Annotated in this window: 53 protein-coding genes and 1 riboswitch (2 of these 54 cut by a window edge); of the genes, 24 read left to right on the top strand and 29 right to left on the bottom strand. The window is 64.2% G+C overall.

Annotated elements, in window-relative coordinates; translation table 11 throughout:
- Nucleotides 1-163, bottom strand: partial view of an ArsR/SmtB family transcription factor gene (locus tag BT173_RS07960; protein WP_072428104.1) — the beginning only. Its footprint begins 182 nt before the window's first position; the window shows 163 of its 345 coding nt (coding positions 1-163); the start codon lies at nt 161-163; its stop codon lies off the left edge, out of view.
- Nucleotides 164-267: 104 nt separating this feature from the next.
- On the opposite strand from BT173_RS07960, the gene BT173_RS07965 reads away from it, so the two are divergent.
- A complete protein-coding gene (locus BT173_RS07965; protein ID WP_072428105.1) occupies nt 268-1,128 on the top strand; it encodes an MBL fold metallo-hydrolase in 861 nt (286 codons plus the stop codon).
- 75 nt (nt 1,129-1,203) lie between these two features.
- Here the strand turns inward: BT173_RS07965 and BT173_RS07970 are convergent, their stop codons facing one another.
- Both BT173_RS07970 and BT173_RS07975 read right to left on the bottom strand, forming a co-directional pair.
- Nucleotides 1,204-2,466, bottom strand: coding sequence for an MgtC/SapB family protein (locus BT173_RS07970; protein WP_072428106.1), 1,263 nt, complete (start codon nt 2,464-2,466; stop codon nt 1,204-1,206).
- 63 nt (nt 2,467-2,529) lie between these two features.
- A complete protein-coding gene (locus BT173_RS07975) occupies nt 2,530-2,883 on the bottom strand; it encodes an ArsR/SmtB family transcription factor (protein WP_308417564.1) in 354 nt (117 codons plus the stop codon).
- Nucleotides 2,884-3,003: 120 nt separating this feature from the next.
- On the opposite strand from BT173_RS07975, the gene BT173_RS07980 reads away from it, so the two are divergent.
- From BT173_RS07980 to BT173_RS07990, 3 genes are read left to right on the top strand one after another with little or no spacing between them, the layout of a single operon-like run.
- Nucleotides 3,004-4,035: an efflux RND transporter periplasmic adaptor subunit gene (locus BT173_RS07980; protein WP_072428172.1), complete on the top strand. Its 1,032-nt coding sequence runs from the start codon at nt 3,004-3,006 to the stop codon at nt 4,033-4,035.
- 9 nt (nt 4,036-4,044) lie between these two features.
- On the top strand, nt 4,045-7,248 hold the full coding sequence (locus tag BT173_RS07985; RefSeq protein ID WP_072428108.1) for an efflux RND transporter permease subunit: 3,204 nt from the start codon (nt 4,045-4,047) through the stop codon (nt 7,246-7,248).
- Between the two features lie 15 nt (nt 7,249-7,263).
- On the top strand, nt 7,264-7,473 hold the full coding sequence (locus BT173_RS07990; protein ID WP_072428109.1) for a YgaP family membrane protein: 210 nt from the start codon (nt 7,264-7,266) through the stop codon (nt 7,471-7,473).
- A gap of 9 nt (nt 7,474-7,482) precedes the next feature.
- Here the strand turns inward: BT173_RS07990 and BT173_RS07995 are convergent, their stop codons facing one another.
- Entirely contained in the window at nt 7,483-8,295 is an 813-nt protein-coding gene (locus BT173_RS07995) for a substrate-binding periplasmic protein (RefSeq protein WP_072428110.1), read from the bottom strand.
- A gap of 106 nt (nt 8,296-8,401) precedes the next feature.
- On the opposite strand from BT173_RS07995, the gene trxC reads away from it, so the two are divergent.
- The 3 genes from trxC to BT173_RS08010 all read left to right on the top strand — a co-directional run bounded on the left by trxC (nt 8,402) and on the right by BT173_RS08010 (nt 11,301).
- A complete protein-coding gene (gene trxC, locus BT173_RS08000; protein ID WP_072428111.1) occupies nt 8,402-8,833 on the top strand; it encodes a thioredoxin TrxC in 432 nt (143 codons plus the stop codon).
- 34 nt (nt 8,834-8,867) lie between these two features.
- The gene (locus tag BT173_RS08005) at nt 8,868-9,194 is read left to right on the top strand and encodes a rhodanese-like domain-containing protein (protein ID WP_072428112.1); all 327 of its coding nucleotides are present in this window, start codon (nt 8,868-8,870) and stop codon (nt 9,192-9,194) included.
- A 79-nt stretch (nt 9,195-9,273) separates the two neighbouring features.
- A complete protein-coding gene (locus BT173_RS08010; RefSeq protein ID WP_072428113.1) occupies nt 9,274-11,301 on the top strand; it encodes a methyl-accepting chemotaxis protein in 2,028 nt (675 codons plus the stop codon).
- A gap of 59 nt (nt 11,302-11,360) precedes the next feature.
- On the opposite strand, the gene BT173_RS08015 is transcribed toward BT173_RS08010, so the two are convergent.
- The 5 genes from BT173_RS08015 to BT173_RS08035 form a co-directional block, all read right to left on the bottom strand.
- Nucleotides 11,361-11,690 carry a hypothetical protein gene (locus tag BT173_RS08015; protein WP_072428114.1) on the bottom strand — a complete coding sequence of 110 codons (330 nt, stop codon included), beginning with the start codon at nt 11,688-11,690 and terminating at the stop codon, nt 11,361-11,363.
- 66 nt (nt 11,691-11,756) lie between these two features.
- A complete protein-coding gene (locus BT173_RS08020) occupies nt 11,757-12,323 on the bottom strand; it encodes an NADPH-dependent FMN reductase (RefSeq protein WP_072428115.1) in 567 nt (188 codons plus the stop codon).
- A 41-nt stretch (nt 12,324-12,364) separates the two neighbouring features.
- Nucleotides 12,365-13,063, bottom strand: coding sequence for a pirin family protein (locus tag BT173_RS08025; protein ID WP_072428116.1), 699 nt, complete (start codon nt 13,061-13,063; stop codon nt 12,365-12,367).
- Nucleotides 13,064-13,182: 119 nt separating this feature from the next.
- On the bottom strand, nt 13,183-13,608 hold the full coding sequence (locus tag BT173_RS08030) for a GNAT family N-acetyltransferase (protein ID WP_072428117.1): 426 nt from the start codon (nt 13,606-13,608) through the stop codon (nt 13,183-13,185).
- Between the two features lie 39 nt (nt 13,609-13,647).
- Nucleotides 13,648-14,667 carry a LacI family DNA-binding transcriptional regulator gene (locus BT173_RS08035; RefSeq protein WP_072428118.1) on the bottom strand — a complete coding sequence of 340 codons (1,020 nt, stop codon included), beginning with the start codon at nt 14,665-14,667 and terminating at the stop codon, nt 13,648-13,650.
- A 507-nt stretch (nt 14,668-15,174) separates the two neighbouring features.
- On the opposite strand from BT173_RS08035, the gene BT173_RS08040 reads away from it, so the two are divergent.
- From BT173_RS08040 to BT173_RS08075, 8 genes are all read left to right on the top strand, one after another.
- Nucleotides 15,175-16,209, top strand: coding sequence for a glycoside hydrolase family 5 protein (locus tag BT173_RS08040; protein WP_084658334.1), 1,035 nt, complete (start codon nt 15,175-15,177; stop codon nt 16,207-16,209).
- Nucleotides 16,210-16,353: 144 nt separating this feature from the next.
- A complete protein-coding gene (locus BT173_RS08045; protein ID WP_072428119.1) occupies nt 16,354-17,592 on the top strand; it encodes an ABC transporter substrate-binding protein in 1,239 nt (412 codons plus the stop codon).
- Nucleotides 17,593-17,697: 105 nt separating this feature from the next.
- Complete coding sequence (locus BT173_RS08050) at nt 17,698-18,681, top strand: carbohydrate ABC transporter permease (RefSeq protein WP_084658336.1); 984 nt, start codon at nt 17,698-17,700, stop codon at nt 18,679-18,681.
- 2 nt (nt 18,682-18,683) lie between these two features.
- The gene (locus tag BT173_RS08055; RefSeq protein ID WP_072428121.1) at nt 18,684-19,517 is read left to right on the top strand and encodes a carbohydrate ABC transporter permease; all 834 of its coding nucleotides are present in this window, start codon (nt 18,684-18,686) and stop codon (nt 19,515-19,517) included.
- Nucleotides 19,518-19,615: 98 nt separating this feature from the next.
- Nucleotides 19,616-20,932, top strand: a complete 1,317-nt coding sequence (locus BT173_RS08060) for a GH1 family beta-glucosidase (protein ID WP_072428122.1) — start codon at nt 19,616-19,618, stop codon at nt 20,930-20,932.
- A gap of 16 nt (nt 20,933-20,948) precedes the next feature.
- Entirely contained in the window at nt 20,949-22,040 is a 1,092-nt protein-coding gene (locus BT173_RS08065) for an ABC transporter ATP-binding protein (RefSeq protein ID WP_072428123.1), read from the top strand.
- A 140-nt stretch (nt 22,041-22,180) separates the two neighbouring features.
- The gene (locus BT173_RS08070) at nt 22,181-23,449 is read left to right on the top strand and encodes a carbohydrate porin (RefSeq protein ID WP_072428124.1); all 1,269 of its coding nucleotides are present in this window, start codon (nt 22,181-22,183) and stop codon (nt 23,447-23,449) included.
- Nucleotides 23,450-24,156: 707 nt separating this feature from the next.
- Nucleotides 24,157-25,119 carry a carbohydrate porin gene (locus tag BT173_RS08075; protein WP_072428125.1) on the top strand — a complete coding sequence of 321 codons (963 nt, stop codon included), beginning with the start codon at nt 24,157-24,159 and terminating at the stop codon, nt 25,117-25,119.
- 162 nt (nt 25,120-25,281) lie between these two features.
- On the opposite strand, the gene BT173_RS08080 is transcribed toward BT173_RS08075, so the two are convergent.
- From BT173_RS08080 to BT173_RS08145, 14 genes are all read right to left on the bottom strand, one after another.
- On the bottom strand, nt 25,282-25,773 hold the full coding sequence (locus tag BT173_RS08080; RefSeq protein WP_072428175.1) for a phosphatidylglycerophosphatase A family protein: 492 nt from the start codon (nt 25,771-25,773) through the stop codon (nt 25,282-25,284).
- A gap of 5 nt (nt 25,774-25,778) precedes the next feature.
- Complete coding sequence (gene thiL / locus BT173_RS08085; RefSeq protein ID WP_072428174.1) at nt 25,779-26,732, bottom strand: thiamine-phosphate kinase; 954 nt, start codon at nt 26,730-26,732, stop codon at nt 25,779-25,781.
- A 25-nt stretch (nt 26,733-26,757) separates the two neighbouring features.
- Nucleotides 26,758-27,240, bottom strand: a complete 483-nt coding sequence (nusB, locus tag BT173_RS08090) for a transcription antitermination factor NusB (RefSeq protein ID WP_072428126.1) — start codon at nt 27,238-27,240, stop codon at nt 26,758-26,760.
- Between the two features lie 72 nt (nt 27,241-27,312).
- Nucleotides 27,313-27,798, bottom strand: coding sequence for a 6,7-dimethyl-8-ribityllumazine synthase (ribH, locus tag BT173_RS08095; RefSeq protein WP_072428127.1), 486 nt, complete (start codon nt 27,796-27,798; stop codon nt 27,313-27,315).
- A 103-nt stretch (nt 27,799-27,901) separates the two neighbouring features.
- The gene (gene ribBA, locus BT173_RS08100; RefSeq protein ID WP_072428128.1) at nt 27,902-28,990 is read right to left on the bottom strand and encodes a bifunctional 3,4-dihydroxy-2-butanone-4-phosphate synthase/GTP cyclohydrolase II; all 1,089 of its coding nucleotides are present in this window, start codon (nt 28,988-28,990) and stop codon (nt 27,902-27,904) included.
- 27 nt (nt 28,991-29,017) lie between these two features.
- The gene (locus BT173_RS08105; RefSeq protein ID WP_072428129.1) at nt 29,018-29,662 is read right to left on the bottom strand and encodes a riboflavin synthase; all 645 of its coding nucleotides are present in this window, start codon (nt 29,660-29,662) and stop codon (nt 29,018-29,020) included.
- A 49-nt stretch (nt 29,663-29,711) separates the two neighbouring features.
- Complete coding sequence (locus BT173_RS08110) at nt 29,712-30,476, bottom strand: class I SAM-dependent methyltransferase (protein WP_072428130.1); 765 nt, start codon at nt 30,474-30,476, stop codon at nt 29,712-29,714.
- Nucleotides 30,477-30,484: 8 nt separating this feature from the next.
- The gene (gene ribD, locus BT173_RS08115) at nt 30,485-31,594 is read right to left on the bottom strand and encodes a bifunctional diaminohydroxyphosphoribosylaminopyrimidine deaminase/5-amino-6-(5-phosphoribosylamino)uracil reductase RibD (protein WP_072428131.1); all 1,110 of its coding nucleotides are present in this window, start codon (nt 31,592-31,594) and stop codon (nt 30,485-30,487) included.
- Nucleotides 31,591-32,658, bottom strand: coding sequence for a DUF2157 domain-containing protein (locus tag BT173_RS08120; protein ID WP_072428132.1), 1,068 nt, complete (start codon nt 32,656-32,658; stop codon nt 31,591-31,593). The genes ribD and BT173_RS08120 overlap by 4 nt, the downstream gene beginning before the upstream one ends.
- Nucleotides 32,655-32,888: a hypothetical protein gene (locus BT173_RS08125; RefSeq protein WP_139256096.1), complete on the bottom strand. Its 234-nt coding sequence runs from the start codon at nt 32,886-32,888 to the stop codon at nt 32,655-32,657. Before BT173_RS08125 ends, BT173_RS08120 begins: the two co-directional genes overlap by 4 nt.
- A complete protein-coding gene (nrdR, locus tag BT173_RS08130) occupies nt 32,885-33,337 on the bottom strand; it encodes a transcriptional regulator NrdR (RefSeq protein ID WP_072428134.1) in 453 nt (150 codons plus the stop codon). Before nrdR ends, BT173_RS08125 begins: the two co-directional genes overlap by 4 nt.
- 196 nt (nt 33,338-33,533) lie before the next feature.
- Nucleotides 33,534-34,670, bottom strand: coding sequence for an aminopeptidase (locus BT173_RS08135; RefSeq protein WP_072428135.1), 1,137 nt, complete (start codon nt 34,668-34,670; stop codon nt 33,534-33,536).
- A gap of 9 nt (nt 34,671-34,679) precedes the next feature.
- Complete coding sequence (locus BT173_RS08140; protein ID WP_072428136.1) at nt 34,680-35,843, bottom strand: benzoate/H(+) symporter BenE family transporter; 1,164 nt, start codon at nt 35,841-35,843, stop codon at nt 34,680-34,682.
- 152 nt (nt 35,844-35,995) lie between these two features.
- Nucleotides 35,996-36,994, bottom strand: a complete 999-nt coding sequence (locus BT173_RS08145; protein WP_072428176.1) for a serine hydrolase domain-containing protein — start codon at nt 36,992-36,994, stop codon at nt 35,996-35,998.
- Between the two features lie 206 nt (nt 36,995-37,200).
- Here BT173_RS08145 and BT173_RS08150 point away from each other — a divergent pair, with 206 nt between their 5' ends.
- The gene (locus tag BT173_RS08150; protein ID WP_084658347.1) at nt 37,201-39,705 is read left to right on the top strand and encodes an esterase-like activity of phytase family protein; all 2,505 of its coding nucleotides are present in this window, start codon (nt 37,201-37,203) and stop codon (nt 39,703-39,705) included.
- A 67-nt stretch (nt 39,706-39,772) separates the two neighbouring features.
- Here BT173_RS08150 and BT173_RS08155 read toward each other — a convergent pair whose 3' ends face one another.
- Complete coding sequence (locus BT173_RS08155; RefSeq protein WP_072428137.1) at nt 39,773-40,720, bottom strand: alpha/beta hydrolase; 948 nt, start codon at nt 40,718-40,720, stop codon at nt 39,773-39,775.
- A 141-nt stretch (nt 40,721-40,861) separates the two neighbouring features.
- Between BT173_RS08155 and BT173_RS08160 the strand changes: the two genes are divergently transcribed.
- A complete protein-coding gene (locus tag BT173_RS08160; protein WP_072428138.1) occupies nt 40,862-42,868 on the top strand; it encodes a M13 family metallopeptidase in 2,007 nt (668 codons plus the stop codon).
- Nucleotides 42,869-42,951: 83 nt separating this feature from the next.
- Here BT173_RS08160 and BT173_RS08165 read toward each other — a convergent pair whose 3' ends face one another.
- The 4 genes from BT173_RS08165 to BT173_RS08180 form a co-directional block, all read right to left on the bottom strand.
- Nucleotides 42,952-43,893 carry a sensor domain-containing diguanylate cyclase gene (locus BT173_RS08165; RefSeq protein WP_072428139.1) on the bottom strand — a complete coding sequence of 314 codons (942 nt, stop codon included), beginning with the start codon at nt 43,891-43,893 and terminating at the stop codon, nt 42,952-42,954.
- A gap of 117 nt (nt 43,894-44,010) precedes the next feature.
- Nucleotides 44,011-44,352, bottom strand: a complete 342-nt coding sequence (locus BT173_RS08170; RefSeq protein ID WP_072428140.1) for a zinc ribbon domain-containing protein YjdM — start codon at nt 44,350-44,352, stop codon at nt 44,011-44,013.
- Between the two features lie 86 nt (nt 44,353-44,438).
- Complete coding sequence (glyA, locus tag BT173_RS08175; protein WP_072428141.1) at nt 44,439-45,683, bottom strand: serine hydroxymethyltransferase; 1,245 nt, start codon at nt 45,681-45,683, stop codon at nt 44,439-44,441.
- Between the two features lie 212 nt (nt 45,684-45,895).
- Entirely contained in the window at nt 45,896-46,447 is a 552-nt protein-coding gene (locus BT173_RS08180) for a hypoxanthine-guanine phosphoribosyltransferase (RefSeq protein WP_072428142.1), read from the bottom strand.
- A 157-nt stretch (nt 46,448-46,604) separates the two neighbouring features.
- Here BT173_RS08180 and upp point away from each other — a divergent pair, with 157 nt between their 5' ends.
- The 7 genes from upp (at nt 46,605) to BT173_RS08215 (ending at nt 54,614) form a co-directional block, all read left to right on the top strand.
- Complete coding sequence (gene upp / locus BT173_RS08185; protein WP_072428143.1) at nt 46,605-47,237, top strand: uracil phosphoribosyltransferase; 633 nt, start codon at nt 46,605-46,607, stop codon at nt 47,235-47,237.
- An 87-nt stretch (nt 47,238-47,324) separates the two neighbouring features.
- The gene (locus BT173_RS08190) at nt 47,325-48,776 is read left to right on the top strand and encodes a lipopolysaccharide biosynthesis protein (RefSeq protein ID WP_072428144.1); all 1,452 of its coding nucleotides are present in this window, start codon (nt 47,325-47,327) and stop codon (nt 48,774-48,776) included.
- A 72-nt stretch (nt 48,777-48,848) separates the two neighbouring features.
- The gene (locus tag BT173_RS08195) at nt 48,849-50,087 is read left to right on the top strand and encodes a polysaccharide pyruvyl transferase family protein (RefSeq protein ID WP_072428145.1); all 1,239 of its coding nucleotides are present in this window, start codon (nt 48,849-48,851) and stop codon (nt 50,085-50,087) included.
- Nucleotides 50,088-50,104: 17 nt separating this feature from the next.
- Nucleotides 50,105-51,301 carry a hypothetical protein gene (locus BT173_RS08200; RefSeq protein ID WP_072428146.1) on the top strand — a complete coding sequence of 399 codons (1,197 nt, stop codon included), beginning with the start codon at nt 50,105-50,107 and terminating at the stop codon, nt 51,299-51,301.
- A 2-nt stretch (nt 51,302-51,303) separates the two neighbouring features.
- Complete coding sequence (locus BT173_RS08205) at nt 51,304-52,521, top strand: hypothetical protein (protein WP_072428147.1); 1,218 nt, start codon at nt 51,304-51,306, stop codon at nt 52,519-52,521.
- 29 nt (nt 52,522-52,550) lie between these two features.
- Entirely contained in the window at nt 52,551-53,786 is a 1,236-nt protein-coding gene (locus tag BT173_RS08210; RefSeq protein ID WP_072428148.1) for a uracil-xanthine permease family protein, read from the top strand.
- Nucleotides 53,787-53,853: 67 nt separating this feature from the next.
- Nucleotides 53,854-54,034: riboswitch (yybP-ykoY riboswitch) on the top strand.
- Nucleotides 54,035-54,047: 13 nt separating this feature from the next.
- The gene (locus BT173_RS08215; protein ID WP_072428149.1) at nt 54,048-54,614 is read left to right on the top strand and encodes a TMEM165/GDT1 family protein; all 567 of its coding nucleotides are present in this window, start codon (nt 54,048-54,050) and stop codon (nt 54,612-54,614) included.
- A gap of 74 nt (nt 54,615-54,688) precedes the next feature.
- Here BT173_RS08215 and BT173_RS08220 read toward each other — a convergent pair whose 3' ends face one another.
- Nucleotides 54,689-56,389, bottom strand: the 3' portion of a protein-coding gene (locus BT173_RS08220) for a TonB-dependent receptor (RefSeq protein WP_072428150.1). The gene runs 549 nt beyond the window's last position; the window shows 1,701 of its 2,250 coding nt (coding positions 550-2,250); the start codon falls outside the window, past its right edge; its stop codon occupies nt 54,689-54,691.

Below are 56,389 nucleotides of genomic sequence, written 5' to 3' on the forward strand. Positions count from 1 at the left end.
GGCGTATTGCCAGCGCGCTTTCCAGCTCACCCACATTGCATTCGCGCTTGGCAATCTGGCACAGCAGCAGCATGCGCTCGGGGTTGGACAGGACCTTCATCAGCTCGACCGCGCGGCCGGCGGATGCGCGCAGCGCATCGATATCATCAGGTAGTGCGGACATGGGGTGCTCCTTTGCCAACACTTTACCAAGCCATAGATTATTTTCATCATTTTATTGACTGATAAATTATCCAGCGCTAGCGTGCAGCGCTCACGGAGACTTGCATGCCAGCCCAGATCGAAGCGTTTTACGACCCCAGTACCGGCACCATCAGCTATGTGATCTACGAGGCGCGCGGCGGCAAGGCCGCCCTGCTTGACCCGGTGCTCGACTACGACCCGAAGTCCGGCCGCACCAGCCACGGCAATGCGCAGCGCCTGCTCGACTTCGTGCGTGCCCAGGCGCTGCAAGTGGAGTGGATATTGGAAACCCATGCGCATGCCGATCATCTGTCGGCGGCCGCCTGGCTCAAGCAGCAGCTGGGCGGGCGCACTGCCATCGGCGCGCGCATCGGCCAGGTGCAGCAGGTGTTCAAGCAGCTGTTCCATCTGGAAGCCGATTTCGCCTGCGATGGGCGCCAGTTCGACCATCTGTTCGAAGATGACGAATGCTTCCAGATCGGCAGCCTGACGGCCCGCGCGCTGGCCGTGCCCGGCCACACCCCGGCCGACCTCGCCTATCAGATCGAGGACGCGGTCTTTGTCGGCGACACGCTCTTCATGCCCGATGTGGGCTCGGCACGCTGCGACTTCCCAGGCGGCAATGCCGCCACCCTGTACCGCTCGGTGCAGCGTCTGCTGGCGCTGCCGCCAGCCACCCGCCTGTTCATGTGCCACGACTACCCGCCGGCCAGCCGTGCTCCGGCCTGGCAGAGCACGGTGGCCGAACAGCGCGCCAGCAATATCCACCTGCATGATGGCGTAGACGAGGCAAGCTTCGTGGCCATGCGCGAGGCACGCGACCGCGGCCTGGGCATGCCGGTGCTGATCCTGCCGGCCATCCAGATCAATATCCGCGCCGGCGCGCTGCCGCCGGCCGATAGCAATGGCGTGCACTATCTGCGCATTCCGCTTAACCAGCTTTAGGGAAGCGCTGCAAAAGGTGGAAACCTGAAGCTTCAGTTCACCACCCGGCAAAGCCGGGCGCTTAGGCCTGCGGCATCAGCGCAGATACAGCAGGCCAAGCAAGGCCAGCGCCACCAGCACCGAGGCCAGCATGGGCGGCAAGACCCGTCGCCCGAAGGCGGCGCCGCCCAGGCTAAAGGCGAGCGTGAGCTTGAAGGCAGTATTGGCCAGCAGGGCCAGCACGATGGCGGTCAGCGCCAGCTGGGCCGATAGCGTCTGCTGTGCATACATTTGCAGGCTGGACAGCGTGATCGCATCCACATCGGTCAGACCGCTGGCCAGCGCCACCAGATAGAGCCCTCCCCGCCCGGCGATATCGGTCAGCCAGGCTGCCGCCAGCAGCACCACGCTATACAGCGCGGCAAAACCGAGTGCCTGGCGCAGCTCAGTCGGGTTGCGACCGCTGGGCAAGACCACCTGCTCGTCACCACTGCGCAAGAGCGGCCAGGCCGCCAAGAGGCCGGCCAGCAAACCACCGCCCATCAGCACAGCCAGATCGCGCGCGAGGCTGGGCGCGGCTATCGCCCCCACCAGGGCCAGGCGCGCCAGAACAGTCAGATTGGCCAGCACCACCACCGTGGCACGGAAGGTGGCCGCCCCACCCTGCGCACGTGCCTCGCGCGCGTGCAGCATGGTGGTGGCGGTGCTCGACACCAGCCCGCCCAGCACGCCGGCGATGCGCGCACCCAGCTGGCTGCCCAGGCTGCGCAGTAGCAGATAGCCGGCCAGGCCCACGCCCGAAATCAGCACCACCATCAACCAGGTGCGATAAGGGTTGAAGGCCGCATACGGGCCGTACTGGCGGTCGGGCAGGATGGGCAGGATGACCAGGCTCAGCACACAGAACTGCAGTATCGAGCGCACCTCCTCGGCACTGAAGCGGCGCGCGAAACCGGCCAGCTCAGTCTTGAAGTGCAGCAGCACCACGCTGGCGATGGCCAGCATCACCGCCAGCGTGCGCTCGCCCAGCCAGCACAGCACGCCCAGACCAAAGCAGAGCAGCAGCGCCACTTCGGTGGTGGTGCCCGGATCGGCCTGGGCGCTGCCGCGTACACGATAGGCATTGATGATGGCCGCCGCCACGGCCAACCAGGCGGCCACCACCAGCCAGGGGTTGGCCAAGCGCTCGGCCAGCAGCGCGCTCAGCGTGCCGAGCATGGCGGTTAGCGCAAAGGTACGTACGCCGGCCAGCGCGGCCGGGCTGCGCTCGCGCTCCAAGCCGAGCAGAAAGCCGAGCGCCAGGCTGGTGGCAAAGGCGCTCAAGGCCTCCAGTGGCAGATGGGTGGGCAGCCAGTTCATGCAGGCATCCTGTAACCGTGGGGCAGCGCCGCGCCAGCCGCATGTCGGGCTGGCGCGCGCACACTATTCGAAAGCCGAGGCCTGCGCCTCGAAGCGGCGCGCGATGCTGCCGCAGACCAGATCACACAGCGCATAGATATTCGCGTCGGCAATCCGGTAGTAGACGCTGGTGCCGCGCCCCTCGCGCACCACCATGCCGTTCTTGGCCAGCAGGGCCAGGTGGCGCGAGATATTCGCCGTGGTCGAGCCGCACAGCTGGGCGATCTCGCCCACATTGTGTTCACGCTCGCGCAGCAGATTCAGGATGCGCAGCCGATTCGGCTCGGCCAGGGCCTGAAAGTAATGCGCCACCTGCTCGAGCGCCTGATCGGACAAACCTTCCATAGCCTTGCATGCCTTGATTGTCGGGATGCGCATGATGATGCCTTGTCGGGCAGGGCTTGCCCATTGAATTTGCATGATTGACTATTTGCATAATTACGCAAATAATAAATTGAAATCACTGAGCCGTCTGCCCTTTTCTTGCCGGAGTCCATCGTGCCCCTGACGCGTCTGATCAATCTACCCGCCCTGCTGATCGCCAGCCTCTGCCTGGTCAGCCAGGCCGCGCCGCTACGCAGCGCACCGGTACGCGCCGATGGGGCGGCTGGCCAGCTGGTGGCGGAAGGCGTGGTGGAAGCGCTGCGACATAGCGTGCTAGCCGCCCAGGTGGCTGGCGTGGTCAGCCAGCTGCCAGTCAAGGCCGGCGACACCGTGCAAGCCGGCCAGCTGCTGGTGCGCATCGACGCACGCGCGGCTGAGCAGAACGCGGCTGCCAGTGGCGCCCAGGCCGAGGCGGCCCGTGCGGCACTCGAGGTGGCGCAGAAGGACTACGAGCGCCAAAGGCAGCTGTTCCACAAACAGTTCATCAGTGCGGCCGCCATGGATTGGGCCGAGTCGCAGTTCAAGGCCGCACGCGCCCAGGCCCAGGCCCAGCTGGCCGCCGCCGGCGCGGCGCGCACCCAGTCCGGCTTCTATACCCTGAGCGCGCCCTATGCGGGTGTGATTGCCGACGTGCCCGCCAACCCGGGTGAGATGGCGCTGCCCGGCCGCACGCTGCTGACGCTGTATGACCCCAGCGCGCTGCGGGTCAGCATCAGCCTGCCGCAGAGCAGCCTGGCGAAGCTGGACCGCGCGGCGCCGGTGCGGATCGAATTCCCCGCCCTGCCCGCCGCACAGCGCTGGCAAACCGCCAGCGCACTGACCGTGTTGCCGACGGCCGACGCGCTGACCCAGACCGTGCAGCTGCGCCTTGCGCTGCCCCGCAGCGCGCAGCTGAGCCCCGGGCTGTTTGCGCGCGCCTGGCTAAGCAGCAGCGCCAGCGGCGGAACGCGCCTGTATCTGCCGAGCAGCGCGCTGTTCCGGCGCGGCGATATGCAGCTCGTCTATGTGCTGGATGCGCAGGGCAAGCCACAGCTGCGCCAGGTCAAGCCCGGCCCCAGCCTGGGGGTGGAAACCGAAATCCTGGCCGGCCTGCGCCAGGGCGAGCGCGTGGCGCTCGACCCGCTGGCCGCGGCCCAGGTCCGTTAAGGAGGCCCCATGTCGAATAGCCTGGGTTTCTCCGGCCGTATCGCCGCCTTCTTCCAGCAGGCGCGCATCACCCCGCTGCTGGCACTGCTGGCTTTCCTGCTCGGCGCCTTCGCCGTGCTGGTCACCCCGCGCGAGGAAGAGCCGCAGATTGATGTGACCATGGCCAATGTGCTGGTCCCCTTCCCCGGCGCGGGTGCCAAGGAGGTGGAGAACATGGTGGCCACGCCGGCCGAACAGGTGCTGAGCCAGATCGCCGATGTCGAGCATGTGATGTCGGTATCGCGCCCTGGGCTTGCCGTGCTGACCGTGCAGTTCAAGGTCGGAGTGCCGCGCAGCGAGGCGCTGGTGCGCCTGCACGACACGTTGTCGGCCAACCGGGACTGGCTGCCCGAGGGTCTGGGCGTTGGCCAGCCGCTGGTCAAGCCCAAGGGCATTGACGATGTGCCGATTGTCAGCCTGACCCTGTGGAGCCGTCAGGCCGACTATGACGCGCGCCAGCTCGAACAGGTGGCGCATAGCCTGGAGGCCGATATCAAGCGCGTGCGGGGCACGCGTGAGGTGGGCACGCTGGGCGGGCCAGGCCGAGCCATCCTGATCGCCGTCGACCCTGGCCGGCTGGCCGCCAGCGAGCTGACCCTGCTTGAGCTGCAGCAGACGCTGCAATCGGCCAATCTGGGCTTGCCCATCGGCGATATCGTCAGCGGCAACCGGACCGTGGCGATCGAGGCCGGCAGCTTCTTGCACGATGCGCGCGAGGTAGCCGAGCTGGTGGTCGGCGTGCGCCAGGGTCGACCAATCTTTCTGCAGGATGTCGCCAGCGTCAGCGATGGCGCGCTGCCGGCAGTGCGCACGGTCTGGCATAGCGAAGCTGGCGCCCAGGGCGGCCGCTACCCGGCCGTGACCCTGCAGATCAGCAAGCAGCCGGGCCAGAACGCGGTGGCGGTGGCCGATGCCGTGCTGGCGCGGGTGGCCGAGCTGCGCAATACGCTGATCCCGGCCGAGGTCGAAGTGGTGACCACGCGCAATTACGGCGCAACCGCCAACGACAAGGCACAGAAGCTGATTCAGAAGCTGCTGTTCGCCACCCTGTCGGTGGTGGCGCTGGTCTTCGTGGCGCTGGGGCGGCGCGAGGCGGCCATCGTCGGTCTGGCGGTGATCCTGACCCTGACCGTCACTCTGTTCGCCTCCTGGGCCTGGGGCTTCACCCTGAACCGGGTATCACTGTTCGCGCTGATCTTCTCGATCGGCATCCTGGTCGATGACGCCATCGTGGTGGTGGAGAATATCCATCGCCACCAGCAGCTGTTTCCCGGCAAACCCCTGGCCGAAATCATCCCCGCCGCGGTGGACGAGGTGGGCGGCCCGACCATTCTGGCCACGCTGACCGTGATCGCCGCCCTGCTGCCAATGGCCTTCGTCAGCGGCCTGATGGGCCCGTATATGAGCCCGATCCCGATCAATGCCAGCATGGGCATGCTGCTTTCGCTGGCCATCGCCTTCGTGATCACCCCCTGGCTGGCCAGGCTGTGGAGGAAGGACAGCCATGCCGGCGCGCACGGGCAGCGCCCCAAGCTGGCGCCACTGTTCGAGCGCCTGTTCCGCCCCTTCCTGGATGCGCAGCGCGGCCAGCGCAACCGCTGGAAGCTGGCGATGGCCGTGGCCGGCCTGGTTGCCCTGTCGCTGGCGCTGCCGGTACTGGGCTGGGTGCAGCTGAAAATGCTGCCCTTCGACAATAAATCGGAATTCCAGGTGCTGGTGGACATGCCGGCCGGCACGCCGCTGGAAGAGACCACCGCCGTGCTGCAGGCGCTGGGCGAGCATTTACGCCAGGTGCCCGAGGTCAGTCATTTCCAGTCCTATGCCGGCACAGCCAGCCCGATCAACTTCAATGGTCTGGTGCGTCAGTACTATCTGCGCGCCGGCGGCGAGCTCGGTGATATCCAGGTCAATCTGGTGGACAAGCAGCAGCGCAATGCACAAAGCCATGCCATCGTCACCCGCCTGCGCCCTGCCCTGCAGGCCATAGGCCGACGCTACGGCGCGAATGTGAAGCTGGTCGAGGTACCGCCCGGCCCGCCGGTGCTCTCGCCCATCGTGGCGGAAATCTATGGTCCGACCGATGCCGGCCGCCATCAGGTGGCCAAGGCGGTGCGCGCGGTGTTCGAGCGCAGCGCCGGCGTGGTGGATGTGGACGACAGCAGCAGCGCCGCAGCGCCACGTACCGTGCTGCTGGTGGATAGACGCAAGGCCGCGCTGCTGGGCATCTCTCAGCAGGCCATCGTGGCCACCTTGCAGGCCGGCCTCGCCGGTAGCAGCGCCACCTATCTGCACGAGCAGCGCAGTCGGCCCGCGGCGGCCTTGCTGCGCCTGGCGGAAAGCCAGCATGGCAATCTGGATGCCCTGCTGCAGCTACGCGTCAAGCGTGCCGATGACAGCAGCGTGCCGCTAAGCGAGCTACTGATCCGCAGCGACAGCTTGCGCGAACAGGCGATTCATCATAAGGACGGCCTGCCGGTCCACTATGTGTTCGGGGATATGGCCGGCAAGATAGACAGCCCGCTGTATGGCATGTTCGCCATGCGCGCGGCCATCGCCCAGATCAACCCACCGGGCGGCGGTCAGATCGAGGAATTCTTCATCCAGCAGCCGAGCGACCCTTACCGTGGCTTCAGCCTGAAGTGGGACGGTGAGTGGCAGATCACCTATGAGACCTTCCGCGATATGGGCGCCGCCTACGCGGTGGGCCTGGTACTCATCTATCTGCTGGTGGTCGCGCAGTTCGGCTCCTACCTGACACCGCTGATCATCATGGCGCCCATCCCGCTCACCCTGGTCGGCGTCATGCCTGGTCACGCCCTGCTCGGTGCCCAGTACACGGCCACCAGCATGATCGGCATGATCGCCCTGGCCGGCATCATCGTGCGCAATTCCATCCTGCTGGTCGATTTCATCCAGCTGCAGCTGCGCGAAGGCGTGCCGTTCAAAGAGGCCGTGCTCAACTCAGCCATCACCCGTGCCCAGCCGATTGCGCTGACCGGCCTCGCCGCCATGCTGGGCGCATTCTTCATCCTGGATGACCCGATCTTCAACGGCCTGGCCATCTCGCTGATCTTCGGCATCCTGGTGTCCACCCTGCTGACCCTGCTGCTGATCCCTCTCTTGTACTACGCGGCCTACCGCAAGCATTACCCGGCAAACCTGCCCAACAACTGATAAGGAGTCATCACCATGAGTACCTGGCAAATCGTGCGCGTCGTCGCTGGCAGTTTCATTCTGCTCAGTCTGGCCCTGGGCATACCGGGCAGCCCGCTCTATGTTTCGCCATGGTGGCTGGCCTTCACCGCCTTCGTGGGCCTAAACCTGCTGCAAAGCGGCTTCAGCCGCTGGTGCCTGATGGAGACCTTGCTGCGCAAGCTTGGCTTCAAGCCCGGCTGCTGAGGGGTGGGGCTAGGGCTGGGTAGCGGCCAGATGGGCGGCCGCTTCCAGCTGCTGCCAGTCGGGGCTGGCACGTATCCGGCCAATGGCCGACCACAGCGCCTCCGCATAGGCGGGATCGTGGTCGCGAAGTGCCGGGCTTAGTGCCAGATAGACATCGGTGAGCAGCAAGGGCGGAGACAGCAGCTCGATCTGCGTGCTGAACGCCGACTTGTGCATGAGGCGCAGTGCATCCACTTCCAGCAATACCGCTACTTGGGCGCGGCGCAGTTGCAGCATTTCCAGCATCTGCTCGGCAAACTTGGGGCCGTCATCGCCGGCCACTCCAAGCTGCTGAAGCCGATCATGCACCACGCGGATGCCCTTGCTGTAGAGGACTGGCGCCTTGAGGCCGAGCAGTTGCTTGCCATCCCAGCGTATTGCCTCGCCCTTGCGCTGCACCAGTACGAAGCGCACCTGCGCCACGGCACGTTGCGGATCGGGCTGATCACCGCGTAGGGGAAAGGCCAGCAGGGCACGATGCTCGTCGGTAGCGACCTTGGTTGCCGCGCCGTCGTAAACGCCGGCATTGACGCCACGGCTGCAACGCAGCGAAGGTGCGACCACGAAGCGCACCGCGCTGCCGAGCTGGCCAGCTGCCCGGCGTATCAGGGTCTGCACGATGCCGTCCCGGTCAGGGTAGCTGAGTGGCGGCGTGGGCCGGTCGCTGATGCAGATGGTCAGCGTCCTGGCCCTGGCCGCATCGACCGGCGCAAAGACCAGCACGGCAAGCAGCGTGGCCGGCAGCGCTGACTTGCAGCAACTACGGAGAAAGTTGGACAGCATCACGGCCACTGGGAAAAGATTCGCTTCAAATTAGGCAAGCACCGGCCGCGCAGCAAGCCAGTGCCGCTGATATCCGCTGACTCCGCACCGATAAGGACCCCGCATCATGCATCTCGTCTGCCCCCACTGCGCCGCCACCAACCGGGTTGCGGCCGACAAACTGGACGCCGGCCCCAAATGCGGCAAATGCGCGACGCCGCTGCTGGCGGCCGAGGCGTTTGCGCTCAGTGATCGCGCGCTTCCCCACTATCTGGCCAATACCGAGCTGCCGGTGCTGATCGACTTCTGGGCCGCCTGGTGCGGGCCCTGCCAGATGATGGCACCGCAGTTCGCCGCAGCGGCCGCCCAGGCGCCCGAGATCCGCTTCGTGAAAGTGGACAGCGATGCGGCACCAGTGGCCAGCGCGCAATTTGGCATCCGCAGCATTCCCACCTTGCTGCTCTGGCACCAGGGTCGGGAAATCGCCCGCCAGAGCGGTGTGATGCAGGCCAGCCAGCTACTGGCCTGGGCACGCCAGGCACTGGCCAAGGCCGGCTGAAGCCGACAAATCGTTTCAAACCGAGGAGAGCCCCATGCGTTGGCTACAGAAACTACTGGGCAGTGAACAGACACTGCCCACCCTGCCCGAGCAGGCGCTATACATCGATGTCCGCTCGCCGGGCGAATATGCGGGCGGCCACCTGCCCGGCGCGCTGAACCTGCCGCTTGAGCAGGTAGCGAGCCAGATCGCCACCCAAGCGCCCGATCTCGATCAGCCCATCGTGGTCTACTGCGCATCCGGCATGCGCTCGGGTCAGGCGCGCGCCGTGCTCTTGCAGCTCGGTTACCGCCAAGTCAGCAATGGCGGCGGTGTAGGCAGCTTGTCGCTACGTCTGGGCAAACCGTTGCAAAGCTGCTGAAGCCCTCGCTTTGCGCCCGCAAGCGCGGCGCATACCGCTTACTATTCACCCTATAGCTTGAATAACACGGGGATTGGACATGCTGGCTAAGCTGAGTTTTCGGACCCGGGTGCTGCTGGTGTCGGTGCTGTGCACAGCACTGGCTTTTGCGCTGGTGCAGATCGTCACCGCGCGCGACGCGACCCGCATCGTCAAACAGGAAGCCTTTGAAAGTGCGGCACGCCTCGCCGCGCGTTATGCGCGTCAAAGCGAGGTCAGCCTCAGCGTGGCCGTCAATCTGGTGCGCGCGCAAAAGGGCCTGATCGAGAGTGCCAAGCGCAGCCAGCAGACTGATAGAGAAAAGCTCGATACCTTGCTGGAAGGCAGCTTCGCCAGCCTGCCCGAATCGTCGAGCTTCTGGGTCAGCATGGAGCGCAATGCCTTTGATGGCCTGGACGATCAGTTCCGCGGTGATAAGCGCTACTGCGCGCACGGCGCCTATGCACCGTGGTGGACACGCAGCGATGGCAAGGTCAGCCGCTTCGAATACCAGCATGGCGAGGAAGAGCTGGGCAGTGATGCCAAGGCGGATGAGAACTGCTTCAGTTCCGACTTCTACCAGCAGACCAAGACCCAGAAGCGCGAGCTCGCCATTGAGCCCTATGTGGACCCGGATGCCAAGGTGCTGATGATGTCCTACACGGCGCCGCTGATGCTGGATGGCAACTTTCTCGGCGTGATCGGCACCGATATCCCGATGGCCGAGCTAAGCAGCCTGCTCGGCGCGATCAAGCCGTATGAAACCGGCTTTCTGAGCCTGATCAGCGCGGGCGGCCTGTATGCAAGCCACCCTGATACGGCCAAGCTTGGCAAGCCGGTCGATGCAGCCGAGGTGCCGGCCGCGGCGCTGGAGGCCATCCGCGCCGGCAAGCCCTATCAGTTCGAGAGCGCGAACAGCGCGCATTTCTTTGAGCCGATCCGCATCGGCCAGGCCAAGGAATACTGGGCGCTGGCCGTCAGTGTGCCCTTGCAGAAAGTGACGGCCGAGGCCGACCAGCTGCTGCTGACCACCCTGCTGATCGGCCTGAGCGCGCAGATCATCCTGGCGGTAGTGATGTGGTTATGGATCTCCCGTCTGACCCGCCCACTGGGCAGCCTACGCGACGCGATGCGTGAGCTGGCTGGTGGCGAGGCCGATCTGACCCGGCGCCTGCCGGTCAGCACCGAAGATGAGATCGGCCAGACCTCGATTGCCTTCAACCAGTTCATCCAGTCGCTGGCCGAGATCGTGCGCCATGTGAAGCAGAACGCAGCCGAACTCAATGTACAGATCAATGCCCTGGCCGGCCATGCCGGGCAGATTTCGGCCAGCTCGGCCAGCCAGTCCGATGCCGCCTCGGCCTCGGCCGCGGCGCTCGAACAGATGTCGACCAGCATCAGCCTGATTGCCCAGAACGCCACCGATGCCGGCGAAACCAGCGCCGCGGCCGAACAAGGCGCGCTGGCCGCGGTGCAGGAAGTCAACGATACCGCCGAGGAAATCGGCCGCATCGACCAGACGGTGCGCGAGCAGGCGCAGACCATGCAGCAGCTGGCCCAGCAGACCCAGGCGATCAGCAGCGTGGTGGCCGCCATCCGCGATGTAGCCGAGCAGACTAATCTGCTCGCCCTGAATGCCGCTATCGAGGCGGCGCGGGCTGGCGAGCAAGGGCGCGGTTTTGCCGTGGTGGCCGATGAGGTGCGCAAGCTGGCCGAGCGCACCGCGCGCGCCACCCAGGAAATTGGCCAGACCATCGCCGCGATTCAGCAGGAGACCGAGCTGGCCGTGGCCGGCATCGGCCACACACTCAAGCAGGTGGAAGCCGGTGTGGCGCGTTCCCGCGCGGCGGCCGGCCGTATCGGCCAGATCGCCGACGGCACGCGCCAGACTGCGCAGGGCATGCGCGATATCGCCCTGGCCACGCGCGAGCAGTCCGAGGCGTCCAGCCATATCGCCAGTAATGTCGAGCAGATCACCTCGGCGATCAGCGAGAACGATCTGGCCCTGCGCGAGGCTTCGGCCGCCAGCAGCCAGCTCGCGCAGCTGGCTAGCGAGCTGGAAGCGCTGGTGCTGCGCTTCCGTACCTAGCCGACTCGCAGCAAGAAAAAAGCCGCCCAGTGCAGGGGCGGCTTTTTTCTTGCCAGACCTTACCAGCGGTACCAGCCCCAGTAGGGGTGGAAGGGGCGTCGCTCTGACCATTGCCGCAGCCTTTCCTCCTGACGCACATCATCAAGCTGAGTCTGCTGCATATAGTTGAGCACCGGCTCGGGCAGGCCTTCCTTGCTCAGGCGCACGATATCGCTGGCACTCAGCGCATAAGTCGAGCGGCTCTCGCGCATCATGGCGATGATGGCATCCGGGCTATTGCCCTCGCGGCTCAGTTTCAAGGCTTCATCCACGCTGACCTGGGGCGGCAGCGTGGCGCAGGCAGCCAGCAATAGGGCGGCCGGCAGGCTGATCAGGAATCGGCTAGACATGGTGGTCGGCTCCAGCAAGGAGAATGAGATAGCGTTCAGACCGGGTGAGCGGACAAAAGTGCGCGCTCAGGCCGCCTGTTGCAGGCGTGCCTGCCGGACGAGGTTCGCCGCGAGGCTGTCCAGCCGGCTTTGCTGGCGCGCATCCAGCAGTTGGCCATCTTCGCCAAACGCCGTGTGTGCGCTACCCAGTGCCAGGCTCTGCGGCAGGGTCATCACCCCCAGGGTATGCAGGATGTCGCGTAGATGATTGAGGCCACGCAAGCCACCCAGCGCGCCGGGTGAGGCCGCGCTCAGCGCCGCGACCTTGCCGGCAAATGCCTTGCCACCCTCGATGCGCGACAACCAGTCGAGCGTGTTCTTCATCAGCGCCGACACCGAGGCATTGTTTTCCGGCGAGGCAAGCAGCAGCCCATCCTGCCCGGCCAGCAACGCACTCAGGCCCAACGCGGCCTCGGGCGCCCCTTGGCTCGCTTCCAGATCGCCGTGGTAGAGCGGCATCTCGAAGTCGGCCAGGTCGATCAGACTCACCTCGGCCCCAGCGGCCTGCAAGGCAGCGGCGCCCGCGCGGGCCAGGCGCTTGTTCAGCGATTCGTGCCGCGCGCTGCCGGCAAATACCAGGATGCGTACCGTCATCTCATTCACCTCGCTCAGATGATGTGTTGGCGCGCTGGCGCTCAGGGCAGATCGAACACCAGCACTTCGGCGTCCTGCCCATCGCTCAGTGCGATCAGGGATTCATCCTGCAACTGTAGTGCATCGCCAGCCTGCAGCCGCTCCCCATTCACCAGCAACTGGCCGCGCGCCAAGAATACATAGCCGCGCCGGCCCGGCGCCAGCGACAGGCTGGCCTGCTCGGTCCCATCGAACAAGCCGGCATACAGGCGCGCATCCTGCAGCATGCTCAGCGAACCGTCGGCGCCATCCTGGCTGACCAAGAGGCGCAGACGACCGCGCTTTTCCTCGGCCGGAAAGTGCTTTTCCGCATAGCGCGAAGGCTTGCCCTTGCTGCTCGGCTCGATCCAGATCTGCAGGAAATGCACCGGATCATTGACCGAGGCGTTGTATTCCGAATGCTGGACACCGGTGCCGGCACTCATCAGCTGCACATCGCCAGGCTGAATGGTGGAGCCATTGCCCATGCTGTCGCGGTGCGCCAGCCCGCCAGCCAGCACATAGCTGATGATCTCCATATCGCGGTGGCCATGGGTGCCAAAACCGGCCCCAGGCACCACACGGTCCTCATTGATCACGCGCAAGGGACCAAAGCCCATATGCGCGGGGTGGTAGTAGCTGGCAAAGGAAAAGCTATGGGCTGACTTCAGCCAGCCATGATCGGCATGGCCGCGCTCTGCACTATTGCGACGGATAAGCATGGCATTCCTTCTTTCAAGTATTTGAACAAGTGCTTGTATGCTATGCGGGCTTCATCTGCGCTGATAGCGGAATGATCTGAGCACTTCTATCGAAATATTTGAACAGAAAAACCAGCGCCTCAAGCCGGGTCGAGCGGGCGTTGTAGCAGGTATTTGACGATGCCTTGCGGGAAGCCGCGCAGCGCGCTGACTTCGCGGTAGCCATGGCGCAGATACAGGCCGGGCGCCTGAAAGCTGAAGGTTTCCAGATAGACCTGTGTGCAGCCGCGCCGGGCGGCCAGTGCTTCAAAACGCATCAGCAAGGCGCTGCCCAGACCCTGGCGGCGCTGCTCGGCGCACACCCATAGCTGCTGTAATTCTGCGCACTGGCCCCAACTGCGCCCAAGCGCCCCGCCCAGCAGGCGGCCAGCCGCATCGTGCACGCTACAGACGAGCGCCTGCACCTCGTCCAGCGGCGCGGCGGCCAGATTGGCGGCGTGCAGGCCGCTATCGAGCGCATCCAGCAGCGCGGCCGGCGCCGTCTGCCAGTCCTGCCATTGCAGCATGCTTGAGTCGGCAAGGTGCGTAGTTGCGGCCGACATCGTTCAAAGAATCCGTCGGGCCGATTCACGCATGATCAGCTCCAGCGGCAGCTGGGTCAGCGTGGGCGTTTCGCCATTCAACAGCTGCAGCACAGTACGCGCCGCCTGCTTGCCCATCTCGTACACCGGCTGGCGCACCGTGGTCAGTGGCGGCGTCGTGTAATTGGAGTTCGGTAGATCATCGAAACCGATGATGGAGATATCGTCGGGCACGCGGATACCGCGCCGGTACAGCGCCAGGCGCGCGCCATAGGCGGTCTGATCATTGGCACAGAAGATGGCGGTGAAGCGCTGGCGGGTCTCCAGCAACTCGTTCACCGCCAGCAGGCCGCCCGATTCCTGGAAATTGCCCTGCACGACCAAGGCCGGGTTGAAGGCAATGCCGGCAGCTTCGAGCGCTGCGCGGTAGCCCGCCAGGCGCGCACGCGCGTCGTCATGCTCGGGCAAACCGGCAATAAAGGCGATCTGGCGATGGCCGAGTTCGAGCAGATAGTCGGTCGCCAGGCGTGCGCCCTCCAGCTGATCGAGCGCAATACCGCGCGCCTGGCCGGTATCGATACGCCGCCCGGTGGCCACGATGGGCAGGCGCTCGGCAAAACGGCCGATCTGCTTGTCGCTCAGGCTACCGGACAGGATCACGATGCCGTCCACGCGGCGCGCCATCAGCAGCTCGACCCGTTCAGCCTCTTCATCCGCATGCCAGTGGCCGCTGACAATCAGCGGCGCGTAGCCGGAACCGGCCAGCGCGGCCTCCACGCCCATCAGCGCTTCGGTGAAGAAGGGACTGGCCAAGTCCTGGGTCAGGATGCCGATGGTCATCGCCCGCCCCTTTTTCAAACCCTGGGCAAGCAGATTCGGCTTGTAGCTGAGATTGGCGATCGCGGCTTCGACCGCCTTGCGCTTGTCGTCCGACACGCGCGCCGTACCGTTCAGAATGCGGGATACCGTGCTGGGCGAGACACCGGCGATGCGGGCGACCTCATGCAGGGTGGAGGCGGTGGAAGCGTGCGAGCTTTGCGACATGGGATTCCTGGCATTCAAAAAGCATCTGTGTGCACAAGACATGGCAAGGCCGACAGACGCGGTACTTTCCCAGAAGCGGGAAACGTTTTCAATCGACACGCAGCGCAGGGGCTTGCCGCGAGTCGACGACAGCCAGCGCAATCACCCTTTTGGCAGCAGCGTTGTGGCGAGCTTGCCACGCTGGAATATTTTTCTTGCCGCCAGCGTGGCTTCCTGTTTAGTATGAAACCGTTTTCAAGATCAAGTGAAAACGCACAAGAATAATTGGAGACAGCGCTCAGCCTACCCGGCCGAGCCAATTCGCCAGCTAAGCTGGCCGCCTGCCCAAGCAGGCCCCTGGTGTACGCCCTGCCCCAGCTTGCGCAGCGCGCCACCCGCGGATAAGCAGAGCATTCCCTGATTCATCGAGCCCTGCGCGGCTCACGCTGCACATCGCATTCAAAGCGCTTAGGCTAGGCCCGACTGCTTCGAATCCAAGCTTGAAAACGTTGTCAGAAAAGGACTGCCATGTTGGCTCGCGCGTTCCAGCACACCGCCCTGCTGCTCAGTCTGATGTTGAGCGGCATGGCCATGGCCGACTGCAGCTTCGAGGTAGCCGCGCAGACGCGTGCGGAAGCGTGTCAGCGCCTGCTGGCGCGCAGCATGAACCTGGGCAATATGCTCGAGTTCGAACGCGAGGGCATGTATGGCCCGGTGCTGGAGGCCAAGTTCTTCGACATCATCAAGGCAGCCGGCTTTAGCGCCGTGCGCCTGCCGGTGCGCTGGGACGCACGCGCTGCCTATGAGCCGCCTTACACCATCAACCCGGAATTCTTCGAGCGGGTGGACTGGGCCGTGGCCAATGCGCGCCGCGTTGGCCTCGCCATCATCCTCGACATGCACCACTACACAGCCATGATGAGCGAGCCGGATACCGAGCTGCCGCGCTATCTGGGCATCTGGCAGCAGGTGGCCGAGCACTATCGCGCCGCGCCGGCCGAGGTGATGTTCGAGCTACTCAACGAACCGATGGGCAAGCTCGACGATGCGCGCTGGAATGCCGTCATTGCCAAGACCATTCCGCTGATCCGCCAGAGCAACCCCAAGCGCACGCTGATCGTGGGCGGTACCGACTGGAATGGCTACCGCAAGCTGGCCACGCTGAACCTGCCGGCCGACGACCGCGACCTGATCGCCACCTTTCATTACTACGAGCCGATGCCCGTCACCCATCAGGGGGCGAACTGGGTAGCCGGCGGCAGCGGCTGGCTGGGTACGCGCTGGACCGGCAGCCCGGCCGAGCAGGCCGAACTGGATGGCGCGTTGGATGCGGTGGCCAAGTGGGCGCAGCGCGAGCAAAGACCGGTGCTGCTGGGCGAGTTCGGAGTGTTCTCAGCGGCCGATATGGCTACCCGTACGGCCTGGACCCGCGCCGTGGTGCAAGGCGCCGAGCGGCGCGGCTTTGCCTGGGCCTATTGGGAATTCGGCGCCGGCTTTGGCGCGTACGACACCTTTACCAAGCAGTGGCGCCAGCCACTGCGGGATGCCTTGCTGGGCGGCTAAGCCCGCGCCAAGTGCGATTTTCGCGACAAACTTACATGGAGTTGACAAACAACTAAGCCTAAGCCTCTGTTTGATCTTAGAATGCGCCCAAACGTGAAACCGTTTTCATATCACATCCAGGATTACCTGGAGGAGACAAAGACCATGCAATTCAGCCTCAAGTCCGGCCTTCTGGCCGTTGCCCTCGCCTATTCGGCCCATGCTGCCACCACCATCACCGTGGCCTCCTTCCCCGATCTCGACCGCTCGGCCAAGGCTGCGCTGGACGGTTTCAAGAAGCTGCATCCGGATATCGAGGTCAAGGTGGTGAGCCTGGCCTATGCCGATCACCACAATGCGATGACCACGGCCCTGGCCACCGGCGCCAATCTGCCGGACGTGATGGCGGTCGACTACGACTTCATCGGCAAATTCTCCGAATCAGGCGGCCTGGAAGACCTGGCCAAGGCGCCTTACAACGGCCTGCAGTACAAGAGCCAGATTTCGCGCTTCTCGCTGCCACAAGGCATGTCCGATACCGGCGCCCTCGCCGCCATTCCCACCGATATCGGCCCGGGTGCGCTGTTCTACCGCAAGGACATCCTCGATAAGGCCGGCGTAAGCGAAGCCGAGCTGACCAAGTCCTGGGACAGCTATCTGGCTGCCGGCAAGAAGGTGAAGGCCGCAACCGGCGCCTATATGCTGGCCAATGCAGTCGACCTGAAGGACATCATCATCCGCGCCAACCTCAAGGATGGCGAAGGCGTGTACTTCGACGCCAAGGGCAATGCCCTGGTCGACAATGCGCGTTTCGTGAAGGCCTTCGAAGTGGCCAAGGCCGCCCGTGTAGCCGGCATCGACGGCAAGATCGGCGCCTGGTCGAACGAATGGTCGGAAGGCTTCAAGCGCAACCAGATCGCCACCCAGATGATGGGTGCCTGGCTGGCCGGCCATCTGAAGAACTGGCTGGCGCCAACCCAGAAAGGGTTGTGGCGTTCTGCCCAGCTGCCCAACGGCGCTTACGCCGCTTGGGGCGGCAGCTTCTACGCAATCCCGAAAAAGACTGAGAACAAAGCCGCAGCCTGGGAACTGATTAAGTACCTGACCCTGAACAAGCAGCAACAGATTGCCGCCTTCCGCGCCGTGGATGCCTTCCCCTCACTGATCGAGGCACAGAACGACAGCTTTATCGACGAGCCGATCGAATACCTGGGTGGCCAGAAGGCGCGCCAGCTGTGGCGCGTGGCAGCCGGCAAGATTCCGGCCAGCACGGTGGACAAGTTCGACAGCGTGGCCAAGGAGATCGTCAATTCCGAGCTGGAGAAGGTCCTCGAGCAGAACAAGGACATCAAGGCAGCCCTGGCCGATGCCAAGGCGCTGATCAAGCGTCGCGTGCGTCGCTAATGTCTTGCTGAGCACGCTGCCCGCCTGGCGGGCAGCGGCAAGCCGGGGTGCGTTTCGGCCCGCCCCGGCCTGCAGCCTGAAATCCTGCCGTAATGAGCGATTGCCATGTCCTTGTCCGACCCTTCCACGCTGGCGCTAGAGAGCACCATGGATAAAGCCGCCCCCCGCCGCCGCAAGCTGCGCCCCTGGGACTGGGCACCTTATGTGTTCATCAGCCCCTTCTTTATTCTGTTCGCGGTGTTCGGCGTGTTTCCCATGCTGTTCTCCATCTATCTGTCCTTCCATACCTGGGATCCGGCCGCCGGCCTGAGCGCCATGCGCTGGGTGGGCATAGAGAACTACACCTTCACGCTGACCGACGACTGGTTCCAGAAGTCGGTGTTCAACACCGCCTGGATCGCCGTGGTGGCCGGCGCGCCCCAGCATCTGATCGCCATTCCGCTGGCCTTCTTCCTGCATACCGCTTTCGGGCGCTGGCGTAATGCCGTGGTGGGCTTTTACTTCCTGCCCTTCATCACCTCCTCGGTGGCGATTGCGCTGGTGTTCACCACCCTGTTCTCGCGTGACTATGGCGTGATCAACCAGGTACTGACCCAGCTCGGTCAGCTGCCAGTGCTCGAGTGGATCTTCCCGCAACAAAAGATCGATTGGGGCCAGCCCGAATACACGAAGTGGATGATTTCCTTCGTGGTGTTCTGGCGTTATGTGGGCTGGAACACGGTGCTGTATCTGGCCGCCATGCAGACCATCCCCAAGGACCTGTACGAGGCCGCCACCATGGACGGCGCGGGCAAGCTGCAGCAGTTCTGGCATATCACCGTACCCATGCTCAAGCCGATGATGTTCTTCGCCATCACGCTGACCATCATTGGCAATCTGCAGCTGTTCGAGGAGCCCTTCATCATCACCGGCGGCACCGGCGGCATCGACCAGGCCGGCAAGACCGCGGCCATGCATATGTATAACACCGCCTTCATGGACGGCGACTTCGGTACCGCCTCGGCCGTGGCCTGGCTGCTGTTTATCGCAATTGCCCTGTTGACCTGGGTGAACAACAAGATCTTCGCCAAGAGCGGCATGAAGGACTGAGCATGAAAGCCAAACTCAACCCCGCTTACCTGAGCGCCTACGCCATCGTACTGGGCGGCGCCGTCATCATGCTGATGCCGTTCTGGTTCATGTTCGTGTTTGCCACCCATAGCGATACCGACATCCTCAGCGTGCCGCCGCCGATGTGGTTCGGCGATGCCTTCCTCGACAATATGCGTCTACTGCTCGGCCGCCTGCCTTACTTCTGGCACAACCTGGGCATGAGCTTCTACGTGGCCATCGCCACCACCGTGCTCAATCTGTTCTTCTGCAGCCTGGCCGGTTACGCATTTGCCATGTTCGAGTTCAAGTACAAGGAATACCTGTTCGCTGGCGTGCTAAGCACCATGCTGCTGCCCGCCTTCCTGGGCATGATTCCCTCGGTGCTGATCATGACTGGGCTGGGCTGGATGAACGAACCGCGTGCGCTGATCGTACCGGCCGCCTGCGGCGCGATGGGCGTGTTCATGATGCGCCAGTTCATCGGCTCGGCCATTCCCAAGGAATTGCTCGAGGCCGCACGCATCGATGGCTGCGGCGAGTTCGGCATCTATTGGCGCATCGTGGTCCCCTTGATCACGCCGGCCTTCGGCACCCTGGGGCTGATCACCTTTATCGGCGCGTGGAACAACTTCATGGGCCCCTTGGTGATCATGAACGATATGCAGATGTACACCGTGCCCTTGGCGCTGCGTTCGCTGTCCGGCACCGGCCAGGTGCCCTGGGGCGCCATCTCGGCCGGTTCGGCCGTGGCGGTGCTGCCGCTGCTGGTGCTGTTCGTCATCACTTCGCGCCGCCTGATCGAAGGCCTGACCGCCGGCGCCGTGAAAGCCTGACCCCCTATTCACGGGCAGCCCGGCTGCCCTAGCCCAAACCCGGCAGCACGGCTGCCAAGCCAAACCGATGCGGGCCACAGGCCCAGGAGATACGTAGCATGAGCAACACCCGCTTTCCCACCCACTTCCTCTGGGGCGTCGCCACCAGCGCCTTCCAGATTGAAGGCGCCGGCCAAGAGGACGGCCGCGGCGCCTCGATCTGGGACACCTTCTGTGCGACCCCGGGCAAGATCATTGACGGCAGCCATGGCCTGGTCGCCTGCGATCACTACCACCGCTATGCCGAGGATGTGGCGCTGATCGCCAGCCTCGGTTGCAAGGCCTACCGCTTCTCGATGGCCTGGCCACGCGTGCAGCCGTTGGGCGAAGGCGCCTGGAATGAAGCCGGTTTCGCCTTCTACGAGCGCCTGCTTGACGAGCTGGACAAGCACGGTCTGGAAGCCCATCTGACCCTCTATCACTGGGACCTACCGCAAGCCCTGCAGGACAAGGGCGGCTGGCTGAGCCGGCTGACCTGCGAGCGCTTTGCCGACTACGCCGCCGAAGTCGCGCGTCGCTTTGGCTCACGGGTGAAAACGATTGCAACCCATAACGAACCCTGGTGTACCGCCCAGCTCGGCCACGGCAATGGCCAGTTCGCGCCCGGCTATGCCAGCACCGCCATGGCCGCCCAGGTCTCGCACCATCTGCTGCTCTCACATGGCCTGGCCCTGCAGGCGATGCGCGCGGTCGGCTGCCAGGCCCAGCTCGGTATCGTGCTCAATCAGGCGCCGTCCTATCCCGCCACCGACAAGCCGGCCGATGCCGAAAAAGCCGCGCTCGACTACGACCTGTATGTGAGCTGGTATATGGACCCGCTGTTCTACGGCCGCTATCCGGCACGCGCACTGCAGCATCTGGGCCATCTTGCGCCGCGCGTGCTTGAAAACGATTTCGACATTATCAAGCAGCCTCTCGACTTCCTCGGCATCAACTACTACACGCGTGGCTGGGCCAGCACCGATGAGCCGCCGATTCCCGCCCCCTGCAAGCTGGGCGTCAACGATATGGGCTGGGAAATCTATCCGGAGGGTCTGACCGACCTCTTGCTGATGCTCAAGCGCGATTACCCGCTACCGCCGGTCTACATCACCGAAAACGGCATGGCGAACGCCGACAGCCTGAGCGGCGATGGCGCGGTGCACGACCCAGAGCGGATCGAATACCTGCGCCTGCACTTCGAAGCCATGCAAGCCGCCATCGCCCAAGGCGTGGATCTGCGCGGCTATTTCCTGTGGAGCCTGCTCGACAACTTCGAGTGGAACTCCGGCTATGCCAAGCGTTTCGGCATCGTCTACGTCGACTACGCCAGCCAGCAGCGCACGCTGAAAGACAGTGCGCACTGGTATCGCGAATTCATCACCAGCCGCGGCTGAACTGGGAGACAGAGCAATGGCCCATCTTTCCCTGCGCAATCTGAGCAAGCGCTACGACAACAATCCGCCCGTGATCGAGAACCTGAACCTGGATATCCACGACGGGGAATTCATGGTCTTTGTCGGCCCGTCCGGCTGCGGCAAATCCACGCTGATGCGCATGATCGCTGGCCTGGAAGAAATCAGCGCCGGTGAGCTACATATCGGCGGCGAGCTGGCCAATGACACGCCACCGGCCGAACGCGGCGTGGCCATGGTGTTCCAGAGCTATGCGCTCTACCCGCATATGACGGTGGGCGAAAACATGGGCTTCGCACTCAAGCTGGCCGGCAAATCCAAGCAGGAAGTCGCCCAGGCAGTCGGCCGCGCAGCCGAGATCCTGCAGATCTCGCATCTGCTCGAGCGCAAGCCGAAGGCGCTATCAGGCGGCCAGCGCCAACGCGTGGCCATCGGCCGCGCCATCGTGCGCAAGCCCAAGGTCTTCCTGTTCGACGAACCGCTGTCCAACCTCGATGCCTCGCTGCGCGTGCAGATGCGCATCGAGCTGTCCAAGCTGCACAAGGAACTGGGCACCACCATGATCTACGTGACCCATGACCAGGTGGAGGCGATGACCCTCGGTGACCGCATCGCCGTGTTCAACCAGGGCCGTATGGAACAGCTGGGCGCGCCGCTCGAGCTGTATGAGCGCCCGGCCAACCAGTTCGTGGCTGGCTTCCTGGGCTCGCCCAAGATGAACTTCGTGCCCTGCCAGCTCAAGGATGCCAGCAGCAGCGAGATCACCCTGAGCGTGGCCGGCGACAACCGGCTGGTGCTGCCCAGCAGCCACACGATTGCCGCGCGCGGCGATATCACCCTGGGCGTGCGCCCCGAGCATCTGCACATCGTGCCGCTCGAGCAGGGCTTCCGCGCACGCGTCGATCTGCTTGAACACCTGGGTGATGCCGAGATCGTCTACCTGGAACTGGCCGGCAGCGAGCAGCCGATTGCCATCAAATTGCCCAGCGGCGGCCACGGCCTCAAGCAGGGCGACCTGGTCGGCCTGCGCCCCGATGCTGCACGCGCCGTGCTGTTCGGCAAGCAGGGCCAGGCCATCCGACTGCAATAAGCCCTCGCTAGCGCAGCCAACCGTCGCCGCAAGGGGCGAGCTGCGCATAGAGATGACAACGATTTCATAACCGGTGCCGTGCGGCACCACAGCCCTACCCCGCCCTGTGCGGGTTTCCAAAACCAAGAAGGAGACACACGATGCAAAGCAAGCTCAAACACTGCCTGGCCGCCCTGATGCTGGCCGGCCTGGTCAGCCCGGTACTGGCCGATGACAGCAGCCTGGAATTTCACGGCTATATGCGTGCTGGCGTAGGCGTCAACACCAAGGGTGGTGGTCAGGTCTGCTTCAATATGAATGGCGTGTCGCACTGGCGTCTGGGCAATGAGTGCGATTACACGATCGAACCGACCTTTATCTACAACGCTGCCAAGAGCCCCGAGTACGGCAACTGGAAAATCACCTTCATGCCTTCGGTGTACCGCGCCTATGGCCAGGGTGAACTGGGTGGCGAGGTGAAGGATGCCGGCGGCAATGTGGTGGGCAACTTCAATGGCACCGACGAGCTGGTGACCCGCTTCGGCCAGGTTTTCATCAGCAGCGAGAAGATTCCGGCACTGGGCAATGGCGGTGTGTGGGCCGGTCGGCGCTTCTACGACCGCGTGCAACTGGGTATCAACGACCACTTCCTGGAAAACCACGACAGCGATGGCGCCGGTATCGAGAATGTGGAAGTGGGCGCGGCCAAGTTCAGCTATGCCTTCCTGATGAACCCGCGCACCGGCACCACCAGCGCCAACGAGCAGGCTTACGAGCACGCCTTCCGCATCACCGACATTCCGACCTTCGGTAAGGATCATGCGCTGGACATCTACTTCGGCCGCAGCGATCTATCCTCCAGCGAGAACCAGACCACGGGCGCAGCCAAGAAGGAAGGCGATGCCACCACCCGCCTAGGCCTATACCACAAGAGCAATGGCCTGATTGGCAATGGCGGCACACTGATCGGCTTCCGCGTGCAAACCAATGATGCGGCCCGCAATGCCTTTGTCGCCTTCCAGCAAACCGGCTCCTTCGGCGCCACGGCCTGGGACTTCATCACCGAGTTCCACCGTAACACCGACAAGGTCACCGACAAGAGTACCAAGATCTTCACGCTGGGCGGCCGTACCGACACCCATATCGCCGGCCCATTCCGCTTCCTGGCAGAGCTTGGCCACGACAATGTGAAGGCCGACGGCCAGGATGCCGCCAATCTGACCAAGCTGACCCTGGCTACCGCCGTCTCAGCCGGCAAGGATGCTGGCTCGCGCCCCACCGTACGCTTCTTTGTCACCCATGCACGCTGGAACGATGAGGCCAAGGCCTATCTGTCCTCCAGCTGGGTCAGCGGCCCGCGCTTTGCCAGCGTGTTCGGCAATGCCAAGAGCGGCACCTCGGTGGGTGCCCAGGCCGAAGCCTGGTGGTAAGCACTTAGCCCGTCAGGGCAGCATGACTTCACTCCTCTCCAAAAGAGGTTCGCGGTGTGGCGTAAGCCACGCCGCTTTTTTTTGTTGCACACATACATCAATGCAGCAGAGTACTGGAATCAAGAAAATATACACGTGTACATTTATAGCCATTCAACGCTAAGCGGCTGTTTCCACAGTCGATTGATGAGCGGAACACGATTAGACCGCAGACTATTTACTTACTTTGAACTTACTCAGTTCTTACTTTTATTTGACATTTAACTTACTCAAATCTGACAATCCGCTCGCACTCAAGCTAAGACCGGTCTGCAATCGGTCAGAAGCGCACCCACCATCACATCCAGGCCAACCTGGAGGAGACAAGTCAGATGATCAGCAGCACCCGCCCTGCGCCCTCCTAGCGCTTTTTTTTGCAGCGCCATCCAAAGCGCTTTGAAAAACCACTGAACACGCGCAGACCCTGACCAGCCAACGCTTTGCGCACGCTGGCGGAACACTGTTTTTTGTTGACCCTGGCGGTCGACGGGGACCGGCTACGCCTGAAAAAGCCAGGCCGGCAGATTGCACCACCTCATGGAGACCTAAAGCCCAGACACACCCTGCCGTACCCGCCCTCGTCCCGCCATCCGGCAGCGCGAGGCAAGCCCTTGGCCAGCTGGCCATGGCCCTGAACTCAGCCCAAATAAAACCCAAGTGGAGACACCATGAACTACGCCGTACGCAGCAGCATCCTCGCCATCAGCGCCGCCCTCGCCACCCTGCCCGCCCTGGCACTGGACCTGAATGCCAATATCGAATTCGACACCAACTATGTGAGCACCGAGAAGGGCAATACCGCCTATGTGGGCGCCCCGGCACGCGGTGCCACGCAAAACGGCCGTGTGGAACTGAATGCGCTGGCCAAGGGCATCAATGGCGACGGCTTCGTGGCCGCCAAGGCCAGCTTCCTGGCCAAGCGCGATAGCGATGTCGCTGACGACGATCTGTGGGTGCAGTTCGGTACCAGCACCGCCGACCTCAAGCTCGGCCGCTTCGAAGCCGCCGACCTGTTCCCGCTCGGTCGCGACACCATCGTGCCCTTCGCCGGCTTCGATGCCTATCGTGCCCACTTGCTGCGTGGCCGTACCGGTGCCGATGTGCTGCAAGCCGCGCTGACCGTGAACGCCAGCGAAGCGGTGTCCTTTGAGCTCGGCCTGGTTGAGCGTAGCGCTGATGCCGGTACCGCCCAGGTCACCAAGGGTCTGCGCCCGGTGGTAACGGTCAAGTTTGGCGATTTCAGCGTACGTGCTGGTGTGGAAGCGCTGAAGTTTGAAAGCTTCAATGGCGGCAATACCGAGAGCGTGAACCGCACCGGTGCCGCGCTGACGGGTAGCTACTACCTGAGCAATGGCAGCCTGAACCTGAACGTGGCGCAAGGTAAGAACGCGGCCGACGACAAGACCACCACCGTGGGCCTGACCGGCGTGATCGGCGCGCTGGGCGGCGGCGTGATCAGCGGTAAGGCTGGCGATGCCAAGGTGAACACCGTTTACGTGACCTACGCCCTGCCGCTGATGGGTGTGAAGAACGCCACCATCACGCCGGCCCTGGCCTTCAGCCAAGGCAGCGGCAGCAATACCGCCGAAGATGTGACCGCTCTGCGCGTGCGCATCAACTACGGCTTCTAAAGCTATCGTGGGCAGGCGTAAGCCAGCCCCGCCCGCCAGCAGCGCCGGCGGGCTAGATCACTCCTTATGCGCGGCCTGGGGCACACCGCCCCGACCGCGCTTTTTTGCGTGCCTAGGCATGGGGGTGTTAGGGAGGAAGCGCTATGTATTGCGGACAGGCATTCAGCCTAGCCAGGGCAGGATCAGGTAGAGCAGACCCGCGGCCGGCAAGGCGGCCAGCGCATCGTCGAGCATCACGCCAAAGCCGCCCTTGATACGCGCGTCGAACCAACTGATCGGCCAGGGCTTACTGATATCGAACAGGCGGAAAAGCGCAAAGGCGGCTGCCAGCGCCAGCGGCGCCGTACCGGCCATGGCCAGCAGCGGCAACATGGCCACGATCTCGTCCCAGACGATGGCGCCATGATCGGACACCCCGAGCGCCTTGCCAGTCTTATCGCAGGCCCAGATACCAAGCAGGAACAGCGGTATCGCAAGCAGGGCAATCTGCATCGGGCTCAGCCACAGACTGAGCAGCAGATAAAAGGGAATCGCGGCAAGCGAGCCGAAGGTGCCGGGCGCCTTGGGCGCGAGGCCGCTGCCAAAACCCAGCGAGAGGAAATGGGCCGGATGGGAGAGCAGCAGTTTGCAATCAACTTGGCGTTGGGCGGGCATGATGGTCAAGCAAAGTGATTAAAGCCAGTTTGCGCGAGGGCCAACGGCTGACCGACCGCATCGAGCACCTGCACGCCCTGCCCGGCCGCCATGCTGCCCACCCGGCACAAGGGCAGCTTGAGCTCGCTGGCCAATGCCTGCACAGCAGCGCGCTGTGCGGGGGCAGCAGTAAAGCACAGCTCGTAATCATCGCCACCGGCCAGCAGGCAGACATCGAAGTCCGGCAGCGCCAGCACCTCGTCGCTCAGCGCGGGTTGGGGCAGATCCAGCAGATTCAAGGTAGCGGCCAAGCCGGAACGGCGCGCGATATGGGCAAGATCCGCCACCAGGCCGTCGGAGATATCGATGGCAGCCGAGGCAAGACCAAGCAGGCGGCGCCCCAAGGTTACGCGCGGCTGCGGCCGATCGAGACGCGCCGCGCAATAGGCAAGGTCGGCATCGGCCAGTTGCAGGCGGCCATAGCGATGACGCACCGCCATCGCGGCCGCGCCGGTCGGGCCGGACAGCCAGATATCGTCACCCGCCTGCGCGCCATCGCGGCGTAAGGCCAGGCCGGCTTCGACTTCGCCGATGATCTGGATCGCGATATTCAAGGGGCCGGCCGTGGTGTCGCCGCCAATCAGCGCCACGCCATATTGATCGGCCAGCGCGAACAGGCCTTCAGAGAACGGAGCGAGCCAAGCTGGGTCGGCCTTGGGCAAGGCAATGCACAGGGTGAACCAACGCGGCTGGGCGCCCATGGCGGCCATATCGGACAGATTGACCGCCAGCGCCTTCCAGCCCAGCGCATACGGGTCGGTATCAGCAAAGAAATGCCGCCCTTCGAGCAGCATATCGGCCGAAATGGCCAGCTGCCGGCCGGCAGACGGCGCCACCAGCGCCGCATCGTCGCCCACACCCAAAACGGCAGCGGGCGTGGCGCGGGTGAAATAGCGCCGGATCAGGTCGAATTCATCCAGCGCCATGGCCAGTGCTTCGCCCGTCTCAGCGACGTTTGTTGCGGGCGGCTTCCACTTCCGCGCCGCGTACTTCCAGCGCCAGCTTGTCCAGCACGCCGTTCACGAAGCGATGACCGTCAGTGCCACCAAAGGTCTTGGTGATCTCGATGGCCTCGTTGATGATCACCGCATACGGGGTTTCCGGCTTGCTGATCAGCTCGAAAGCCGCCACCAGCAAGGTCGCGCGCTCGACCGGGCTCACGTCGACCTCGTCACGGTCCAGATGCGGCACCAGGCGTTCCTTCAGGCTGCTCGCATCGCGCATCGCACCGTAGAAGATCTCGCGGAACAGGTTCTCATCCGCGCGGGCAAAGCTGGTGCTGCTATCGCGCAGAAAGCGTTCGATCTGGGTCACCGTATCGCCGGTCAGCTGCCATTGGTACAGGCCCTGCACGGCGAATTCACGCGCGCGGCGACGCGAGGATTTTTGCGGTGCCTTCTTGATGTCCTTGGCTTCTTCTTGGGTCATGCTGGTTCCAGTCAATGCGAAAGCGCGGCCAGGGCCGCGCCAGGGTGTTTCAGAGTAGGCCGGCTGGCCGTCTTACATCTTCAGTTGCGCACGCAGGTTCTGCTGCAAACGGGCCATTTCCACCGCCACGCGCGCCGCATCGCTGCCTTTTTCCTGCATGCGCACCAGAGCCTGGTCATCGTTCTCGGTGGTCAGGATCGCATTGGCGATCGGGATGCCGAAGTCGAGGCCGACCTGGGTCACGCCCGAACCCGACTCATTCGAGACCAACTCGAAGTGATAGGTCTCGCCACGGATGATGGCGCCCAGGGCGATCAGCGCATCGAACTTGCCCGACTTGGCCATGGTCTGCAGCACGAGCGGAATTTCCAGCGCGCCGGGCACGCTGGTCAGCAGCAGGTCGGCATCGGCCACGCCCAGGCGGGCCAGCTCATCGCGGCAGGCGGCCAGCAGGCCACCGCAGACATCGCTATTGAAGCGGGCGGTGACGATGCCGATACGCAGACCTGCGCCGTCGAAGTGGGATTCGATTTCCGGAATGGTGTCAAAACGGGGCATGGCAGACCTTGCTGGGCTAGCCGCCGCGCCAAACGCGGCCGCAGGCTAATTCGTTGAAAAAAGGGCGGAATTCTAGTGTTTTACCGCCTTGGGGTCAAAACAATCAGGCTTCCCGGAAGCCTGTCACCTCAAGACCGAAGCCGGTCATGCTCGGCATCTTGCGCGCCGGCGAGAGCAGTCTCATCTTGCCCACGCCCAAGGACTTCAGCATCTGGGCGCCTACGCCATAGGTGCGCAAGTCCCATTTCTGCGGGTTGTTCAGATTCAGCTCGGGCAGCGCACGCGCCAGCAGCTCTTCGCCGGTTTCCGGCCGGTGCAGCAGAATCAGCACACCTCGACCGGCCGCATTGATCGCCTCCAGGCTCTGGTAAATACCCCAGCTATGGCGGGTCTGGCCGGCATCCATCCAATCGATCACGCTGAGCGGTTCATGCACACGCACCAGCACCTCGTCCTGCGCGCTGAAGCTGCCCTTGACCAGGGCCAGATGGGTGACCTGGCTGCCCTGCTCGCGGAAGGCCGACAGCTGGAATTCACCCGCCGGCGTGGTGACCGTACGCTCGCCCATCTTTTCCACCAGCGATTCCGTACGGCTGCGGTACTGGATCAGGTCGGCAATGGTGCCGATCTTCAGGCCATGTTGCTCAGCAAACGGGATCAGCTCGGGCAGGCGCGCCATGGTACCGTCGTCATTCATCACTTCGCAGATCACCGAGGCAGGCAGGCAGCCGGCCATGCGCGCCAGATCGCAACCGGCTTCAGTGTGGCCGGCACGGGCCAGCACACCACCTTCGCGCGCCATCAGTGGAAAAATATGCCCAGGCTGCACGATATCGGCCGGCTTGGCGTGCGGGGCCACGGCGGCCAACACGGTACGCGCGCGGTCGGCCGCCGAAATGCCGGTGCTGACGCCCTCGGCCGCCTCGATGCTCAAGGTGAAGTTGGTGCCGTGCGAGGCGCCGTTCTTGCTCACCATCAGGGGCAGGTTCAGCTGCTTGCAGCGCGCTTCGGTCAGCGTCAGGCAGATCAGGCCGCGCGCATGCTTGGCCATGAAGTTGATTGCTTCCGGCGTCACATGCTCGGCAGCCATGACCAGGTCGCCTTCGTTCTCGCGGTCCTCGTCGTCCATCAGGACGATCATGCGGCCGGCGGCCAGTTCGGCGATCAGGTCAGGAATCGGGGAAATTTGCATGGTTTCAATCAGTCTTTCGGCAGGCGATCAGGCATTGCCCATACGCTTTTTCAGGGCTTCGAACGGTTCGGTCTCGGGCAGCATGCGCTCGAGATAGCGGGCGATCAGGTCGACTTCCAGATTGACCTTCTCGCCCACCTTCAGGTGTTTCAGATTGGTGACCTGCACGGTATGCGGAATCAGGTTCACCGACAGGATGCAGCGATCGGCCATGTCCTTGACCTGATTGGTGGTCAGCGACACGCCATTGATCACGATAGAGCCCTTGATGGCGATAAAGCGCGCCAGGGATTTGGGTGCCTGCACCACCAGCTGCCAGCTCTCGCCGATCTGGGCGAACTTCATCACCTCGCCCACCCCATCGACATGGCCCGAGACCAGGTGGCCATCCAGGCGGTCGCCAAAGCGCAGCGCCTTTTCCAGATTCATCTCGCGGCCCGGTTCTTCCAGGCCAACGGTGCAGCGCAGCGATTCGGCCGAGATATCGAACTTGAAGCTGTGCGGGCCCTTGTGCACGACGGTCATGCAGGCGCCATTCACAGCAATGCTGTCGCCCAGCTTCACATCGCTCATATCCAGCGTCTCGCTGGCAATCATCACGCGCAGGCCTTCGCCCTCCAAGGGTTGCACCGTGGCGATCTTGCCGGTGGCTTCGATAATGCCGGTAAACATGCGCTTCCTTTCGCGGGCCGGCGCCATAGGGGCGCCAGTCTATGGAGGTTCAATCGGCTGCCGGCTTGCGGCAGGCCTGCAATTTCAATGGCCAGCTGACCCGCAGGGCAGCGCCAGCCGCGGGCCAGACCGCTGCCAGCTGTTCGGCCACGGCCGGTAGCGGATCGTGGCCACGGTCTTCTTTATAGCGCTGGGTGGCCGACCAAGTGCCCAGATAACCGACCAGCGCAGCCAGATCCCACTCGAGGCTCATTTCTAGCGCTGGCGTAGCCAGGCGCGGATAAGGCAGTGCCAGGCCGGCGTAGCCCTGTTCTATCCAGCGCCGCTCAGGCGGCCAGTAGGGGCCGATGGTGTCGTGGTAGTACTTGCCAACAATTGCATCCACCGCTGGCGTGCAGCTGAAAACTTCATAACACCAGACCGCCAGCACGCCACCAGGCTTCAGCACACGCGCGGCTTCCTGCATAAAGGCCGGCAGGTCGAACCAGTGCAGCGCCTGCGCCACCGTGATCAGGTCGGCGCTGGCATCGGCCAGGCTGGCATGCTCGGCGGCTTCCTGCCGGTAGTCGATATTGGGGCGGTACAAGGCCTTTGCAAGCTGCTCGGCCGAGGGCTCACTGGCAATCACTTGCGCAAAGCGCTCGGCCAGCGCCGCGGCAGCCTGACCATTGCCGGTAGCCACATCCCAGGCCAGCGCGGTGTCGCTCACCTGCCCGGCCAGCCAGTCATACAGCACAGCGGGGTAATGGGGCCGGAACTGCGCATAGGCGCCCGCCTGCTGGCTGAAGTGATCTTTGAAAGCGGGTGTGGACATCAGGCCTCTCAATCGAATCGCAATGTGTAGCGCAGATCCGCGCCAACCTGGCGCAGATCGGCCACGCGCGGGCTGAACTTGTCAGCCAGGCGCGCCAGGCTGAAGTCGGCCAGATCGGCGGCCGCGCTGCCAAGCAGGACGGGCGCCTGATACAGCACAATCTCATCCACCAAGCCGCTTTGCAGCCAGGCGCCATTCAGGCGTCCGCCCGCCTCCACCGTCACCTCGTTCATGCCGCGCTGGCCAAGCAGCTGCAGCGTAGCGGCGAGGTCGATACGTCCGTGCGCATCGGGCAAGGCCAGCAGCTCGGCTCCAGCTTGCTCCAGCGCCGCGCGTTGCGCCGAGTCGATCTGCGACACCAAGAGCAAGGTCTGGCCGGGCGCCTGCAAGAGGCGCGCATCCGGGCGCAGCTGGCCGCGACTATCGAGCACCACGCGCAAGGGCTGCCGCCCGGTCCAGGCCTGGCCATCCAGCTCGCGCACCGTCAGCTGCGGGTCGTCCTTCAGCACCGTACCGCTGCCAGTCAGCATCGCGCAGGAACGCGCACGCAGCTTCTGCACATCGGCCCGCGCGGCCGGGCCGGTAATCCACTGGCTCTCGCCATTGGCTAGCGCGGTCTTGCCGTCCAGGCTGGCGGCAATCTTCAGGCGCAGCCAGGGGCGGCCGCGTTCGATCCGGCTGAGAAATCCCTTCAGCGATTCACGCGCCTCGGCCTGCAAGAGGCCAAGCTCGGTCTGGATGCCCGCCTCGCGCAGCATGGCCAGACCACGCCCGGCCACCAGCGGGTTGGGATCTTGCTGGGCGGCCAGCACGCGGGCAATGCCAGCGTCGATCAGGCCCTTGGCGCAAGGCGGCGTGCGGCCGAAGTGGGCGCAGGGTTCGAGCGTCACATAGGCCGTCGCACCGGCCAGCGCCTCGCCCTGCGCCAAGGCGTCGCGCATCGCCATCACCTCGGCATGCGCGCCACCCGCAGCCTGGCTATGGCCACGGCCAATGATGCGGCCATCGCGCACCAGCACGCAGCCGACCGAGGGATTGGGCGTGCTGATATAGCGTCCGCCCTCGGCAATGCGCAGGGCTTCGGCCATGAAGGCATGATCGGCGCCGCTATAGCTCATCGACGTTGTGCAATCAATTCGGCCAACTGCGGCGACAGCTTGTGGCGCCAGCGCGCACCCAGCGCCTCGCCATGCTTGTTCCACCATACGCCGGCAAATACGAGGCCCAGGCCCAAGAGGCTGAGCACAAAGGCAAACAGCAGGCTGTCCTTGAACACATCCCAGGCCAGATAGCCAAGGTAGCCGGTCACCCCCAGGCCGCCGAACACGGCGAACACCCGGCGGGACAGCACGGCGCCGATGAAGATCAGGCCCAGATTGATCAGACAGTAGAGGAATTTACCGAGCTGGCTGCCCGAATCCATGCTGCTGAGCGCGCCCCAGAAGGCCAGCAGACCGAATAGATAAAGCCAGAAGGCGAAGTCGCGCGGGTCACGCCGCGTGGCGAGGTCGATGCGTAGTGCAAGGCCCAGCATGGCGAGGCCAAACCCCAGCGAGACGAAGCGGCGCAGATTCCACAACTGCTCGTAATAGCCCCAGGCTTCGCTGCCATCGTCCACGCCGAAGGCAATCCAGGCCGCCACGTCCATGCTCAGATACCAGAGCGTGACCGCCACCGGCATGGTCATGAAGGGCAGGCGGTAAAGCCAGAGCATGACGGCCGCCGCCGCCAAGGTGGCCAACTCCAGAAACAGCCAGCGCCAATCGATGTAATGGTGGTAATCGCTATAGCGGCCACCACTCTCCCAATGTCCGAGTGCTGCCTGCACGCCATACACAGCCAGCGGCACCAGCACGATGGTCAGCGTGAACAGGATGCCGGCAGGAATCGGCAATGTCTTGACCTGCAGGAACCACAGGCCCAGACGCCAGGCGAGAAAGGCATAGGCAACGGCAAACACGGTCAGCGAGCCCGCACCCCAGGTCGCATAGCCCACCGTCATGAACAGACTCATCGCGGCAATCGCGATCATGCCGCCCAGGTAATAGAGCACATGCGAGAACTGGAACTGCGCCTGGGTCTGCGGCTGGCTACTCAGGAAAGCCCACAAGGCCTGCGCCTGGCCGGCCTGCAGGATGCCGGCACTTTCGGCGCGTTCGAGGTCGGGGCGGGAGATTTTCATGCTTGATCCTTCGCGCGCCTTAGCATCCAGCAGTAATAGCCGCCCAGCAGCACGCCATATGCACACAGGTAGTAGAGCGCATCGATGGCGCTGGGCATGCTGAAAAGGGGCTGTTCAGCTGGTGCAGGGCTGCCCAGCACCGCGTAAAACCCATGTCGCCCAGCGACGGCCAGCAATGCAATCAGTAGCAAAGCCTTGAATCCGGGCCGCAGTGCTTTCCTTGCGCTCACTTCTTGCTCACCTCACGGATCGCATCGCGGAAATCGTCCACATCCTGGAAGCTCTTGTATACCGAGGCGAAGCGGATATAGGCGACCTTGTCGAGCTTGGCGAGCTCGGCCATCACCATCTCGCCGATGCGGCGTGAGTCGATTTCGCGTTCACCCATGGCCAGCACCTTCTGGTCGATGCGTGCAATCGCCTCGTCCACCAGGGCGGTGGGCACCGGGCGCTTGTGCAGCGCACGCTGAAAGCTGGTGCGCACCTTTTCACGGTCGTAATCGGCGCGGCTGCCATTGGCCTTGACCACCTGTGGCGCGCGCACTTCGGCCATTTCAAATGTGGTGAAGCGCTTGTCGCAGCTCGTGCATTTGCGGCGGCGGCGTATGCTGTCGCCCTCTTCCGAGACGCGGGTATCCACGACCTGGCTATCGAGGGCGCCACAGAACGGGCATTTCATCGGGCATCTCCGGCTGCGTGAACTCGCGCCATTCTACCCGCAAGCCCGCATCAAATCTCGCTTGGCGCGCTGGCAGGCCGCGGGCAGCCCGTCGCAGCAATGCCATTTGCATATTGCATTTCACCCAGACTGGCTAATAGGGCTAACCCGCATGTGGAAAACACGGATGGCCGGCTTGAACACAGACGTGGAGAATTTACTCCGTTGTCATAGACGACCCGTCCGGGACGATAGGTTGTCGGGGCAATACCTGATCATTGCTGATCAATCCCTGTTGATTCTCCCCTGAAAAAACAGATGCTCCCAGGGCCGCCAGCGCTTCGTCGCGGGCGGCCCGATTTTTTTGCGCCAAGGCCTCCACAGCTGCATAGAAGGCGGCAAAGCTACCCGACTGGCGATACAGCGCACGAAAAGCCGGCACACGTTCGTGGTAAGTAGCCACCGATGCCAGATGCGCATTGTTTGGCAGCGGGTCAAACCAGCTGTCATAGCCGATATAACCGCCATAGCGAGCCTTGAGCGCCGCATATTGCTCGGCCAAGCCCTGCTGGATGCGCTGCTTGGCCGCCAATTTATCCGCATCGGGTTGCGCGCTCGCATACAGCTCGGCCAGTGCCGTACGCCCGGCCAGGATCAGCGCGCGGAAATCCTGACGGCGCTGCTCGCTGCGCCGATAAGCCGCCGTCGCTTCGGGCTGCGCCTCGCTTGCCAGCCAATGCTCGTAGCCTTCCAGCTCCACCGCGGTGGCGAATGCCTCATTGAAGGCGCTGTCGTCGCGCACATAGACGCGCTGGTGGGCAAGCTCATGGAAGATCAGCCGTGCCAGTGTGGCCTCGTCGTAGCGCACGGTGGTATTGAGCAAGGGGTCTTCAAACCAGCCCAGGGTGGAATAGGCGGGAATGCCGTACTCATACACATCCTCGCCCAGCGCGCGCCTTTGCGCCGCGTAGTCGCGAGCATCGGCCTGCTGGTAATAGCCGCGGTAGCTGAGGCAACCCGCGAGCGGAAAGCAGCTTTGCACCGGGCTCAGTGATAAGGGCGGCGTGCTGACCACGCTCCACAGTGCATGTGGGCGACCGAGGTCGGTGTAGCGCGTGTAACTGGCGTTATCGGGCAGGCCAAGCTCGGCAATCGCAAACGCGCGCACGCGCTGGGCGAAGCGGAGCTTGCTGCGCAAGGGCTCTGGCGTGGTCGGGTCGGCAATCAGTTCGGCAATCGGGCGCGCCTTATTCAGCACCTCGGCCTGACCGCGCGCAGCCTGGCCCACATAGGCCACACTGGCGCAGCCGGATAGCCAGGCACTCAGCAGCATGATCAGGGCAAGACGCGCCATGGCCCAGCCTCAGCGCGCCGCGCGCCAGTTCAGCACCAGCAGGGCCAGACCACCGGCCAGCAGGCCCCAGAAGGCCGAACCTATGCCACCGAGCGACAGGCCGGAGGCGGTGACCAGAAAGGTGATCAGCGCCGCCTCGCGCTGATTGTCTTCCTTCATAGCCAGCGCCAAGCCGCTGGCCAGCGCGCCAAATAAGGCAATGCCGGCAATCGCCAGCACCAGCGCCTGCGGAAAGGCCGCAAACAGCGCACCGACCGAACCACCCAAGAGGCCCAGCAGCAGATAGAAACCACCGGCGGCCACTGCGGCGCGATAGCGCTGCTTGGGGTCGGGGTCGCTTTCCGGCCCGGCGCAGATCGCCGCGGTAATGGCGGCCAGATTCAAGGCAAAACAGCCAAACGGCGCCAGCAGCAAGTTGATCAGCCCGGTCCAGCCCACCAGCGGCGACACCGGTGGCTGATAGCCGCAGGAGCGCAGTACGGCCACGCCGGGAATATTCTGTGAAGCCATGGTGACGATGAAGAGCGGCAGGCCCACACCCAGCAGCGCGCGCCAGTTGAACTCGGGCGTGGTCCACACCGGGCTGGCAATCGCGAAGCTCAAGCCATCGAGCTTGATCAGCCCGAACAGCGCCGCCAGCGCGCAACCCACCAGCAGCACCGCCACCACCGCATAGCGCGGCAGCAAGCGCTTGAACAGCAGGTAGGCGATGAACATGGGAAACACCACCCAGAATTGGCTCTGCATCGCGCCAAAGGCCGCCATGCCGAACTTGAGCAGCACGCCGGCCAGCATGGCGGCGGCCAGGGACAGCGGGATGTACTTCATTGCGCGCTCGAACCAGCCGCTAAAGCCGCTCACCGTGATCAAGGCGGCGGAGAACAGGAAGGCGCCAATCGCTTCGGCCATGCTGTAGCCGGCCAGGCTGGTCACCAGCAGCGCCGCACCCGGCGTGGACCAGGCGGTGGCCACCGGCATCTTGTAGCGCAGTGACAGGCCAATGCAGCTGATGCCCATGGCAAAGCCCAGCACCATCAACCAGGAGGCGATCTGTGCCTGGCTGGCCCCGGCCGCTTGTGCAGCCTGGAAGATGATGGCGGCCGAGCTGGTATAGCCGACCAGCACGGTGATGAAACCGGCCGCCAGGGCCGGCAGGGGAATCAATCGGAACATGGGCCACGCGCACGGGGGAAGCAATGGGCAGGACAATAGCGCGAGCCGGCCGGCGCCGCACCGGTACAGCATGCAAGCAGCCAGCGGCACAGCGCGGATGCGAGGCGGCCTAGGCGCCTCTTACGGCGCGCCCTGCCCCGCCGTACCGCAAGCTAGGCCGCCACCCCGGCGAACCAGGCCTTGCGGATCAGCCGCCCGCAGCGCACCGAGTCAAAGCCACTGCCCACGCCATCGCGGCGCGCCAGGATGCCGTAGTGGGTCTTAGCTGCAGCGATCCACGGGTAAAAACCGAAGGCGCCGGGGCTGCTGAACGCACCATCGCCCACGGCCGGGTCATCCTCCACCCAGTGGCCGAGGCTGTAATGCCATTGCTCATTGGCTGGGCTCGGGCTGTAGCTGGCCTGGGCGCAGTAGATGGGGTTGGTACACACGGCCTGACTGCCCAGCAAGCGCCCCAATTGCAGCTCGCCCTTCAGCAGTTTGCGCAAGAAACGCGCGTAATCGGCCGCGGTGCTGACCACGCCGCCAGCCGGCTGCGGCTGGCTGAAGCTCAAGCCAATCTCACTACCGAGCTGGCTACGCAGCTCGGCCGCGAGGCCCGCATTGTCGAGCGCCCCGAGCCCCAGGTTCAGCGCATGCTGCTGCATATGGCCGCCACCATAGTGGAACAAGCCATCTACGCTGGCGCGATACAGACCGTTATCCGCCATGGCCGCGCAGGTCGCCACGGTCTGGCCGGGCAGGCAGCTGCTGAAGTCGGCATAGCCGCTCTGAAAATGCAGGGCCTTGATGTCGGCCGTGTTGAGCTGGCCGGCGCGCTTTTGCGCCACATAGGCGGCGTACAGCCATTTGCTGGCCGAGGCGATATTCATGCTGGAAGCGGCATCGTAGCTATCGCCGCCGGCGCGACCGCTGGCCAGCAAGCCCTGCGCATCGCCAATCTCCCAGTAGAACGGCTGCACCGCCGCGCAGGCCGCGTGGCTGGCAGCCGTGCTGCTGGCCGCCTGGCTGCGTTGGGCCAGGCTGATTCCACCAGCGTCAGGCGCAGGTGGGCTGCCCTCGCTGCCTCCGCCGCAGGCGCTCAGCCCGCACAGCAGACCCAGCACCAGCAGGCATGTGGGCAATCGCTTATCGATGTCGGCACGGCGCATGGTGGGCTCCTCGGTGCAGGCAGAACATTCCATCTGCATAGGGCGGCATTCTGCGCCAGCTCCGGGCTAGCGGGCCAAGGGCAAAGTGTAAATATCGGTAGCGATCTGCTGCGTTTGATGTCGCAGCGCAACGTAACCGGACCGTCACCAAGGCTTCACAGCCAACCGGCATGCTGCGCGACTATTCCAACAGCATCGGAGCTCACATGCACTACCCACGAAGTCAGTCGCATCTTGTCCGTCTGGCCGCCCTGGCCGCCGCGCTCGCCACCCTGGGCGCCTGCTCGAGCGATGATGGCGATACGCCGCCCAGCTCGGCCTTCAACGAGCCGATTCTGGCCGGCCGCGCCGTGCTACCCGCCACCACCTTTGCCGATGGCCCGAGCTCCGGCCACTATCTGAGCGGCGACCTGAACGGCCAGACCGCCCCGTTTGCCAAGCAACCGGTGCAGGGTTTCTCGGCCACGCTGAAGAACGCCGACGGCAGCTTCCTGGCCATGCCGGACAATGGCTACGGCAGCCTGGAAAACTCGGCCGACTTCTATCTGCGCGTGTACACGATACGTCCGAACTTCAAGACCCAGAGCGGTGGCGATGGCAGCGTGAAGGTGGAGAACTTCATCTCGCTGCGCGACCCGAACAAGCTGATTCCGTTCACCATCACCAATCAGTTCAGCAGCGAGCGCCTCTTGACCGGCGCTGACTTCGACATCGAATCCATGCAGCGCGCCAGCGACGGCACACTGTGGTTTGGCGATGAATTCGGCCCCTTCCTGCTGCATACCGACAAGAATGGCGTGCTGCTTGAAGCGCCGATCTCGCTGCCCGATGCCGAGAACCCGGGCAAATTCATCCGCTCGCCGCAAAATCCGTATTACGAGGAAGCGAGCGCCGTACGGGTGATGAACGCTGTACGCGCCCATGCGCAAAGCTTTGGCGCCACCCGCCCGCCGGTGTTCTCGCCCTACCATGTGATGCTCAAGTACGACGTGAACGGGGTGAAGTCGAGCCCGGACGCCCACTATGCACGCGGTGCCAACCCGCAGCCTGGCCTGACCGCCGCCACCAGCGAGGTATTCGATATCGCCTCGCTCAAGTCGGCCGGCTACTCGCTGGTGACCTGGACGGTGAACGACAAGCCGCGCATGAGCGAGCTGCTCAAGGCCGGCGTCAGCGGCATCATCTCGGACCGGCCCGACCTGCTGCTGGAGGCCGTGCGGGAATTCGATGCCAATAAGGACGGCACGCCAGGTGACTACCTGCTGGCCGATGGCCGCATCGACGCGAGCAAGTTCGACGCCCAGGGCCACCGCGGCGCGCGCAATCTGCGCCCGGAAAACACCCTGCCGGCCTTCGAAGCCGCGCTGGACAATCTGATGACCACGCTGGAAACCGACTCGGGCATCACCAAGGATGGCGTATCGGTGCTCAAGCACGACCCCTATATCGAGGCGCAGAAATGCCGGCGTGCCGATGGCCAGCCCTATGCGTTTGCCGATGAGGTGCTGATCAAGCACCTGACCCTGGCCCAGCTGCAAAGCGGCTATGTGTGCGACAAGCTGTTCCGCGGCCCCGAGCAGCGCAACGATGTGGCGCTCTCGCCGGTTTCGGCCCAGCTGGCCACCGCCAAGGGCTATATCAGCCCCTATGTGCTGCCCAAGACTCAGGATCTGTTCGATCTGGTCAGCGCCTATATCACCTACTACAGCACCGGCGCGGGTGCCAGCCACCCGGCCGCGGCCCAGCGCGTGGCCAATGCGCGCCAGGTACGCTTCAATATCGAAACCAAGCTCAACCCGCGTTCGGACAGCGATGCGCACGGCAATGTCTACCGTGAGCGCACCGTCAGCGCCCAGCAGATGGCCGACACCTTGGCCGGCCTGATCGTGGCGAACAATCTGCAGGCACGCGCCGATATCCAGAGCTTCGACTTCCGCAGCCTGCTACGCGTCCAGGAGAAGTTCCCGGCCATCCGCACGGTCTACCTGTTCGGCGACTTCCCGATCTACCCGGACCCGGCCAATAGCGATGACGGCACCAATATGCAGGACGAGGCTGGTCAGAACACGCCCTGGATGGCTGGTCTGTATTGGCCCTACCGCAGCACGGCCACCAGCCTGCCCATGCGCGCCAAGCGTTCGGGCGGCTTCGAAGGGATGGCGCTGTCCAGCGACGGCAGCAAGCTCTACCCGCTGCTGGAACTCCCGCTGGCCGGCCACGATGCTAAGACCCTGCTGATCAGTGAATTCGATCTGGCCAGCCGCAGCTACACCGGCAAGCAGTTCAAGTACGTGCTGGACGCCAAGGGAACCAATATCGGCGACTTCATCCTCTACAACGCCAGCGAAGGCATCGTGATCGAACGCGACGGCTCACAGGGCGATCTGAACGGCTTTAAGAAGCTGTTCCAGATCAAGCTTGGCGCCAATGGCACGGCGGTGAGCAAGACCGAACTGGTCAATCTGATGGCACTGAAGGACCCGCACGGCATCAGCGGCAAGAACAGCAACGGCGATGTTGGTCTTGGCAACCCGTTCGCCATGCCCTTCAACACCATCGAGGACGTGGTGGTGATCGACGAAAACACGCTGGGCGTGCTGGACGACAATAACTTCCCGTTCAGCGTGGGCCGCCACCTGGGCAGCAAGCAACCGGACGACAACGAGTTCATCCTGATCAAGCTGCCCAAGCCGCTCGCGCTGGGTAAGTAAGCCGTTAGCCGCAAGAGAAAAAGCGCAGCTTAGGCTGCGCTTTTTTATTCCCCGCCATCAGCGATGCTCAGAGTGCGGCTGACCAGGATGGGACTAACTGGGACAGGAAAGCCTCAACCGTATCGGTGTACGCACCCGGCAGGCCCAGCGCATCGTTCATCTGGCGATGACTGAGGGCCGCGGCCTTCACGCTGACCGGCACACCGAGCGTCTGAGCGCGGCTGGCGAAGCGCTGCGCAGCGGTACAAGGTTGATCCGCGCGTTCGGTCGAGCAGGTGATCAGCATGGGCACTGCCTCACGCGATAGCTGGTGGTAGGGCGAGGTCGCCTGCCAATAGGCGGGGTCAGCCCCGAAGGCGCGCTCGTGAAAGCGGTAATGCTTGCCCTGCATCAGGCCGACCATATCGAGGCCGGCGCTATCGAGCACCACGCTGCCCAGCCAGGGCGCAGCACCCGCTTCCTGAGCAAGCTTGGGCGAGGCCGACAGCAGGGCCACCAGGTGGGCGCCGGCGGAATGACCGATCAGCACCAGCTGGCTGGCGTCCACGCCCCAGGCTTTGGCGCGCTGCTGTACGGCAGCAAGGCCGCGCGCCACGGCCTGCGCCTGCTGCAGCGGCCCGGCCTCGGGCAGCAAGGGATAGTTGAGCGAGACCAGCACCGCGCCGCGCGGCACCCAGCGGGCGACCTTGTTCTGTACCACCGGACGCGCCGCCTTGTCGCCCGCGCGCCAGGCGCCACCATGCACCATTACGATCACCCAGCGTGGCGAAGCCTGCGTGGGCAGATACACATCGAAGCGTTCACGCTCACTGGCACCATAGGCGAGATCGCGCAGCACGCGCACTCCGGCCACGGCGCTATAGGGCTCACCGCTCGCCTCATCTGAAGCCAGCTCGGCCTCGGCCGCCGTGCGGCGTTCGGCCAGCCAGTCACGCAGGGGGCCGGCCTGGGCTGGCAGGCCCAAACCACAGAAGAGCATCAGGGCGCTGAGCCCACGGGCAAACAAGGGGGACATGGCAAGACTCGCTGCGGTGCATACAGGCAACAGGCTAGCAGCAGTTCGTCGCATGCTGCTTGCTTGACGAACGGTGCCGCCTAGAATCGCGCGCTTGTTGCGGACACCCCGCACACCGATACGATTGGGGAGGAATAAGGAATGAAACTACGTCAGATCGCACTGGCCCTGATGGCCGTGGGCGCCATGGCCGGCCCGGCATCCGGGCTCTACCCGCAGCATTTCGATGCGCAGGTACGCATGCAGGATGATCTGTTCCAGGCCGTGAACGGCGGCTGGGTGAAGACGGCGCAGATTCCGGCCGACCGCAGCAGCTGGGGCATTGTGGGCGAGCTGCGCAACCAGAGCGAAGCGCGCGTGCGCGAGATCATCGAAAACGCGGCCGAGCAGGCCGGTAGCGATGCCGGCGCCGCCCAGATCGCCGCCTTCTACCAGAGCTTCATGGACGAGGCTGCCATCGAGGCCAAGGGCTTAAGCCCGGTGCAGCCGCTGTTGGAGCGCATTGCCAGCGTGCAAAGCCGGCTGGATCTGCAGCGCGAACTCGGTGCGCTGCAGCTGATCGGCGTGGACAGCCCGCTGGCGCTGGCACCCGAGGTGGATGGCCGCGATTCGCGCCGCTACCTGCTGCAGGTGTGGCAGAGCGGCCTGGGCCTGCCCGACCGTGACTACTATCTGCAACACGATGCCGCCATGCGCAAGGCGCGCGCGGCCTACCTCGATTATCTGCAGGCGCTGCTAAGCCTGAGCGGCGCGCAACCGGCCGAGGCCAAGCGCCGTGCTCAGGCGGTACTGGCGCTGGAAACCCAGCTGGCCCGCGCGCAATGGAGCAAGGCGGACGAATACGATCCGCTCAAGACCTACAACAAGCGCACGCTGGCCGAGCTACGCCGCGCGGTGCCGGGCCTCGACTGGTCGGTGCTGCTGGCCAGTGCGGCAGTGCCCGATATCGCCGCGGTGAACCTGGCCCAGCCCAGCTATGCCAAGGCGGCAGCGCGTCTGATCAGCACTCAGCCGCTGGCCGTATGGAAGGATTATCTGCAGGTACGCACGCTGGACCGCTTTGCCCCGGCCCTACCCAAGGCCTTTGTGACAGCGCACTTCCGCTTCCATGCCCAGGCGCTGACTGGCGCGCAGGAAATGCGTCCGCGCTGGAAGCGTGCGGTGGCGGTGGTGGAGCAGAACCTCGGCATGGCAGTGGGCCAGCGCTATGTGGCCAAGTATTTTCCGCCCGAGACCAAGGCCAAGATCGATACCCTGGTGCAGAACCTGCTGAAAGCCTTCGAGCTGAGCATTGCCGAGCTGAGCTGGATGAGCCCGGCCACTAAGGCCGCCGCCAAGGAAAAGCTTGGCAAGTACGCGGTCAAGATCGGCTACCCCGAGCGCTGGCGCGACTACAGCGGCCTTGTCGTGCGGGCCGATGATGCGGTGGGCAATCTGCAACGCGGCGCCGAGTTCGACCACCACTATGTGATGGGCCGCCTGAACCAGCCGGTGGACCGCAGCGAATGGGGCATGACACCGCAGACGGTGAACGCCTATTACAACCCCAGCCTGAACGAGATCGTCTTCCCGGCCGCCTATCTGCAGCCGCCCTATTTCGATCCGAGCGTGGACGACGCAGTCAACTACGGCAATATCGGCGCCACCATTGGCCACGAGATCAGCCACGGCTTTGACGACAGCGGTGCGCAGTTCGATGGCGACGGCAATCTGCGCATGTGGTGGAGCAAGGCCGACAAGGCCGCCTTCGACAAGCTGACCAGCCAGCTGGTGAAGGACTTCGACGCCCTGGAAGCGCTGCCCGGCCGCTATGTAAACGGCAAGCTGACCCTGGGCGAGAACATCGCTGATCTATCTGGCCTGCAGGTGGCGTACAAGGCCTACCAGCTGAGCCTGAACGGCCAGCCCGCCCCAGTCATCGATGGCTATAGCGGCGAGCAGCGCTTCTTCATCGGCTATGCGGCGTCCTGGCGCGAAACCATGCGCAAGGAGATGTTGCTGCAGCAGATCGTGAGCGACCCCCACGCGCCCGACCATTTCCGCGCCAACCAGCCGGTCATCAATACCGATGCTTACCACCAGGCCTTTGCCACCAAGGCCGGCGACGGCATGTGGCGGCCGCTGAACAAGCGCATCCGTATCTGGTAAATCAGGCTGGCGATACGGGCAGCCAATAGAAAACGGGCCAGCAATCGATTGCTGGCCCGTTTTCCTTTGGCTAGACGGCAGGCTTAGTTCGCGGACTGGCGTGCGCGCTTATCGGCATACATGGCCTGGTCGGCACTTTTCCAGGCGGCCAGCAGGCCCTGGGCTGGCTCGCGCGGCGCCAGGCCGACCGAGGCGGGCAGCGCCAGCTCGTGCAGAATCTGGCGTACCCGCGCCAACAGGGCCTCGCCCTCGCTGCGGCTGCATTCGATACCGAGAATGCCGAACTCGTCACCGCCCAGGCGCGCCAACACGTCGCCCGCGCGTATCGCACGACGCAGCGCTTCGGCCGTGCGGCGGATCAGCGCATCGCCGGCCGCATGGCCATGCTGGTCATTCACGCGCTTGAGCCCATCCAGGTCCACCACCAGGGCCACGGCCGGGTGGCCGTAGCGGCGGCAGCGGTCTTCCTCGGCAGCCAGCAGCTGCTCCCAACCGCGCCGGTTATACAGCTCGGTCATGAAGTCGGTCATCGACTCGGCGCGCGCATGGTCGGCGCGCCGGCCTTCCTCATGGGCGCGCAGCTCGGCATCCAGCAGGCTGCTCAGCAGGGAGCCAAGCAGGATGAACAGCGGCTCTTCCTGGATCAGCGCATCCGGCTGTGGTGCCGGATGGATGCCGCACAGGGTGCCGAACAAGGAGCCATCGGCGCGACGCAACGGATAACCGGCATAGGCGCCGATATGCACCTGACGCGCGATGGGCGCATCGGCATAGGCCGCCACCCTATTCGAATCGGGCGCAATCAGCGGGCCGCGCCCCTGCACCATCTGCGAACAGAAGGAATCGGCCCAGCGCAGTACGGTGCCGGGTGCAATGCCGTAACCGTGGTCTTCACGCTGCAGCACGATCCAGTCATCCCCCTCGGTGCGGGTGACCATCCACAAATCGAAGCCGAAGCGCTCGCGCAGAAAACTGAGCACCGCCGCGCTGGCTTGCTCGAAATCCGCAAAAATAATGCCTTGCATCTGACCTCCTGAGAGCGGGTCTGGCGCGAATCCGGCCCCGCTCGCCCACTGCGCAGCCACCGTTGCTATCGGCTCATCATAGCCAACAGTGGGCAGACCTCAGCGAAGGGTGCAGGTTCAAGCCTTCTTAACGAACTCCGACTTCAGGCCCATCGCGCCAACGCCGTCGATCTTGCAGTCGATATCGTGATCGCCGTCCACGAGGCGAATGTTCTTCACCTTGGTGCCGACCTTGACTACCAGCGAGGAACCCTTGACCTTCAGGTCCTTGATCACGGTCACCGTGTCGCCATCCTGCAGCACATTGCCGACCGCATCGCGTACCACCTTGGCCACCTCGGTGGCGTCTGCCTCGGCGACCTTGGGCCATTCATGCGCGCACTCGGGGCAGACGAACTGTGCGCCATCTTCGTACGTATATTCAGAACCACACTGCGGGCAGGCGGGCAACTGAGACATGGTATTTCCTTACTTTGAGCAGGGTTATTGGTCGAAACAAAAAGGCGCGATTGCTCGCGCCTTTTTGCTGGGCAGGCCGGAACGGCTTACTTCGCGTACACCGGGAAGCGCGCCGTCAGCGCATGCACCTTGGCCTTCACGGCGGCGATATTGGCTTCGTCATGCGGATTGTCGAGCACGTCGGCAACCAGATTGGCCACTTCGATCGCTTCGGCTTCCTTGAAACCACGCGTGGTGATGGCCGGGGCACCAAGGCGGATGCCGCTGGTGACAAACGGGCTTTCCGGGTCGTTCGGAATAGAGTTCTTGTTGACGGTGATATGCGCCAGACCCAGCGCGGCATCGGCCGCCTTGCCGGTCAGGTTCTTCGGACGCAGATCAACCAGGAAGACATGGCTCTCGGTGCGGCCGGAGATGATGCGCAGACCGCGTTCCTGCAGGGTCTTGGCCATGATGGCGGCGTTCTTGATCACCTGTTCCTGGTAGGCCTTGAACTCGGGGGTCAGCGCTTCCTTGAAGGCCACGGCCTTACCGGCGATCACATGCATGAGCGGGCCACCCTGCAGCGAGGGGAACACATTCGAGTTCAACATCTTCTCGTGTTCGGCCTTGGCCAGGATGATGCCACCACGCGGACCGCGCAGGGTCTTGTGGGTGGTCGAGGTGACGAAGTCGGCGTGTGGCACCGGGTTCGGATACACACCAGCGGCGATCAGGCCGGCATAGTGGGCCATGTCCACCATGAAGTAGGCACCGACCTTCTTGGCGATCTCGGCCATGCGGGCAAAGTCGAAACGCAACGCGTAGGCCGAAGCACCGCCGATGATCAGCTTGGGCTTTTCAGCGATGGCAATACGCTCCATCTCGTCGTAATCGATCTCTTCCTTCTCGTTCAGGCCGTAGGGCACGATGCGGAACAGCTTGCCCGACAGATTGGCCGGCGAGCCGTGGGTCAGGTGACCGCCGTGGCCGAGGTTCATACCCATGACGGTGTCGCCCGGCTTGAGGATGGAGAAGTACACGGCCTGATTGGCTTGCGAGCCCGAGTGCGGCTGCACATTCGCGTATTCGGCACCGAACAGCTGCTTGACGCGGTCGATGGCCAGTTGCTCGACCACGTCCACATATTCGCAACCGCCGTAGAAACGCTTGCCCGGATAGCCTTCGGCGTACTTATTGGTCAGCTGCGAGCCTTGCGCTTCCATCACGGCCGGGCTGGTGTAGTTTTCCGAGGCGATCAGCTCGATATGCTCGTGCTGGCGAACCACTTCGCTTTCGATGGCGGCGGAGAGTTCGGGGTCGTATTGGGCAATGGACAGCGGCTTGAACATGGCAGGGCTTCCGGGAAGGGAGGTACGGGAAAGGCCGGCATTTTATCACGCAGCCGGCGGCCCGCCCATGGCGAAGCACTTGAATGAATTGCATATTCAGGCGCAGGCTATTCACCCAGACCCGGCACCCGCCGCTTGCACACGCGCGGCAAAGCGGAGCGGAATATATAAAACGGGCGCCGCGGCGCCCGTTTTTGCTGGTCAGATCGGGTTTACAGGCCCTTGACCGCGTAGATGCCCAGGGTATTGCGCCAGAAGCCCTTGTAGTCCATGCCGCAGCCGAACAGGAAGCGGTCTTCCACGTCCAGACCCACGAAGTCGCCCTTCAGGCCAGGGAAGGCCTTGCGGTCGTGCAGCTTGTTCACCACGACGGCGGTCAGCGCCTCGGCGGCGCCCATCTCGCGGCAGTAGTCGAGGATGGCGGCCAGGGTATTCCCCTCATCCAGGATGTCATCGATGATCAGCACGGTGCGCTCGTGCATGTCCTGGGTCGGCTTGACCTTCCACACCAGGCCACCGCCCTGGGTCTTGTCGCCATAACGGGTTGCGTGCAGATAGGCGACTTCGAGCGGGAACTTCAGACGCGGCAGCAACTGGCCGGCTGCGATGATGCCGCCATTGAGCACCACATAGACGAGCGGGTTCTTGTCATGCAGGCGCTCGGTGATCGCGGCGGCCATGCGGTCCAGCGCGGCACTCACTTCCGCATCGCTGTGCAGGCAGTCGGCCTCGCGCATCACATTGACGATTTCATCCCGATTCATGCTGTTCTCCCGACTGCGGTGCGCTAAAAAGGCGCGAAGGGTACCGATGAAAGCGCGTAATTTCAAGGGCTTGCAAACAGCATAGCGGATGGGGGCGTGCGCGAAGCATCCGCTTGCTCTAACCTTCGCGCCAAACAAGCCTGAAAGGAAACCCGCTATGGCCATCCACGAGATTCGCCACCCCCTGGTCCGCCACAAGATTGGCCTGGCTCGCGAAGCCGATATGAGTACCAAGAAATTCCGCGAACTGACAGCCGAAATCGGCCGCCTGCTCGCCTACGAGGCCTGCCAGGACTTCCCCCTGGAAAAAGTCACCATCAATGGCTGGTGTGGCCCGGTCGAGGTCGAGCGCATCAAGGGCAAGAAGGTCACCGTGGTGCCGATTCTGCGCGCCGGCATCGGCATGCTCGATGGCGTGCTGGACATGATGCCGAATGCCAAGATCAGCGTGGTGGGCCTCGCCCGCAACGAGGAAACCCTGCAGCCGGTGCCCTATTTCGAGAAGTTCGTCGGCGACTTGGCCGAGCGTACCGCACTGATCATCGACCCGATGCTGGCCACCGGCGGCTCCATGGTCGCCACCGTCGATATGCTTAAGCGCAATGGCTGCACCCATATCAAGGCCCTGGTCCTGGTGGCGGCGCCCGAAGGCATCCAGCTGATGCAGGAAAAGCATCCGGACGTGGATATCTATACTGCCGCCATCGACAGCCATCTGAACGAGCATGGCTACATCATTCCGGGCCTGGGCGACGCAGGCGACAAGATCTTCGGCACCAAGCACGGCTGATACCTTCAGCGCCGGCTCGGCACGGCGGCGCCCGGCCGGCGGCACACGCAGCACAACCGCCAGCCCAGCCTGGCGCAGGAGCGGTGATTGAGCGGGATACGCAGCGCCTTCCTGATCGCCTTCGCCTCATCGAATGCGGTGATGGCGATCACCTTCGTCAATTCGATGATCCTGGCGCGCCTGCTCACGCCGGCCGAAATCGGCGTGTTCTCGGTCGCCTATGTGATCACCGGGCTGTTACGCACCCTGCGTGAAATGGGCCTGGGCAGCTATATCGTGCAGGAGACCGAGCTGACCGAGCTGCGCCTGCGCTCGGCCTTCGGCGTCTCGCTGCTGGTGTCCAGCTGCGGTGGCGTGCTGGTGATGGCCCTGGCCGGGCCAGCCGCCCAGTTCTATCGCGAACCGGGCCTAAGCCCAGTCCTGCTGCTGCTTGGCCTCAACTTCTTCCTGGTGCCCTTCGGCGCCACCAGCATGAGCCTGATGCGCCGCCAGCTGCGCTTCAAGGCCCTGGCGCTGATCGACACCAGCTCCACGCTGATGGCCGCCATCACCGCCGTGGTGCTGGCCAGCCTCGGTTTCAGTTTCATGAGCCTGGCCTGGGCCTCACTGGTCGGCACGCTGACCAGCGTGCTGGGCGTCGTACTATGCCGCCCGGCCAATCTGCCCTGGGCGCCGGCACTGCGCGAATGGCGGCGCATCTGGGGCTTCTGCAGCTATCTGTCCGTCTCCTCCCTGCTCAACTTCATCAGCTACTCGGCAGCCGATCTGGTACTCGGTCGCTTGATGAGCATGTCGGCCGTCGCCTACTTCAACCGCGCCTTTGGCACCGCCGGCCTGTTCAGCCAGGTGATGGCGCGCGCCATCCAGCAGGTGAGCCTGCCCTATTTCGCCGAACAGAACCGGCGTGGCGAAGACCTGCGTCCGGCCTTCGTACAGGCCACCACGCTGCTGGGCGGTGTGGCGCTGCCCTTCTTCGCGGTGCTGGCCATCAGCGCCGATCCGGTCATCCGCACCCTGTTCGGCCAGCAGTGGTTAAGCGCGATTCCCATCCTGCAAGTGCTCTGCCTCGCCGCTGCCTGTGACTCGCTCAACTACCTGAGCAATCAGGTATTCACCGCCAAGGGCCAGGTGCGTACCCAGATGCAGATCGACAGCTGGGGCCTGCTGATCAAGTTCGGCCTGGTCATTCCGGCCGCCCTGCACAGCCTGGCCGCCGTGGCTTGGGCCTTTGTGCTTAGCAGCGTGCTGATGACCGTGCTGCGCCAGCGCGCGCTCTACACCATCATCGCCGTGCGCTGGACCGATCTGGCACGGGTGCTGCACAGCGCCCTATTGCCCACGCTGGGCGCCGCCCTTGGCCCAACCCTACTGGTTATGCTGCTACCCGCTAGTGGCCCTGCGGTGCTTGAACTGCTCGCCCTGGGCTGCGTGGCCACGCTGGGCTGGCTGGCCTGCCTCTATCTGGGTCGCCATCCACTGCGCGCCGAGCTGGGTAAGCTGCTGGGCAAATGGCGCAAGCGGGACGGCAAGCAGCTATAGATAGAGGCAGGTTTCGTTTCTTCCTCAGCCCAGGCTCTGGCCATGCCAGCGCCCAGCCGGAGACGGTCTAGCATGCGCACCTTGCTGATTCTGAATACCGGCGTGGGCAAGAACCTGGGCGACCGCGCCATGCTGTGCAATATGGTGCGCCAGCTGCGCGCCGCCCGACCCGATTGGGTGCTGCAGGTCAGCGCCAACACGCCACGCCTCCTGGTCGATGAGTTTCAGCTCACCCCCGTTACCTTCCTGATCGACTGCCTGGGGCGCTGGGCACCGTTGCTAAGCGCCCTACACCTGCCGCGCCGTCTGGCACAGGCCGCGCAGTGGTGGCTGGATATTGTCTCCACCGCCGCCCTGCTGCTCTGGCTACTGCTCGCCCACCCGCTGCGCCTGCGACCGCACTGGCGCTTTATGGAAGCCGATTTCGTACGCAGCGTGCTGGCCGCCGATGCGATTTATCTGGTCGGCGGCGGCTACCTGACCGACCAGGGCGTGCGCGAATGCCGTGCCCTGCTGACCACCGCCCTGTTCGCTGCCTGGCTGGGCAAGCCGATTGCACTGAGCGGCCAGGGCCTTGGCCCCTTTCATCGCCCGATCACCCACTGGCTGCTGCGCCAGGTGCTGGGGCGCGCACGCCTGATCGGCCTGCGCGATGCCGGTCAGGGCCTGCGCCTGCTTGCCGAGCTAGGCATCCCCACCCAGCAGGCCGAGACAGTCTGCGACGATGCACTGACCCTGCCGCCGGCCCCGGCCAGCCCCGCCGAGCCACGCTGCCTGGCCGTGCACTGGCGCGTCTCGCCCTACCAGGCGGAAACCCAACGCGTACAGGCCATTCTGGAGGCGCTGCTCGACCGCTTTGCCGCGGACAGCTGGCAGATCGTGCTCTTCCAGTTCCACGAGCGCCCCGCCTACGAGGCAGCCATCTACCAGCACTGGCTCGCCACGCGCGACTGGCCGCGCGCGCGCCTGGTTCAGCACGCCGACCCGCGCGTGCTGCGCGCTGAGCTGGCACGCTGCCAGGCCGGCATCGGCATGGCCTACCACTTCTGCGTGTTTGCGCTGGCCGCCGGCGTGCCGGTGCTTGGCCTGTGGCACAAGCGCTATTACCGCGACAAGCTGCACGGCCTGTTCGCCGCCTTTGGCGAGGCCAGCTGGGCAGTAGACGACCGGCAGATCGAGGCCGATCTGCTCTACCTGCAGCTGCAGAACCTGGCCATTCGCCCAACAAACAGCTTGCAGGCTCAGGGACAGCAACTGGCCGAGCGGCACCGCGCCTGGTTCGCCCGCCTGCTTGAGGCGCTCGAGCGCTGACTGTTCAAGAGCCCGGCATGCGCATCGAAGCCATCCACAGCGAGCCCCTTCCCGATGGCCAGCGCCTGCGCGCTCAACTTGTCTGGGAGCAGGCCGCCAACACGCCCTTTGAGCTGTATCTGCAACTGAACGGCCCCTGGCCCGTCGGCCTGTGCGCGGCCGATGCACTGCTGCTGGCTTGCGCGATCCCGGCCCTGGCCGCTGGCGAACAACGCATACACAGCCCGGCCGCCTGCAGCCCGCTACTGCTGATCATTCTGCCCGGCCTCTTGCGCCTCAGTCAGTACTGGAACCCGCGCTATCTGGGCAGCCAGGCCCTGCCCTTGCTGCAGATTCCCCAGCGCAGCGATGCCAACCAGCGGGCGGCGCCACGCGCACGCTTTCTGTCCGGCGGAGTCGATTCGCTGCACCTGCTGTTGTGCAATGCTCAGCCGGGTGACTACGCACTGCTGGTCAATGGCTTCGATATCGGCGGGCAGCCCGGCGCGGCTGATCCGGCCTTGTTTACCGAGCTGTGCCGGCGCAGCGCACCGCTACTGGCCAAGCTTGGCGTGCAGGCCCTGCATATCCACACCAATCTGCGCCATCTCGATGCGCGCTCGGGCTTCTGGGGCGACTGCTTCGCCGGCTTTGCCCTGGCCGCCGTCGCACACAGCCTGGCCCAGGGCCTTGGCCAGGTCGAGATCGCATCCAGCGGCGAACCCATCGGTCCGCTCGTGCAGTCGCCGGACAGTCTGCACCCCTATCTGCTGTATGCGCTGGGCAGTGAGCGCGTCGGCCTGCATGTGCCCCATCTGCAGCTGGGCCGGCTGGACAGGCTGCGCAGCATCGTGGCCGAGCCGCTGGCATTGGCCGCGCTGCGCGTGTGCTATTTCAGCAGCAGCGCGCACTACAACTGCGGCCGCTGCGAAAAATGCGTGCGCACCGCGCTCACCCTGCAGCTACTCGGGCAGGACCCGGCGCCGCTGTTTGCCGGTCTGCGACTCGAGCCGCGTTCGCTGCGCGACATCGCCATAGACCATCCCGCCGTGGCCGCCATGTATGCCGAGCTGCTGAGCAATATGCAAGGCGTGAACTGGCAACCCTGGCGCAATGAGATCGAGGCCCTGCTGGCGCGTTGGACCAAGCAGCAGCGCTGGCTGCAGGGCCAGACCCTGGGCGGACGCTGGCGTGCTTTGCGCCAGCGCTGGCAAAGCACCGGCAAGCGGAGCTAGGCATGCGCCTGCACCAGATCGACCGCTTTCGCGAGGGCGATACACAAGTGCTGCGCTGCAGCGTGGATTGGGAGGACTGCGCGCGCCCAAGCAGCGAGATCCGTTTCAGCCTGCCGGTCTACACCGGCCTGACACTCGACCCTTGTGCTGATGCCTTCCTGCTGGCAGCGCTGGCGCCCGCCTTTGCCGCCGGCGAGCAGCGTCTGCGCGTAGAAGGCGCGCTCTGCCCGCAGCTGCTGCAGAACCTGCCCACTGCCTTGGCCATCCTGCGCCAGTGGTTCCCGCAGGACTTTGCCAGCCCGCACAATCCGCGCCTTGAGGGCAACGGCGCGCGCGCTGCGCGCCATCCACCCGCCGATGCCAGTTTTGCCTTCTATTCGGGCGGGGTCGATTCCACCCATCTGCTGCTTGCCCATAGCGCGACGCTGGCTGCCCCACAGCCGCAGCAACTGCGCCATGTCTTGAGCGTGCAGGGCTTCGATATTGGCGGACGCGTGGGCCAGGATGGCAGCGCTACCTTTGCGGCCTTCTGCCAGCGTGCCCAGCCACTGCTCGACAGCCGCGGCTTGCAGCTGCTGCCGCTCAGTACCAATCTGCGCCACCTGGACGACCGGCCCGGCTTTTGGGGGCATAGCTTCGTCGGCTTTGCCCTGGCCGCCGTGGCCCAGCTGATGGGCCAGCATTTCGCGCGCGCCCTGCTGGCCACGCCAGGCGAGCCGCTGTCCGCACCGATCCAAGCACCCTTCGGCACCCATCCCACCCTGGCCGTCTACAGCAATAGCGCGGATATGCCGGTGCTGATGCCCTATCTGGAAGTCAGCCGCTTCCAGCGCCTGGGCCTGATCGCCCATTACCCGCTCGCCCTGGCGGCACTGCGCGTGTGTTTCTTCAGCGACGAGGGGCGGCCGAACTGCGGACGTTGCGAAAAATGCGTGCGTACCCAGCTTGGCTTGCGCCTGCATGGCATAGATCCCGCCGCTTATTTCTCCGATGTGGTATTAGATGCCGGCCTGATCGATCAGACCGACCTCGGCTCGGACAGCTCGGCCGCCATGGTCGAGGAAATGCTGGCCCAGCTGCAGGGTCCGGCCTGGCGCCCACTGCGCCAGGCTGTGCTGCGCCAACTCGCGCGCTGGCAGCGCCACAAGCGCTGGCGCGAGGGCAGAACGCTGGGCGGCCGGCTGCGCAGCCTGAAGCGGCGTTGGCTGGACGGCGACTGATCGGCAACTATCTACAACAAGGGGAATTCATGAACGACACATTGAAAACGGCCATCGGCGGGGCGCAGATCCTGTTCGTGGCCTTTGGCGCCACGGTGCTGGTGCCCTTGCTCACTGGGCTGAATCCTAGCCTCGCCCTGCTGGGCGCCGGCGTGGGTACGCTGATCTTCCAGCTGCTGACCAAGCGTGACGTGCCCATCTATCTGGGTTCGAGCTTCGCCTTTATCGCCCCCATCATCTACTCGGTGCAGACCTGGGGCATGCCGGCCACCATGGGTGCGCTGGCCGCAGCGTCCTTCTTCTACTACGTGGCCGCCGCCTTGGTGAAATGGCGCGGCGTGGACTTCATCCACAAGATCCTGCCGCCCGTGGTCATCGGCCCGGTGGTGATGGTGATCGGTTTGGGCCTGGCGCAGGTCGCGGTCGGCATGGCTTCGGGCAAGGCGGGCAGCAATCAGATCATGCCTTACAAAACCGCCATCATCCTGGCCGCGATTGCGCTGGTCACCACCATGCTGGTGGCGATCAAGGCGCGCGGCATCATGAAGCTGGTGCCGATTCTGGCCGGCGTGGCCGCTGGTTATATCGCGGCCATCTTCATGGGGGTGCTGAACTTCCAGCCAGTGCTCGATGCGCCCTGGTTCGCCCTGCCCCAGTTCGGCACACCGGAATTCAATCTGGCCGCCATCCTGTTCATGATTCCGGTCGCCATTGCGCCCATCGTCGAGCATGTGGGCGGCATCCTGGCCATCGGCTCGGTCACCGGCAAGGACTACACCACCAGCCCCGGCCTGCATCGCACCCTGCTGGGTGACGGTCTGGCCGTGAATGTGGTGGGTCTGTTCGGTGGCCCGCCCGTCACCACCTATGGCGAAGTGACGGGCGCGGTCATGCTGACGCGCAACTTCAACCCGGCGGTGATGACCTGGGCGGCCTGCTTTGCCATCCTGCTCGCCTTCGTGGCCAAGTTTGGCGCGCTGCTGAATACGATTCCGCTGCCGGTCATGGGCGGCATCATGCTGCTGTTGTTCGGCTCCATCGCCAGCATCGGCCTGAAGACGGTGATGGACGGCCGGGTCGATCTGAGCAATCCGCGCAATCTGTGCATCATCTCGGTGGTGCTGGTAACCGGCATCGGCGGCATGTCGGTGCAGTTCAGCGATAGCTTTGGTCTGTCGGGCGTGAGCCTGTGCGGCGTGCTGGCCATCGTGCTGAACCTGGTGCTGCCCAAGCCGGCCAGCGGCGCGGCCAGCCCATCGCACTGACTACGTCATTAGTGCCACGCTATTTGCAAATTAGCGAATGACAATACGGCGGCGTGTAGGTAGACTGCGCGCCGTCTTTGGGGAGTAGCCGTTCCGCCACCCCGGCGGAAGCAAGCGTCAACATACTTGGTCCACCTGACCATGGCGCCTGCAACGAAGTCGCCCGACTTCGCCTGGCAAGACCATGGACGCATCCGACCGGCAAGGGGCCGCGGCGGACTGCGTCTATGCGTTTTCTGCCGGCCCCCGAGAAAAATCATCATGGAAGCATTCCTCGTCTCGACCGGTGTGGTTGCCCTGGCGGAAATCGGCGACAAGACCCAGCTGCTGGCCTTGCTGCTGGCGGCCAAGTTCCGTAAGCCGATTCCCATCGTGCTTGGCATCCTGGCCGCTACCGTGGTCAACCATGCGTTGGCTGGCGCCGTGGGCAGCTGGCTGATGGCGCTGATCGGACCCGATGTGATGCGCTGGATACTCGGCATCTCGTTTATCGCCATGGCCGGCTGGATGCTGATCCCGGACAAGCTGGATGAGGACGACGCGCGCTTCAGCGAACGCTTTGGCGTGTTCGGCGCCACCCTGCTCGCCTTCTTCCTGGCTGAGATGGGCGACAAGACCCAGATCGCCACCGTGGCGCTGGCTGCCAAATTCACCGATTACTGGTGGGTGATTGCCGGCACCACGCTGGGCATGATGCTGGCCAATGCCCCGGTGGTCTGGATAGGTGACAAGGCCGCCAAGGCATTGCCGGTGGCGCTTGTGCACCGCATCGCCGCGGCCATCTTCGCCATCCTGGGCGTGCTGGCCTTGCTGGGCGTGGGCAGCTAAGTGCACTGACTGCACATGAAAAAGCCGCGGCCCGATGAAGGCAGCGGCTTTTTTCTGGCTAAAGCAAGTAAGGCTTAGTAGTCGACGCTATAGGCCAGGCCCACGGTACGGCCACGGCCCTTGAAGTCCACTGTGGCCGGCGCCACCAGGCTGCTGTAGAACAGCTTGGCGCGCTGGCCCCAGATGGTGTCGTACTGGCGGTCGAACAGGTTCTGTACGCCGAAGCTGAGTTTGCCGCGGGTGAGCGCATAGCTGCCGAGCAGATCCGCCACTGTGTAGTCGTCGAGGCGCTTGCCATCGCTATCGCTGAGCGCAAAGCTGCGCACCGCCTGCAGGCGCAGGCTTAGCGCACCGTTCTGCCAGCTGCCGTAGGCAGTCAGCTTGGACGGGCTGGCGCTGGTCACGGTCTGTTTCTTCCACTCGCCGGCCACCTTGTTCTCCGACTTGATAGCGAGCAGATTACCTCCCAGCTGCCAGTCATCCGCAAAACGGTAGCTCAGCTCGCCTTCCAGACCGTAGTTGCGCACATCCTGTTCGATCACATTGATGGCCAGGGTGGACGACACATACTGGATCGCCTTGTCCGACCAACTGTAGAAGGCTGCAGCCTGGCCGCTCAGGCCGCCGCTGCGGCTGCGCCAGCCGCTTTCCACCTGGCGGGTCTTGATGCCGGCCAGCGGCTGGCTGGCCACGCTGATGCCATTCAGCAGCGTCCAGTGACCGGTATTGCCGCCCACCAGGCGGTAGCTACCCTGGCCGTAGTACTTAGCCGGGTCGGGCAGCTCAAAGCCTTCCGAGTAATTGAGCCAAGCTTGGCTTGCATCGCTGACACGCCATACCGTACCCAGATTGAACAGGCTGACCGTGTAATCGTTCTGGCCACCCTTGATTGCATCAGCCGTACGGCCACGCCCATTGGCCAGCATCACCTGCTGGGTGGAGGCCACGAAGTCGCCCACCGCCACATCCATCCACTGATTGCGCAGGCCGGCGCGCAGGCTCCAGGCCTCGCTCAGCTTCCAGTCCGCCTCGGCAAACAGCGAGCGGCCATCCACCTCGAAGCCGGGATAGCGGCCCACTTCGGCCGTCTGGCGCAGCACGAGGCCACCGCTGGCATAGCCCTGGGCGGTGTTGAACAGCACCTGATTGGCTTCGAACACCTCATTGTCGATGTCCACACCGTAGTTGAGCTTCACCGCGCCAAAGTCCTTGGCCAGCACCGCCTTGAAGGCATGCGCGCGGGTGTTCTGGCGCGAAGTGCTGTAGTAAGGCACGCGCACCGCGCTGGTGGTGTTATTGGCATTCTGCGCGGTGCCGCTGGCTGTGCCCGGGAAGGGGTAGAAGTCGAGCTTCTCGGTGCGCACCGAGCCTTGCAGATAGAAGTCCTGCCCGCCAATCACCTGCGGGCGGAAGTAGTCAAAGCTGCCGGTGGCGCGGCGGGTGCTCGGCGTCACATCGGACTGAAAGCCATCGCGCACTTCCAACAGGGCCGGGTTGCCGCCGGCCAAGGCGCCGCTGAGGTTGGGGCCGAGGTAGAGCGCCTTGCTGCCATCAAAGCCCGAATCGTAGTACTGGGCGCTCAGGTTCAGGCGCTGGCCGGCCGCCAGACGAAAATCCAGATTGCCGAGCACATCGACTGAGCGGTTGTACTGCAGATCGGTCTGGGTGATATCGGGCGTGACCTGCTTGCCATGCGCATCGTAGGCAGCGCCGGTGCCCTGCCAGGCAGCCGCCAGACGGCCGCTGACCGTGTCATTGCCGGCCGAGATCGACTG

The organism is Chitinimonas taiwanensis DSM 18899 (assembly GCF_900119825.1).
Classification (GTDB): domain Bacteria; phylum Pseudomonadota; class Gammaproteobacteria; order Burkholderiales; family Chitinimonadaceae; genus Chitinimonas; species Chitinimonas taiwanensis.

Bases quoted from the DNA above. Each gene is read 5' to 3' on its own strand.
- ribD (WP_072428131.1), bottom strand. From the start codon at position 31,594: ATGAGCTATAGCGGCGCCGATCATGCCTTCATGGCCGAAGCCCTGCGC.
- BT173_RS08050 (WP_084658336.1), top strand. From the start codon at position 17,698: ATGTCCTTGTCCGACCCTTCCACGCTGGCGCTAGAGAGCACCATGGAT.
- BT173_RS08215 (WP_072428149.1), top strand. From the start codon at position 54,048: ATGGAAGCATTCCTCGTCTCGACCGGTGTGGTTGCCCTGGCGGAAATC.
- BT173_RS08210 (WP_072428148.1), top strand. From the start codon at position 52,551: ATGAACGACACATTGAAAACGGCCATCGGCGGGGCGCAGATCCTGTTC.
- upp (WP_072428143.1), top strand. From the start codon at position 46,605: ATGGCCATCCACGAGATTCGCCACCCCCTGGTCCGCCACAAGATTGGC.
- BT173_RS08030 (WP_072428117.1), bottom strand. From the start codon at position 13,608: ATGCTGCAATGGCAGGACTGGCAGACGGCGCCGGCCGCGCTGCTGGAT.
- trxC (WP_072428111.1), top strand. From the start codon at position 8,402: ATGCATCTCGTCTGCCCCCACTGCGCCGCCACCAACCGGGTTGCGGCC.
- BT173_RS08065 (WP_072428123.1), top strand. From the start codon at position 20,949: ATGGCCCATCTTTCCCTGCGCAATCTGAGCAAGCGCTACGACAACAAT.
- BT173_RS08120 (WP_072428132.1), bottom strand. From the start codon at position 32,658: ATGAAAATCTCCCGCCCCGACCTCGAACGCGCCGAAAGTGCCGGCATC.
- BT173_RS08040 (WP_084658334.1), top strand. From the start codon at position 15,175: ATGTTGGCTCGCGCGTTCCAGCACACCGCCCTGCTGCTCAGTCTGATG.
- glyA (WP_072428141.1), bottom strand. From the start codon at position 45,683: ATGTTCAAGCCGCTGTCCATTGCCCAATACGACCCCGAACTCTCCGCC.
- ribBA (WP_072428128.1), bottom strand. From the start codon at position 28,990: ATGCAAATTTCCCCGATTCCTGACCTGATCGCCGAACTGGCCGCCGGC.
- BT173_RS08145 (WP_072428176.1), bottom strand. From the start codon at position 36,994: ATGCGCCGTGCCGACATCGATAAGCGATTGCCCACATGCCTGCTGGTG.
- BT173_RS08080 (WP_072428175.1), bottom strand. From the start codon at position 25,773: ATGCCCGCCCAACGCCAAGTTGATTGCAAACTGCTGCTCTCCCATCCG.
- BT173_RS08170 (WP_072428140.1), bottom strand. From the start codon at position 44,352: ATGTCTCAGTTGCCCGCCTGCCCGCAGTGTGGTTCTGAATATACGTAC.
- BT173_RS08045 (WP_072428119.1), top strand. From the start codon at position 16,354: ATGCAATTCAGCCTCAAGTCCGGCCTTCTGGCCGTTGCCCTCGCCTAT.
- BT173_RS08070 (WP_072428124.1), top strand. From the start codon at position 22,181: ATGCAAAGCAAGCTCAAACACTGCCTGGCCGCCCTGATGCTGGCCGGC.
- ribH (WP_072428127.1), bottom strand. From the start codon at position 27,798: ATGCCCCGTTTTGACACCATTCCGGAAATCGAATCCCACTTCGACGGC.
- BT173_RS08005 (WP_072428112.1), top strand. From the start codon at position 8,868: ATGCGTTGGCTACAGAAACTACTGGGCAGTGAACAGACACTGCCCACC.
- BT173_RS07970 (WP_072428106.1), bottom strand. From the start codon at position 2,466: ATGAACTGGCTGCCCACCCATCTGCCACTGGAGGCCTTGAGCGCCTTT.
- BT173_RS07995 (WP_072428110.1), bottom strand. From the start codon at position 8,295: ATGCTGTCCAACTTTCTCCGTAGTTGCTGCAAGTCAGCGCTGCCGGCC.
- BT173_RS08195 (WP_072428145.1), top strand. From the start codon at position 48,849: ATGCGCACCTTGCTGATTCTGAATACCGGCGTGGGCAAGAACCTGGGC.
- BT173_RS08015 (WP_072428114.1), bottom strand. From the start codon at position 11,690: ATGTCTAGCCGATTCCTGATCAGCCTGCCGGCCGCCCTATTGCTGGCT.
- BT173_RS08140 (WP_072428136.1), bottom strand. From the start codon at position 35,843: ATGTTCCGATTGATTCCCCTGCCGGCCCTGGCGGCCGGTTTCATCACC.
- BT173_RS08025 (WP_072428116.1), bottom strand. From the start codon at position 13,063: ATGCTTATCCGTCGCAATAGTGCAGAGCGCGGCCATGCCGATCATGGC.
- BT173_RS08160 (WP_072428138.1), top strand. From the start codon at position 40,862: ATGAAACTACGTCAGATCGCACTGGCCCTGATGGCCGTGGGCGCCATG.
- BT173_RS07990 (WP_072428109.1), top strand. From the start codon at position 7,264: ATGAGTACCTGGCAAATCGTGCGCGTCGTCGCTGGCAGTTTCATTCTG.
- BT173_RS08150 (WP_084658347.1), top strand. From the start codon at position 37,201: ATGCACTACCCACGAAGTCAGTCGCATCTTGTCCGTCTGGCCGCCCTG.
- nusB (WP_072428126.1), bottom strand. From the start codon at position 27,240: ATGACCCAAGAAGAAGCCAAGGACATCAAGAAGGCACCGCAAAAATCC.
- BT173_RS08010 (WP_072428113.1), top strand. From the start codon at position 9,274: ATGCTGGCTAAGCTGAGTTTTCGGACCCGGGTGCTGCTGGTGTCGGTG.
- BT173_RS08055 (WP_072428121.1), top strand. From the start codon at position 18,684: ATGAAAGCCAAACTCAACCCCGCTTACCTGAGCGCCTACGCCATCGTA.
- BT173_RS08135 (WP_072428135.1), bottom strand. From the start codon at position 34,670: ATGGCGCGTCTTGCCCTGATCATGCTGCTGAGTGCCTGGCTATCCGGC.
- BT173_RS08105 (WP_072428129.1), bottom strand. From the start codon at position 29,662: ATGTTTACCGGCATTATCGAAGCCACCGGCAAGATCGCCACGGTGCAA.
- BT173_RS08110 (WP_072428130.1), bottom strand. From the start codon at position 30,476: ATGTCCACACCCGCTTTCAAAGATCACTTCAGCCAGCAGGCGGGCGCC.
- BT173_RS08180 (WP_072428142.1), bottom strand. From the start codon at position 46,447: ATGAATCGGGATGAAATCGTCAATGTGATGCGCGAGGCCGACTGCCTG.
- BT173_RS08020 (WP_072428115.1), bottom strand. From the start codon at position 12,323: ATGACGGTACGCATCCTGGTATTTGCCGGCAGCGCGCGGCACGAATCG.
- BT173_RS07975 (WP_308417564.1), bottom strand. From the start codon at position 2,883: ATGCGCATCCCGACAATCAAGGCATGCAAGGCTATGGAAGGTTTGTCC.
- BT173_RS08165 (WP_072428139.1), bottom strand. From the start codon at position 43,893: ATGCAAGGCATTATTTTTGCGGATTTCGAGCAAGCCAGCGCGGCGGTG.
- BT173_RS08035 (WP_072428118.1), bottom strand. From the start codon at position 14,667: ATGTCGCAAAGCTCGCACGCTTCCACCGCCTCCACCCTGCATGAGGTC.
- BT173_RS07985 (WP_072428108.1), top strand. From the start codon at position 4,045: ATGTCGAATAGCCTGGGTTTCTCCGGCCGTATCGCCGCCTTCTTCCAG.
- BT173_RS08075 (WP_072428125.1), top strand. From the start codon at position 24,157: ATGAACTACGCCGTACGCAGCAGCATCCTCGCCATCAGCGCCGCCCTC.
- BT173_RS08205 (WP_072428147.1), top strand. From the start codon at position 51,304: ATGCGCCTGCACCAGATCGACCGCTTTCGCGAGGGCGATACACAAGTG.
- BT173_RS08200 (WP_072428146.1), top strand. From the start codon at position 50,105: ATGCGCATCGAAGCCATCCACAGCGAGCCCCTTCCCGATGGCCAGCGC.
- BT173_RS07965 (WP_072428105.1), top strand. From the start codon at position 268: ATGCCAGCCCAGATCGAAGCGTTTTACGACCCCAGTACCGGCACCATC.
- nrdR (WP_072428134.1), bottom strand. From the start codon at position 33,337: ATGAAATGCCCGTTCTGTGGCGCCCTCGATAGCCAGGTCGTGGATACC.
- BT173_RS08060 (WP_072428122.1), top strand. From the start codon at position 19,616: ATGAGCAACACCCGCTTTCCCACCCACTTCCTCTGGGGCGTCGCCACC.
- BT173_RS08155 (WP_072428137.1), bottom strand. From the start codon at position 40,720: ATGTCCCCCTTGTTTGCCCGTGGGCTCAGCGCCCTGATGCTCTTCTGT.